This is a genomic window from Paraburkholderia sp. SIMBA_027 (genome assembly GCF_046535315.1).
Taxonomy (GTDB): Bacteria; Pseudomonadota; Gammaproteobacteria; order Burkholderiales; family Burkholderiaceae; genus Paraburkholderia; species Paraburkholderia tropica.
Genome location: NZ_JAWRWY010000017.1, coordinates 56618 through 114288, shown reverse-complemented (window position 1 = coordinate 114288; position 57671 = coordinate 56618). Strand labels below are relative to the sequence as shown.

The window sequence follows — 57671 nt, the reverse complement described above, 5'->3', positions numbered from 1 at the left end:
AGACATCGAAACGCTGCGCAATCCGACCGATCCGCTGTCGCTCAAGCCCGAAGTCAAAGCCGAGGCGAACGCCAACGCCGCGTCCTGACGCGCAGCCCGGCGAACGGTCCCGGTTGCGCAAGGCGTTATCCGCAACTTTTTCTCCTGCACGAACCGGGACCATGCCGCTGAACGCGAAGATCGCACTCGTCCTCGAAATGGTGGCCCGCGCGGGCCGCACGCCGTATCACGAACTCACGCCTCAGGACGCGCGCGCGTCCTACGAGAAAAGCGCCTCGGTGCTGGAGATCGCGGCCGCGCCGATGCACGCGGTCGACGATCTGCGCCTTCCCGTGCGCGACGGCGAGACGATCCGCGCGCGTCTCTATACGCCGGTCGAACCGAATTGGGCGCAGCCGCTGCCCGCGCTGGTGTATGTCCACGGCGGCGGCTTCACCGTCGGCAGCGTCGATACGCACGATGCGCTGTGCCGTATGTTCGCGCACGACGCGCGCTGCGCCGTGCTCTCGGTCGACTACCGGCTCGCGCCCGAGCACAAGTTTCCCACCGCCGTTCACGACACCTTCGACGCCTACATGTGGCTGCACGCGCATGCGGCGGAATATGGCATCGACGCCGCGCGCCTGGCCGTCGGCGGCGACAGCGCGGGCGGCACGCTCGCAACGGTGTGCGCCGTGCTCGCGCGCGACGCGGGCATCGCGCCCGTGCTGCAAATGCTGATTTATCCGGGCACGGGCGGCTATCAGGACACGGACTCGCACCGGCGTCTCGCGGACGGCTATCTGCTGACCGAAGCCACGATCCAGTGGTTCTTCAACCATTACGTGCGCGCCGCTTCAGACCGCGACGATTGGCGCTTCGCGCCGCTCGACGGCAAGCACGGCATTGGCGGCACGAGCGGCGTGCCGGATTTTCGCGGGCTGGCATCGGCGTGGATCGCGGTGGCGGAGTTCGATCCGCTCGTCGACGAAGGCGTGGCGTACGCGGAGAAACTGCGCGCGGCGGGCAATGACGTCACGCTGGTGCGCTACGACGGCATGATCCACGAGTTCTTCAAGATGGGCGCTTACGTCGACGACGCGCGTCGCGCGCACGCCGACGCCGCGCAAGCGTTGCGCGCGGCGTTCGGTGTGGAGGCGTGATGAGCGGAGCGGCTTAGCGCGCCGTGTCGATGACGTAGCGTTCGTGGCGCTCGAATGCGCCCGGGCGCACGAGGCGGTGCGAGCCGTCGTCGTCGCTGCGTTCGAGCGCCTCGACGTCCAGACGCGCGCCGTTCACGCGTACGCGCAGCGCCGTGGTGCCGCGCGTGCCGTAATCGGGCGTTTCGATGAAGGCCGCCGACAGCGCGCGCTCGCGTTCGAGCGGAATGCCGGTCGCGGGCAGGTCGGCGTCGGGCGCCACGCGCGGGTCGCGCATCATCTCGATCAGACGTTCGAGCGGGACGTCGGAGCCGTCGCTCGCGCGCTGCGTGAGTTGGGCGAGTTCCGCGCGCTTGTGCACGAGCTTCGGCCACGGCGTGTCGAGCACCGCGTTGGAGATGCCGTGCGTGCCTTCGGGCAGCAGCGCGGGCGCGCGGTCGGCGCGATTGCAATACCAGGCGAGCTCGCCGCGCGTCCAGTCGCCGACGATCAGATTGAAGCCGTTGTAGAGCGCTCCGTCGCGCGCGACTTCGTCGAGATAGCCGAGCGCGCTGTCGGGCAGCGTCCCGGTCGCCGCCGATGACCCCATCAGCCAGCGAGACACCAGCGTGCCGCGCGTGGGCGCGTCGGGGCGCATGTCGCGCGGCGCGCGATAGTTGGTGAGCGCGGCGAAGCGCCCGCCGCGCGTCATGCCGAGCCACGTGCCGCCGCCGACGAGATCGCGGCCCGCGAGCACGTCGGGCGCGTCGGCCCACCATTGCAGCGGCGCGGCGGTGCGGCGCAGGAACTCGTCGCGGTTCGCGGCGAGCGTGAAGCGCGCGCCTGCGGTCGCCTGCGGGCGCCAGTCGAACACGATCAGGCACATGGCGCGCGACCTCCGTCGCTCAGGCCGCACGCAGAGGGCGGCCGCGTTCCGACCGGCCAGAACGCCAACACCAACACTTCCAGTGCCGACAACGCGTCAGACCTCGGTGGGCAGTGCGTAGGGCAGCGGCAAGAAGCGCAGCGCGGGGCCGTCGGCGGCGCCCAGATGCACGCTGCCCGCTTCGAGCGCCGCGAGCTTGATCTCGGTGAGCAGATCGACGCCGCCTTCGGGCGACGCGGCCGCATTCACGATCATGCCGCAGGGTTGGCCCGGATCGTCGGAATGGAACAGCTCGACGCCCGGACGCGCGGCGTCGCGACCGGCCGCGACGCTCGCGAGCGCCGTGCGCCGCTTGATCGTGCCGCGATACTGGCTGCGCGCGACCACTTCCTGACCCGGATAGCAGCCCTTCTTGAAGTTCACGCCGCCGAGCACGTCGAAGTTGATCATCTGCGGCACGAACTGCTCGCTCACGGCTTGCGTGACGCGCGGCTCGCCCGCGTGGATGTCGAACCAGTCCCACAGCGCGGGCGTGACGCGCGCGATCTTGCCGTCGAGCGCGGCGAGTTTCGCTTCGACCGCGTCCTTCGGACCGACCAGCAGATAGCGCAGACGGCCGGCCGCGTCGGGCAGGCGGATCAGCGAGCCGGCGGTGTCGTCGACCTTGACGTGCACGCCGTCGGGCAGTGCGTCGAACACGCCCGACAGCGCGCCGCGCACGTCGCCCGCGAAGCCGACCACGAGCAGCTTGTCGCTGTCGTCGACGAGCTTGGCCTTGGCGCGCAGCACGAACATCGACAGGCGTTTTTGCACCGCGGCCTGCACGTCCTTCGAGATCAGCAGGCGGATCGTCTCGGCGCTTTTCCAGACGAGGAACGACGCGAGCAGGCGGCCCTTGGCCGAACAGTAGCCCGCGAGGCGCGCGCCCGCGACGTCCAGATGCTGGATGTCGTTGGTGAGCTGGCTGTGCAGGAAAGTGGCGGCGTCTTCGCCGTTGGCGTCGATCACGCCGAACTGCGGCAGGATCGCGTAGGCGCCGCCCTTGAGCGCGGCGTCGAAGTCGGCGGCGGTCGGGCCGGGCAGATCAGCCTGCACGGCCGGCGAGGAGGAAAGCGTAGTAGCGGGAGCGAGCGGGGAGTTCATGGATTCGGGGAACAGTCAATCCTGACTTTAGCGAGGGCAAGCAGTTATTATATGAGGTCCCCCTGAGTCATGTTTCCATGTCCCTCCTGAAGAAATGCCTTGCCGCCGGCGTTGCGTGCGCCGTGCTGGGCGCAGCCGCCGCAGGCGGTGTCTGGTACTGGGCCACCACGCCCGTTGCACTCGCGGTCCAGCAGCTCGACGTCACCATCAAGCCGCACAGCACCGTGCGCAGCGTTACCGCCCAGTTGAACCGCGGCGGCGTGCCGGTCCAGCCCCAGTTGTTCGTGCTGATGACCCGCGCGCTCGGCTTGCAGAGCCATCTCAAATCGGGCAATTACGAATTCAAGGCGGGCATCACGCCCTACGAAGTGTTGCAGAAGATGGCGCTCGGCGACGTCAACGAATACGTCGCGACCATTATCGAAGGCTGGACCTTCAAGCGCATGCGCGACGAGCTCGACGCGAATCCGGCGCTGCGCCACGACACCGCGGGCATGAACGACGCCCAGCTTCTGACGGCGATCGGCGCACCCGCTTCGCCCGAGGGCAGCGGCGAGGGCCTGTTCTTCCCCGACACCTATCTGTTCGACAAGGGTTCGAGCGATCTGGACGTCTTCCGCCGCGCCTATAAGCTCATGCAGACGCATCTGAACGAGGCATGGGCCGCGCGCGCGCCGGGTCTGCCGCTGAAGTCGCCGTACGAGGCGCTGACGCTCGCTTCGCTGGTCGAAAAGGAAACCGGCAAGGCCGGCGACCGTCCGCTGGTGGCCGCCGTATTCACGAACCGCCTCAAGGTGGGCATGCCGCTGCAGACCGATCCGGCGGTGATCTACGGGATGGGCGCGGGCTATCTGGGGCGTCTGCACAAGCGCGATCTGCAAACCGACACTCTTTACAATACGTACCTGCGCCCAGGGCTGCCGCCGACGCCAATCGCGTTGCCCGGCGCCGCGGCATTGCAGGCAGCGCTCAATCCGGCGGCGACCGGCGCGCTGTATTTCGTGGCGCGCGGCGACGGCAGCAGCGTGTTTTCCGACAATCTCGTCGACCACAACAAGGCCGTCGACAAATACATCCGGGGTAACTAAATGGCGCGTGGCCGATTCATCACGTTCGAGGGCATCGACGGCGCGGGCAAGACCACGCATCTGGCCTGGTTCCGCGAGCAGCTCGAGCACAAGCTCGCTGCCGGCGGCCGCACGGTGGTCATGACGCGCGAACCGGGCGGCACGCCGCTCGGCGAATCGCTGCGCGATCTCCTGCTGCACGAGCAGATGGACCTCGAAACCGAGGCGCTGCTGATGTTCGCGGCGCGTCGCGAGCATCTCGCGCGCGTGATCGAGCCGGCGCTCGCACGCGGCGACTGGGTGCTGTCGGACCGCTTTTCCGACGCGACCTTTGCCTATCAGGGCGGCGGCCGCGGCCTGCCGCGCGACAAGCTGGAAACGCTCGAACGCTGGGTGCAGGGCGGCTTTCAGCCCGATCTGACCATCCTGTTCGACATCGCGCCCGACACCGCCAGCGAGCGGCGCGGCGCGGCGCGCGAGCCGGACCGCTTCGAAAGCGAGACCGATGCGTTCTTCACGCGCACGCGCGCCGAGTACCTGCGCCGCGCGGAAGAGGCGCCGTACCGCTTCGCGATCGTCGATTCCTCGCAGAGCATCGACGGAATTCGCGCCAAGCTTGAGCAGATCATCGCAACGCTCTGATTGCAAAGCGTTATTTGGCGAAGTTATATGAACGGCGTGGTTCGCGCGAAATCTCGCGAACTTCGCCTAACTGATTGATTCTAAATATGATCTATCCGTGGCAGAGCGGCGACTGGGAACGCCTTCAGCAGTTGCGCAGCCACTGGCCGCATGCGCTGCTGCTGCACGGCCAGGCCGGCATCGGCAAGCTCCAGTTCGCCCAGCATCTGGCGAAGGGGCTGCTGTGCGAGTCGCCGCACGCCGACGGTCAGCCGTGCGGCGCCTGCCCGGCGTGCCACTGGTTCGAGCAGGGCAATCATCCCGATTACCGCGCGGTGGTGCCCGAAGCGCTCGCCAGCCTCGTCGGCCCGACGGGCGACGACAGCGACGGCAAGCCCGAGAAAGCCGACAAGGGCGACGACGAAGGCAAGAAAGGGCGCGCGCCCAGCAAGGAAATCCGCATCGAGCAGGTGCGCGCGCTGCTCGATTTCACGGGCGTCGGCTCGCATCGCGGCGGCATGCGCGTGGTCGTGCTGTATCCGGCCGAAGCGCTCAACGTCGCCGCCGCGAACGCGCTGCTGAAAACGCTGGAGGAACCGCCTTCGGGCGTGGTGTTCCTGATGGTCTCGGCGCGCATCGACCGTTTGCTGCCGACCATCATCAGCCGCTGCCGCCAGTGGCCGATGAGCACGCCCGCGCCCGCCGAGGCGCAGGCCTGGCTTGCGCAGCAGGGCGTGGACGATCCGGTCGGGCTGCTGGCCGAAGCGGGCGGCGCGCCGCTTGCGGCACTCGCGCTCGCGAGCGACGAAAACCGCACGCTGCGCGACTGGACGCTCACCCAGCTCGCCGCAGGCCCGGCCTGCGATCCGTTCGCCTGCGGCGAGACGCTGCAAAAGCTGCCGGTGCCGCTGGTGCTCGGCTGGTTGCAGCGCTGGGTCTACGATCTGCTGGCCGAACGCACGGCGGGCCGTCCGCGCTATTACCCGCAGTCGGCGGCCGCGCTCGGGCGCTGCGCCGCGAAGCTCGACAGCCCGGCGCTCGCGCGCTACATGAAGACCGTGACGCGTCAGCGCGCGATCGAAAACCATCCGCTCAATGCGCGGCTCGTGTTCGAGGAACTGTTTCTCGGCTATCGTGAAATGTTCGCCTGACGCGTATTTGATGCGCGTTTGATCACACAGCGCGCCGCGCCGGCCTTGAGCCTCGCTTAGCCTTAACGATTTTCACCGCAGGACTTGTCCATGTTTGTCGATTCGCATTGCCACATCAACTTCGAGGGCCTCGCCGACCGGCTGCCGCAGGTGCTCGAAAACATGCGCGAGCAGTCCGTAACCCACGCGCTGTGTGTCTCGGTCGATCTGGAGACGCTGCCCTCGGTGCTCGATATCGCGAGCCGCTACGAGAACGTCTACGCGTCGGTGGGCGTGCATCCGGACCACGAAGACGTGCAGGAACCCTCGGTCGCCGACCTCGTCGAGCTGGCGAAACACCCGAAGGTGGTGGCGATCGGCGAAACGGGGCTCGATTACTACCGTCTGGGCGAACGCACCATCGACGACATGGAATGGCAGCGTGAGCGCTTTCGCGTGCACATTCGCGCGGCGCACGCCACCGGCAAGCCGCTGATCGTCCACACGCGCGCCGCTTCCGAGGACACGCTGCGCATCATGGAAGAGGAGCGCGCGGGCGAGCCGGGCGGCGTGATGCACTGCTTCACGGAGCCCTGGGCGATCGCCGAACGCGCCATCGCGCAGAATTTCTTCATTTCGCTGTCGGGCATCGTGACCTTCAAGAGCGCGACCGATGTGCAGGAAGTGGCGCGCCGCGTGCCGATCGAGCGTCTTTTGATCGAAACGGACTCGCCGTATCTTGCGCCAGTGCCATTTCGTGGCAAACCCAATGAACCTGCGTACGTCAGCCATGTCGGAAGATTCATTGCCCAGCAACGCGGATTGCCGGACGCCGAACTCGGCGCTGCCACCACGCAGAATTTTTTCCGGCTCTTCAAGATTCCGGCTTCGGCCTGAACGCAGCCGCTACGGGCAATGCCGCTGAAAAAACGGCGTGTTATCAATCAGATATCGAATAACGTTAAGGCCTGACATGAACTCGAATTCGCAACTGTCCACCGTGAAATCCGCGCAAACCGTCCGGGGCGCCGCCGTGCGCCGCGTCGCTGCCGCGCTTGCTTTCGGCATGGGCGCCGCCGTGCTCGTCAGCGCGCCGGTCCACGCCGCGCCGATCGATTCGCTCGTGAAAGGCGTGAAGTTCGACGACGACAAGGGCGTCGCCAAGGACATCGCCAACGGCATGGACCCGAACGCGACCGACGACCAGGGCATGCCGCTGCTCGTGCTGGCCGCCCGCGAGAAGTCGGACAAGGTCGCGGCGGTGCTGCTCGACAACCCGGCCATCAAGATCAACGCGCAGGACAAGGCGGGCGAAAACGCGCTCATGCTGGCCTCGCTGAACGGCGACGTCGACCTCGTGAAAATGCTCATCACCAAGGGCGCCGACGTCAACAAGCAGGGCTGGACCCCGCTGCACTATGCGGCCGCAAACGGCAACGACGACGTCGCGAAGCTGCTGATCGGCTATTCGGCCGACGTGAACGCGCAGTCGCCGAACGGCACCACGCCGCTCATGATGGCCGCGCGCGGCGATCACATGAGCACCGCGAATCTGCTGCTCGATCACGGCGCGAATCTGCAGGCCAAGAACCAGATCGGCATGAACGCGCTCGATTTCGCCAAGCAGTACAAGGCGCCGGATGCGATCAAGGACCTCTCGGCGCGCATGGGGCAGGCGGCGCAATAACGGGCCGATAACGGCTCAGTCAGCGCTCGACCGCACCCCGGGCCGCCTGCCACGCGGCCTCGCGCGCAACGGCCGCGCGGGTGCGGCGCGAACCGGACCCGAGCGGCAGTTATGCAAAACAGTGCACAATAGCGAAATTGCCCCTTGCCGGCAGCCGCGCTCCACGCGCGCACCGGCGGGCGGCGCGCGGCGCAGGGGCGCCGCACCACACGACGATTCAAGGAGAACCATGCTGCGGGCTCTGTTCTGCGCCGGCGCGCTCGTTTTGCCGCTCTCGGCTTTCGCATTCACCGCAAGCGACCTCAACCGCCTTTGCTCGAAGACCGACGTGGCCTCGCGCAGTGCGTGCGCGGCGTATATCGAAGGTGCCGCCGACGGCATCTTCAACACCATCGACGCGATCGGCGGCACGACCGGCCCGCGCGTCGGCCAATACTTCTGCCTGCCGGCGGATGCGCGCTCCGCGCAGCTGACCGACGCCGTGCGCAAGTACATCGCCGACAACCCGAACATCGCGGGCTACAACGCCAGCACGGCGATTTCGCTTGGGCTCGGCAAGGCGTTTCCCTGCAAGACGGGCAGTTGATGGCCGCCTCGGCACGGCCGCGTCCGGCCGTGCTGCCCGTCTTTTGCCGCAACCTCCGCCGTATCACCTCGCATCCGTAGCGCCGTTGAACCAACGGCGCAATCGCCAGTCGATTCTCCTGCGCGGCGGCTTTTCCGGGCCGCCGCGTCTCGCGCAGCGCGCCGCTCGCTCGATCCGCACCAGCTGCATTAGCCGCATGAGTCGCACCATCGGCGCAATCTTGAGCGCGTTTTTACACGCATTCGCGTAGCGTTACGCCTGACGGGCCCGGCTTTTGCCGACGCCGCGTTGCCGCGCCGTCTCGCCCGCGGGCCTGCCGCCCGTGCCGTTTCCACCAGGTCGCCACGCGCAGGAGGAACTGGCCACCGATGCCCACTCTCGACGACTTTTCCCGACTGACCGACGCCCCGTTGCAAAACTGGCTCGGCACGCTCCTCGTCAGCGCCATCGCGCTGGCCTTCGCTTTCGCTGTGCACTGGCTCGGCGCGCGCGTCGTGCGCCGGCTCGCGCGGCCGTATCCGTATGCGAGCGTGTTCGTGCGCTACGTGAACCCGCCCGCGCGCATGGTGCTCGCCGTGCTCGCGCTGGAGTTCGTCTGGTGGCAGGCGCCCGACACGCTGCACTTCATCAGCACCTTGCGTGAGCTCTGCGCGTTTGCGCTGATCGCCGCCATGACGTGGCTGTCCGTGCGCTGCGCGGCGGCCATCGGCGAGGCGATCATCGCGGCGCATCCGCTCGATATCGCCGACAACCTGCAGGCGCGCCGCATCCACACGCAGGCGCGCGTGCTCGCGCGCACGGTGATGGTCGTGATCATCATTTTCGGGCTCGGCGCGGCGCTGATGACCTTCCCGAACGTGCGCCAGATCGGCGCGAGTCTGCTGGCGTCGGCGGGCGTCGCCGGTCTGGTCGCCGGTATCGCGGCACGCCCCGTGCTGGGGAATCTGATTGCCGGTCTGCAAATCGCGATTTCCCAGCCCATCCGGCTCGACGATGTGGTCGTGATCCAGGGCGAGTGGGGGCGCATCGAAGAAATTACCGGTACGTATGTCTCGGTGCGCATCTGGGACCAGCGGCGACTGATCGTGCCGCTGCAATGGTTTATCGAGAATCCGTTCACGAACTGGACGCGCAGCAGCTCGCAGATCATCGGCTCGGTGTTTCTGTGGCTCGATTACCGCACGCCGCTCGCGCCGCTGCGCGAGGAACTGGCGCGCATCGTCGAGCGCGCGCCCGAATGGGACAAACGCGTGCAGGTGCTGCAGGTCACCGATGCCAACGAGCGTGCGATGCAGTTGCGCGTGCTCGTCAGCTCGCAGGATTCGGGGCTGAACTGGGATTTGCGATGCCGCGTGCGCGAAGGGCTGTTCGACTTCATCAACGCGCACTATCCGCAATATTTGCCGCGGGCGCGCGCCGAGGTGTCGGCGGACGTGGAGAGCGGCGCGCAAGCGCCGACGGGCGAGTTGCCGGCGTTCACGCGGCGCGGGTCGCGAAGCGGTGCGAATGCGGCGTCGAGCACGGCGGCCAACACCGAAGCCGATCCGGTGGCGGACAGCGGCTCGCGCGCGGCGGAGGAGCCGGCGCCGTCGCGTTAGATCTGTTAGAGCGCGGTTGAAACGTCGGTTGCAAGACGAGGCGAAAGAGAGGCAACGCGCAGCGACGAATGCAAACGCAGATGCAAACGCAGATGCAAACCCGGCGCGGCCTGTAACTGAATTTCAACAACGAGAAGACATCGCGAAGCAGGCGATCCGTGGAGGAAAAGCACGATGGCAAGACTGATAGTCGTCTCTAACCGCGTGGCGACGCCCACCGAAACCAAAGGCTCGGCGGGCGGCCTCGCCGTGGGCGTGTTCGGCGCGCTCAAGGACGCGGGCGGCGTGTGGTTCGGCTGGAGCGGCGACGTGGTGAGCGAGACGGTGGCGAACGCAGGCCCGACGCTCGATCAGGAAGGACCGGTGACGTTCGCGACCGTCGGTCTCACGAAGAAGGATTACGACCAGTACTACCGCGGTTTTTCGAACGCCACGCTCTGGCCGGTGTTCCACTACCGCAACGACCTCGCACGCTACGAGCGCGACGAATACGCGGGCTATCGCCGCGTGAACGCCTGGCTCGCGCACAAGCTCGTCAAGCTGATCGAGCCCGACGACATCATCTGGGTCCACGACTACCATTTGATTCCGTTCGCCGAGGCGCTGCGTTCGGAAGGCGTGCGCAACCGCATCGGCTTTTTCCTGCACATTCCGTTTCCCTCGCCGCAGGTGCTGCAGACGATTCCGCCGCACGAGGAACTCGTGAAATCGCTGTGCTGCTACGACCTGCTCGGCTTCCAGACGCGCAACGACCAGCAGGCGTTTCACGACTACATCGCGCGCGAGGCGCACGGCACGGTGCGCGAACTGGGCGAAGCCACGAAGCCGGGCAAGGGCGCCGAAACAGCCGGCGAGGTCGAGGAGGAGGGCGTGCTCGAAGCGTACGGACGCACGTTGCACACGGGCGTGTACCGCATCGGCGTGTTTCCCGACGAGATCGCCGAGCAGGCCGCGCGCTACGAAAGCCGCCAGCACGTGCTCGATCTCAAGCAGAGCCTCGAAGGACGCAAGCTCATCATGAGCGTGGACCGGCTCGACTATTCGAAGGGCCTCGTCGAGCGCTTTCAAGCCTTCGAGCAACTGCTCGAACATTCGCCCGAATGGCGCGGCAAAGTCACGCTCGTGCAGATCGCGCCGCCCACGCGTTCGGATGTGGCCAGCTACAAGGTGATTCGCGAGGAACTGGAGCGCGAGGCGGGGCGCATCAACGGCCGCTACTCGGGCCTCGATTACACGCCGATCCGCTACCTGAGCCAGCAGTACGACCGCTGGAAGCTGATGTCGCTGTTCCGCGAGTCGCAGGTGGGTTACGTCACGCCGTTGCACGACGGCATGAATCTCGTCGCCAAGGAATATGTGGCCGCGCAGAATCCCGAGGATCCGGGCGTGCTGGTGCTGTCGATTTTCGCGGGCGCGGCCGCCGAACTCGCGGGCGCGTTACTCGTCAATCCGCACGATGCAACGGGCATGTCGGAGGCGCTCGAGCACGCGCTCTCGATGCCGCTCGAAGAACGCAAGGAGCGCTATCACACCAATATGGAGGCGCTGCGCCGCAACGACCTCGGCGTGTGGCGCGACCGTTTCCTCAGCGATCTCGCGCGCGTGCCGCATCAGCGCTAAGGTTGGGCCCATCGTTGCATCGTTGCCTGCCGTCGCGCGTCGATTGCGTATGATCCTGCGTGGATCTTCACACCCGACGCGCCTCGGCTCATCGACACATGCTCTCTACGCTCGCCATCGCCAACTACCGCTCGTTGCGCGAACTCATCGTGCCGCTCGGCTCGCTCAACGTCATCACGGGACCGAACGGCAGTGGCAAATCGAATCTGTATCGCGCCTTGCGGCTGCTCGCGCTGACCGCGCGCGGCGGTGTGATTCCGTCGCTGGCGCGCGAGGGCGGTCTGCAATCGACGCTCTGGGCCGGACCCGAGCGCTTCTCGCGCGCCGTGAGTGCGGGCGAGCACGCGGTGCAGGGCACGGTGCGCAAGGACGCGGTGAGCCTCAAGCTCGGTTTCGCGGGCGAGACCTTCGGCTATGCGATCGATCTGGGCTTGCCGCCGCCGGCGTCCACCTCGCAGTTCGCGCTCGATCCGGTGATCAAGCGCGAATGCATCTGGAGCGGGCCGATCCTGCGGCCGTCGGCGTTGCTGGTCGATCGTCAGGGGCCGATGATCCGCATCCGGGGCGAGGGCGGCGGACGCGGGGGAAGCGACGACTGGACCACGCTCGCCCAGCCGGTGGCGAGCTTCGACAGCATGATGACGGAGTTCGCCGACCCGCGTAGCGCGCCCGAGATGATCGCGGTGCGCGAGCAGATCCGCTCGTGGCGCTTCTACGATCATTTCCGCACCGACGTGCAGGCGGCCGCGCGTCAGGTGCAGATCGGCACGCATTCGCCGGTGCTTTCCGACGACGGCGCGAACCTCGCCGCCGCCTTGCAGACGATCCGCGAGATCGGCGACGGCGCGGCGCTCGATGCGGCGATCGGCGATGCGTTTCCGGGCGCGCGCGCGGAGATCGTGAACCACGAAGGGCGTTTCGAGGTGGCGCTGCGCCAGGAAGGGCTCTTGCGGCCGTTGCGCGGCGCGGAGCTGTCCGACGGCACGCTGCGTTATCTGCTGCTCGCGGCGGCGCTGCTGAGCCCGCGTCCGCCCGCGCTGCTGGTGCTCGACGAGCCCGAAACGAGCCTGCATCCGGACTTGCTGCCCTCGCTCGCGCGGCTGATCGCGCGGGCGTCGACGCAGTCGCAGGTGCTGGTCGTCTCGCATGCGCCGCGGCTGGTCGCCGCGCTCGAACGCGAGGCGGGCAGCCAGTCGATTGTGCTGGAACGGCGCCTCGGCGCCACCGCGCTCGCCGACGAGGACGCGCTCGACGTGCCCGCCTGGAAGTGGCCGTCACGTTGATTGTGCTTGCCGCACTCATCGCGTAATCGCACTCGCGCGCGCGGACCATGCGAGAAAGCGAGGATGTATCCGCGTGTAAGTCTGTATAACAATTGAAAGTGTTGCGGCCCGACCAGGCCGCTTCCCGAATAATGAAGATGGCGCGCGCGCATCGGCTGCATCGGCTGATTAGGGACGGGCGGTTCTGTCCCGGCCTGGGTTGGCGTATGTGGTGCGCGCGCAACCGGGGCATTCGTGGGCCAGCCGTGCGGCCCCATAATCGGTCGATGCGCTGGAAGGTTGCATCGCCAACGCCCTCGCGACAGCCGTTGCCGGAGACACTCGCTGGAGAACCCGATGAGAATTGCGCAGATCGCCCCGCTGACCGAATCGGTCCCGCCCAAGCTCTATGGCGGCACGGAACGCGCCGTGTCGTACATCACCGAGGCGCTCGTCGAACTCGGCCACGACGTCACGCTGTTCGCCAGCGGCGATTCGGTCACGAGCGCGAAGCTCGAAGCCGTCTGGCCGCGGGCGTTGCGGCTCGATCCGAGCATCCGCGACCGGGTCGCGCCGCACATGCTGCTGATGGAGCTGGTGCGCCGCCAGGCCGACCAGTTCGACGTGCTGCACTTCCATATGGACTACTATTCGTTTTCGGTGTTCAAGCGCCAGGAAACGCCGTTCGTGACCACGCTGCACGGCCGTCTCGATCTGCCCGAGCATCAGCCGGTCTTCGACACGTTCAATACCGCGCCCGTGATTTCGATCTCGAACGCGCAACGCCAGCCCATTCCGCAGGCCAAATGGCTACGCACGGTCTATCACGGGCTGCCCGAGCACCTCTACACGCCGCAGCCGGTCGAGCAGCGTTATCTCGCGTTCCTCGGCCGTATTTCGCCGGAAAAACGCGTGGATACGGCGATTCGCATCGCCGAGCGCTGTGGCCTGCCGATCCGCATCGCCGCCAAGGTCGACGAAGCCGACCGCGAGTATTTCGAGCGCGAGATCAAGCCGCTGCTCGCGCTGCCGTTCGTCGAGTTCATCGGCGAAATCAACGATAGCCAGAAGGCCGAATTCCTCTCGGGCGCGCATGCGCTGCTGTTTCCGATCGACTGGCCGGAGCCGTTCGGCCTCGTGATGATCGAGGCGATGGCCTGCGGCACGCCGGTGATCGCGTTCAATCGCGGCGCGGTGCCGGAAGTCGTGGACGAGGGCGTGTCGGGCTTCATCGTCGAGGACGAGATTGGCGCGGTGGCCGCCGTGAACCGCCTGGCACGCGTGCCGCGCGCGGGCGTGCGGCAACGTTTTGAAGAACGCTTCACGTCGCGCCGCATGGCGCAGGAATACGTGGAGGCGTATCAGGCGGTGATCCGCGCGAACAAGCGCTCGCGCTTCAAGGTGATCGACACGTCCGCGACCTGAGCATGGCGTGGTGAGCATGAAAAAACCGGCGGCCTGGGCCGCCGGTTTTGCATTGCGCGCGTGCCGGGCGCGACTTGCCGCGCCTTAGAGTTTCAGGCGCGAGATCTTGGTGCCGCCGAGCGAGAGGTCGCCGAGCAGGCCCTTGTTGGTCAGCACGAAAACCTCGACCGGCTTGGTGGCCGTGGTGGTGTCGATCGAACCGTTCGCGCCGACCTTCACGAGCGCGACCGAGGCGTCGCCGCCCACCGACCAGCCGTCCGAATTGCGGAATTTGTCGAGCGCGTCCTGCGTCATGAAGAGATAGACGACCGCTTTCGACTGCACGCCCAGCGTGGCGCCCACCGACGCGCCCGTGGTGCTGTAGTAGCCCACCGTGCCGCCGCCTACGCGCAGCGCGCCATCGCCGTGCTCGCCGCCCACCACGATGCCAGCCTGAACCACCGAGGGAAACACCAGCACGCCGCGCGCCTTGCCGACGAGTTCGCGCGAGCCCGGCACGGTCTGATACAGACGCGACATGGTGCCGTCGACGCTGGCGTCGATCGACTGGCGGCGCGAGTCGTTGGATTGTTCGGTGGGCGGCTGGTTGCCGGTGGTGGTGCAGCCTGCGAGAGCCGAGGCCGCGAGTGCGACCGCGATGGAAGTCTTCAGGATGAAGCGACGTGCTTGCATATTCTTCTCCGTTCTGTTTTCCGGACGCCTTACCGCCATGGCCGTGCCGATGACGGAGTCAGCCTTACATTTATATCACAGGGTCCGAATCCGGCCGTTTGAGCCGGGACAGGCGTTCCGGGCAGGCGAGGGCCGCGCCGCAGGGGAGAAATCAGCGTTCCGGCAGGGGTTTGGCGGCGGCCGCCGGGCGGCGCAGTGCGCGCTTGACGCCGCCCAGCACGACGCCGATCGCGAGCAGGCCGGCCGCGGGCACGACCCAATAGCCGACGAAGGCATGCCAGAGGTAGGTCATGAGCGTGGCGCGCCGCACGGCATATTCGCTGAGCGCGTCGGCGTGACGCGCGGCATTTTCGGCCAGCACGTCGGCCGGGCAGCCTTGTGCGCGCGCGGCCTGAGGCGTGCCGCGGCAATGCAGCGGCGCGCCGGCGCTGCGTTCGGCGTCGGTGAATGTCCAGCTGGTGAGTGCGCGCTGGAGATCGGCGCGGTTATAGGCCATCTCGTCCTGGATCTCGCGCACCGCGACGATCATCACCGGCACAAGCCAGAAGACGATCACCACCAGCCAGCGGCGGAACCACCGATTCTTGTATCTCCAGACCATCCGCGCCTCCATGCGATGCCGTGCGCATCATCCAGACTCTCGCGTCCAGGCGGCGGCCCGAGGGCGTGCGTTTTCGTGTAACGGAAGGGCGGCCGCTGGAGCCATCATAGGAGAAAAACGCGGCGTCGGCGCAGGGGCGAGGGCGTGCGTATCGCGCTGTGCATCGTACTGTGCGGCGCACCATGAAAAACGACGCGCCGCAGCATGAGCCACGGCGCGTCGCGGGAACGAAAAGTACGCGCAGCGCAGATGCAAAGCGAGTCGTTCAGGACCCCTGCGCGATCGGGCGTGCGATCAGCCCTTGTTCGAGAGGCACTGCTTCATGAAGGCCTTGCGATCGTCGCCTTTCTTGTCGCCGGCCTGCTGGTTACACGCCTTCATGCGCTCTTGCTGCGTCATCTTCGCCGGCGCGCCGCCGCCCGCCGAGAGACAGTCCTTCATGAAGGCCTTGCGGTCGTCGCCTTTCTTGTCGCCGGCCTGCATGTTGCAGGTCTTCATTTTCGACTGCTGGCTGTTCGGCGCAGCGGGCGCGGCGGTCTGTGCGAACGCCGGCGCGGCGAACACGCCGCCCAGCACGATTGCAGCAATGACGGATTGCATCTTCATCGTTCACTCCCATGGGATTTGGACGTTGTGGTTCGTGGTGCGAGCAGGCCGGATCGTCATTGCCCATCGCCGCGACCATTATGGCAAAGCCAACCTGAAAACGAGCTGATGATGCCTTCGGTTGACGCGCGTGCGGCACAATCACCGGCAGACGGCGTCGAAACCGCCTTCGCCTGACCATTGTTGACGATTGATCCACCATCCCGCCGATTCGTCATTCCGCCTTTGACGACCGGCGCCAACGGAGAGCGACCATGCATTACCTGCTGAAATACGACCTCGTGGACGACTACCTCGAACGCCGCGGCGCCTACCGCGACGAGCATCTGCGTCTCGCATGGGACGCGGCGCAGCGCGGCGAACTGCTGCTCGCGGGCGCGCTCGCGGAGCCGACCGATACGGCGCTGCTGCTGTTCCAGGGCGACAGCCCGGCGGCCGCCGAAGCCTTCGCGCAAGCCGATCCCTACGTGCGCGCGGGGCTCGTGAAGTCGTGGGGCGTGCGGCCCTGGCAGACCGTGGTGGGTGAGCAGGCGTCCAGGCCGGTGCATCCGGCGTGATGCGTTCGGCGTGATCGGGATAGAAACGCTGCGCGGGCAACGTGTGCGCGTCAGGCTGCTGTATCAGGCACCCGCGTTCGCCGCGCGGTCGAGCAACTCGCGCACGGTCTCGTCGTCGACCTGATCGAAATCGAAGTAGAACTGGCCGACGCTGATGAACGACGCCGGCGTCTGCACGCACACCAGATCGTCGACGGCGTCGCCGAGCCGGGCGCGCGCACCCGCGGGCGCCACCGGCAGCGCGGCGACGATGCGCGCCGGACCGAGCGTCGCCAGCGCGCGCGCCGCCGCCTTGAGCGACGCACCCGTGGCCATGCCGTCGTCGATCAGCAGCGCCACGCGTCCCGCGACCGGCAGCGCGGCGCGTTCGCCGCGATAACGCGCCTCGCGCCGACCGAGTTCGATACGCGCGAGCGCCAGCGCGCTCTGCAATTGCGCCTCGCTCACGCCGGCTTCCCGGATCAGCGCGTCGTTCACGTATTGCGCGCCGTTCGAGGACAGCGCGCCCATCGCGAGTTCGGGTTGCCACGGCGTGCCGAGCTTGCTCACGGGCAGCACGTCGAGCGGCACGCCCAGCGCCTGCGCGACCTCGAAAGCGACCGGCACGCCGCCGCGCGGCAACGCCAGCGCGACGACGTCGCGGCGCCCGGCATAAGGCGCGAGTTGCGCCGCGAGCAGGCGGCCTGCCTCGCGGCGATCGGTGAAAGGGCGTTCCATAAACTGTTCCTGTCGATCGGCGCACCGGCCGATCCCGTCCACACACTGGGCGGAACGATCCGTGCAGTGTGCCACTTGTTTGTCATACGCGCCGGCGGCGGTGCCGACCACCTGCATCAGCCGGACAACGGTGTGTTTTCATGCGCGCCGCGATCCACGGCGCAAAGCGCGCGCGCAGCAAACGTCTCCCGCCGCGCGCTCATTTGCATACGCGGATTTCTCGTTTGGCGCGGCGCGAGCGCATGGTTACGATGAGCCGTGCCTTTCACCGACGAGGTCCGCGCCATGTCCGAATCCGCCTGTTTCTCGCCCCGCGTCGTCGAACCGGTCGAGGCCGATGCGCCCGACGGTCTCGGTCTCGCACTGGAGCTGCGGCTCGTGCGTCCGATCGACGGCATCGAGGGCCGCGCGCTGCGCATCCATCTACGGCACGGCGCACGCATGGATCAGGCGGAAACCTTGCGCGACCTGCTGCACGAAGTCGGCGCCGATATCGTGGTGGCGTAGCGCCAACGCAGCACCGACACTGCACCCATCCCGCGCCGCTCAATCGAGCGGCGTGTCGAACAGCGCATCGAGCAGATTCGACGACGAATCCGCGAGCCGCGTCAGCGACTCGACCATCCGCACCTGGCAGTCGACCAAAGCGATTGCGCGGATGCGCCGCGACTCGCCGAACTCCGCGCCCGCGATGACGCCCGCGCCCAGCCCCTGCGCGATAGCGGTCTGCAGCGCCTCGCGGCCATCGACGTACAGCACGGGATGCACTTGCAACCCCTTGCGCACCAGTTCCGCTTCGAGCAGTTGCTGCGTGACCGAATGCGCTTCGCGAAAGATCATCGGCTGGCGCACCAGTTCCTCGTAGGTCATGCGGCGCTTCTTCGCCGCTGCACTGTCCGCGGGCACGACCGCCACCAGCGGCTCCTCGCGCAGCACGCGCGTCTCCAGCCGGCTATGCACCTGATGCGCCGCCGTGATCGCCGCGTCCACTTCGCTCGCCAGCACGCGGCGCATGCATTCCGTGGCGTTCGCGATGGCCAGCTTCACCACCACGCCCGGATAACGGCGCCGGAACGCACCGACGAGCTTGATCGCGAGATCGGGCGCGTCCGCGACCAGCGCGAGTTCGCCCGATTCGAGCGCGCCCGCCGATTCGAGCAGCCGCCGCGCGGCGCGCTCGCCGCCGACCATTTGCCGCGTGATGGCATAGAGCCGCCGCCCGAGATCGGTCAGCTCGACGCCGCGCGGCGCGCGCTCGAACAGCTTCACGCCGAAATCCTGCTCCAGCCGCTTCACGTGGTCGGACACCGCCGGCTGCGTGAGCGAAAGCGCCTGCGCGGCGCGCGAAAACCCGCCGTGCTCGGCGACCGCATGAAAAGCCCGCAACTGCGCGTACTGCATGGCAGATTCTCCTTCGCGCACATCATCGAAAATTCATCGAATCGCCTTAAAACGGTCATCGGCAGACCATAAGTTCGGCTGATACTCTCATCGATTATATCGATTTTACCGATGGGTTTCATTCGCGTACCGTAGCGGCATCCGAGCTGACGATTGACTGGAGCACCGCCTTGAACACCCCCGCCGATCCGTACCTGCTGACGCCCGGCCCGCTGACCACGGCCGCCTCGACCAAAGCCGCGATGCAGCGCGACTGGGGCTCGTGGGACGCCGATTTCCGCGCGATGACGGCGCGTCTGCGCGCCGCACTGCTGGCCGTCGCCGGCGACACAAACGGCGACTACGACTGCGTGCCCCTGCAAGGCAGCGGCAGCTACTGCGTGGAAGCGATGCTGGGCAGCTTCGTGCCGCGCAACGGCCACGCGCTCGTGCTCGTCAACGGCGCATACGGCAAGCGCATCGCGACCACGCTGCGCTATCTGGGCCGCAGCCACACGGTGCACGACACGGGCGACTACCTGCCGCCGCGCGCCGCCGACGTCGATTGCCTGCTCGCCGCGCACGAGGACATCACGCACGTCGTGGTCGTCCATTGCGAAACCAGCTCGGGCATCCTCAATCCGATCGAGGAAATCGCCGAAGTGACCGCGCGCCACGGCCGCCGTCTGCTGATCGACTCGATGAGCGCATTCGGCGCCGTGCCGCTCGACGTGCGCACGCTGCCGTGCGAAGCGTTCGTGTCGTCGGCGAACAAGTGCATCGAGGGCGTGCCGGGCTTCGGCTTCGTGATCGCGAAGCAAAGCGCGCTGCAAGCCGCGAAGGGCAACAGCCATTCGCTCGCGCTCGATCTGCACGATCAGTGGGACGTGATGAACCGGACGGGCCAGTGGCGCTTCACGCCGCCCACGCACGCGGTCGCCGCGTTTCTCGAAGCGCTGCGTCTGTTCGAGATCGAAGGCGGCCAGGCGGGGCGCCTCGCGCGCTACACGCGCAACCGCGATGTGATGGTCGACGGCCTGCGCGCGCTCGGTTTCGAGCCGCTGCTGACCGCAGCGTGGCGCTCGCCGATCATCGTCACGTTCTTTTCGCCTGCGCATGCGTCGTTCAGCTTCGAGCGCTTCTACGAGCTGATGAAGGCGCAGGGTTTCATCATTTATCCGGGCAAGCTGACGAACGTGGAGAGTTTCCGCATCGGCTGTATCGGCGCGCTCGACGAGCACGTCATGCGTCGCGTGGTCGAGGCGTGCGGCGCTGCGCTGCGCACGCTCGGCGTGCCCGACGGCGCACCCGCGCACGCTTCGCTGGACGCCCGCGAGGCGCTTGCGGCCTGAGCGCCGAAGCCCTGGTTTCAAGCACGCTTTCTTGCCGCGCAGCGATCTGCGCAACTTCAGGATTCACGATCATGCAACACGTCAAGGCAGTGATTTTCGACTGGGCCGGCACGGTGGTCGACTACGGCTCGCGCGCGCCCATGGGCGCGTTCGTCGAAACCTTCGAGGAATTCGGCGTGCCGATTTCGATCGACGAAGCGCGCGGCCCGATGGGCATGGCCAAGCGTCCGCATATCGCGGCGCTGATGGCGCTGCCGCGCGTCGCACAGGCTTGGCAGGCGCGCTACGGCCACATGCCCGGCGACGCCGATATCGATGCGGTCTACGATGTGTTCGTGCCGCGCAACGTGGCCGTCGCCGCGCAATACAGCGACGTGATTCCGGGCGTGGCCGCCGTGACGAAACAGTTGCGCGCCGATGGCGTGCGCATCGGTTCCACCACGGGCTACACGCGCGAAATCATCGACCGGATCGTGCCGGGCGCGGCGAAGCAGGGCTTCGAAGCCGACAGCATCGTCTGCACCGGCGACACGCCCGAGGGCCGTCCGTCGCCATACATGATCTATCGCACGCTGCCGCAACTGGGCGTGTGGCGCGCGCGCGATGCGATCAAGGTCGACGACACCGAAGTGGGCATCGAGGAAGGTCTCAACGGCGGCACCTGGGCCGTGGGCGTGGCGGTGAGCGGCAACGCGTTCGGCCTGAGCGAAGATGAAGTGCACGCGCTCGCCCCCGACGAATTCGCGCTGCGCCGCGCGGCGGCGATCGAGCGTCTGCGCGCGGCGGGCGCGCATTACGTGATCGACAGCGTCGCGGATCTGCTGCCCGTGGTCACGGAGATCGAAACGCGCCTTGCGCGCGGCGAGCGCCCTTGATGCGTCGACTGGCTGAGCGCGCTCAGTAAGTCGCGGCAAACGCCTTCTGCACCTGCGCGGGCGCGGTGACGCCGTTCGCGATCAGCAGTTGTGTGAGTACGCGCGCTTTCTGCGGATTCAGATCGAGCGAGACGGCGAAGCCGCTGGTGTCGTCGTTGACCTCGACGTTGCGGTTCACGAAGCCCGATCCCACGCGCGTCGAGCGCACCACCACGATGCCCTGTTTCGCGGCGCGTTGCAGCGCTTCGAGCGCGCTCTGCGACGTGTTGCCGTCGCCGACGCCCGCGAGCACGATGCCTTTTGCGCCGCTCGCGATGGCGTGCTCGACCGGCACGCCGTCCATGTTCGCGTGCGAGTAGACGATCTCGACGCGCGGCAGTTGATCGCCGGAGGGCAGGGCGTATTTGTGCGCATCGGGCTGGAATGCGGGCGTGAAAAAGCGCACGCTCGCCGGATCGACGTAGCCGATCGGGCCGCTGTTCGGCGAGGCGAACGTCTGCACGCTCGTGGTGTTCGTCTTGGTCGTGCCGCGCGCCGACTGGATGGTGTCGTTGAGCACGACCATCACGCCGCGTCCGCGCGCGGACGGACTGGCCGCCACCTCCACGGCTTCGTAGAGATTGCTCGGGCCGTCGGCGCTCGTGGCCGTGGACGGCCGCATCGAGCCCACCAGCACGACCGGTTTGTCGGTATGCAGCACGTTGTCGAGGAAGAACGCGGTTTCCTCCAGCGTGTCGGTGCCGTGCGTGATGACCACGGCATCGGCTTCGTTGTGGTCGAACAGCGCCTGGATGCGCCGCGCGAGCGCGAACCAGACCTTGTCGTTCATATCCTGCGAACCGATGGACGCGACCTGCTCGGTGCTCAGCCGCGCGAGCTTGTCGATGCCGGGCACGGCCTGCACGAGTTGCTGCGCGCCGACCGCGCCCGCGTTATAGGCGTTCGCGGCGCGCGTGTCGGCCTGTCCCGCGATGGTGCCGCCGGTGGCGAGCACGGCGACGCGCGGCAGGGCGGCCGTCTCCTGCGCCAGCGCCGCGCGAGCGGGCAGCAAGGCGGCTGCGGCCGCGAGCGCCGCGGCGAGGCAACGGGCGTAAATGGCATGTCGCATGATCAGCATGATGGTTTTCCTCGGCGATCGATAATCGATTATTAAAAACGACCACTGCGAAAATACATTATTCGTCATAGACCATTAAATTCAAATCTGGATTGCGAAATAATTGCTTTTTATTTGCGATTCAATGCGATCGGCATGGATGAAAATTCGCCCAAATGCAGTATGGGTATGAGTTTGTAGACTATTATTCGAATAATCGAAATCGATTAAATGATTGGTGATGCGAGGGTCGATTTAAATCCGCAACAACGGGAAAATCCGTTGATGGATATGCAATGCCGGAATGGAGTCTTGCGAATCGCACAATCGTCGCTTGATTCAATCGTCGCGGATCACGCCGCGCGTCTTGCGCCCGCTGCGCTACCATGAGCGCCTTTGCGCCCACCACGCCGCTCATGAAGACGTTTCTGCTGTTCGTCGTTACCGCCCTGGCCGAAATCGTCGGCTGCTATCTGCCGTATCGCTGGCTGCGCGAAGGCGCGAGCGCCTGGTGGCTCGTGCCGGCCGCCGCGTCGCTCACGCTGTTCGCGTGGCTGCTCACGCTGCATCCGAGCGCGGCGGGGCGCACGTACGCGGCCTACGGCGGCGTCTACGTGTGCGTGGCGATTCTGTGGCTGTGGGGCGTGGAAGCGATCCGGCCGAGCCCGTGGGACTGGGCCGGCATCGCCTTCACGCTCGCGGGCATGGCGCTGATCGCGTTCCAGCCGCGTTGAGCGCGCGTGCTCAGACCGGCGCTCAGACCAGCGAATTGACGCCGGGAAATTTCGCGCGGAAGGCGGGCGGCATCGGCACGACCTTTTTGGCTTCGTAGTCGAAGAACACGAAGCCCGACTTCGCCATGGCGATCAGTGCGCCGTCCGTGGGTCGCGTGATGCGGAAGATGATGTCGCCGCCGTACTTGTTGAAGTCCATGATGCCCACTTCGAAGCAGAGCTGGTCGCGCGCGTAGGCTTCGGCGCGATAGGTCGTTGCGAGGTCGGTGACGATGATGCTGGTGTGCGCGTCTTTCATGTCCTCGATGCCGGCGTCGAACAGGAAGCGCGCCCGCGCTTCCGAAATCATCGAGATCATCGAGTCGTTGGCGAGGTGATTCGCCGAGTTGATGTCGGTGACGCGTACGGTGAGATGCGTCGAATAAAAGTATTGGTCTTCGGGGAAGTGGAGCTCGATGCGGGCCATGGCGCAATGCGGATAATCGAATTAGAAAGGCTTCGCGGCGGGTCGTCCATGCCGCGTGTCTCATCCACGGCGCCCGCGCGCAAGCCGGGATTGTAGCGGGTCGGCGTCCGCGAGCCTATGCGCAACCGCGCGCAAGCACGCTTCTGCGCGGTTCCGGATGCGTCGCGACGCGGTCGTCATTCGTCGGATGAATCGGGGCAGCCGTCGGCCCGGCCTTCGCGCACGCGCAACCGGTCGCGGACCGGGCGCGCAAATTGCTCTCATCCGCATTGCTCGCGAAGCGCCTCCCGCGCGACGCTGCCGGTTCGTCGCGCGCAACGCCACCGCCGCGCAGCGTCGCGCGCGCACGGAGCCAGCATGCCGCCCCGACGCGGCTATAACGCGCCCACATCGCGCCCCTACGCTTACGCGGGAATGTTCATGACGTCAGAACGGATCGACGATGCCCATGCCCCGAATCCGGCCGCCCGCACGGCCGTGAGAGAAGGCGTGCGCCCCGCGCTCCAAGCGAACGCGCAGCCCACCCAGAACGCGCAGTTCATACCGGCAAGCGCGGCAAATATTGCACAGCAGGCCGCCGGCACGCTGGCGACGATGGCCGAACTCGTGCGCGGCTACGATTGGTCCGCGACGCCGCTCGGCGCGAGCGCGGCGTGGCCGCACAGCCTGCAGAGCGTCGTGCGTCTGATGCTCGCGTCGCGCTACGCGATGTGGCTCGCCTGGGGCCCCGAACTCACGTTTCTCTGCAACGATGCCTATCGGCCGACGCTCGGCGCGAAGCAGCAGTTCATCGGTTTGCCCGCGCGCGAGGTCTGGGCCGAAGTCTGGACCGAAGCCGGTTCACGCATCGAGCACGTGCTCGCCACCGGCGAGGCCACATGGGACGAAAGCCTGCAACTCTTTCTCGAACGCAATGGTTTCAAGGAAGAGACTTATCACACGTTTTCATACGGTCCCGTGCACGATGACAGCGGCAGCGTTCAGGGCATGCTCTGCGTGGTCACGGAGGAAACGCGGCGCGTGCTGTCCGAGCGGCGGCTCGCCACCGTCGCGCAGTTGTCGGGGACGGCGCGCAACGCGCAGTCCGTGGCCGAAGCCTGCGCCGAGATGCTCGCCGCGCTCGACGGCAACCGTCACGATCAGCCTTTCGTCGCGCTCTATCTGCTCGACGCGGATGGCGGCAGCGCGCGCCTCGCGGCCACCAATCACGCCGGCGCGTCGCCCTTGCCCATCCGGCTGAATCTCGCCGACACCGCGCCCGGCAGCCTCGCGGCGGCGCTCGCCGAGGCGTCATGTGCGCCGCACGAAGACGTGCTGCTCGAAACCACCGTACTAGACGGCGTGCTGCCCGCCGAATCGGCATGGCCCGAACCCGTGAGCCGCGCGGCGATCGTGCCGCTTCGGCGTCGCGCGCCGGGCGGACAGAGCGGGCAGGGCGCGACGGCTGCACCGGGCGCCGCGACCGATCATGGCGCGCGCCACGCGACGCTCGGTTTTCTCGTCGCGGGCGTGAGTCCGCGTCTGCTTTTCGACGACGATTACCGCGCCTTCCTCGGCCTCGTCGGATCGCAGGCGGGCAGCATCGTCGAAGGCGCGCGCGCCGTGGAAACCGAGCGCGAGCGCGTCGAGCAACTGGCCGCGCTGGACCGCGCCAAGACCACCTTCTTTTCGAACGTCAGCCACGAACTGCGCACGCCGCTCATGCTGATGCTCGCGCCGATCGACGATCTCGTGGCCGCCGACCGCGATCCCGCGCGCCTCGCGCTGTTGCGTCTCGCGCGCCGCAGCGGCCACCGCTTGCTGCGGCTCGTGAATTCGCTGCTCGATTTCGCGCGCATCGAGGCAGGGCGCAGCGACGTCGGCTACGAAGCCACCGATCTCGCGCGCTATACGCAGCACGTCGCGAGCACGTTCCGCTCGGCGATCGAGCGCGGCGGACTCGCGTACCGCGTGCAATGCCAGCTCGACGAAGCGGTCTACGTCGACCGGCCGATGTGGGAAAAGATTGTCCTCAATCTGCTGTCGAATGCGTTCAAGTTCACGCTCGCGGGGCGTATCGGCGTGAATCTCGCGCGCGATGGCCAGTGTGCGGTGCTCACGGTGGAAGACAGCGGCTCGGGTATTCCGGCGCACGAAATGCCGCGTCTGTTCGAGCGTTTTCATCGCGTGGAGGGCACGCAGGGGCGCACGCAGGAGGGCTCCGGCATCGGCCTCGCGCTGGTCCAGGAACTGGTGAAACTGCACGGCGGCACCATCGAGGCGGCGAGCGAGCCAGAACGCGGTTCGCGCTTCACCGTGCGCGTGCCGCTGGGCCGCGCGCATCTGCCGGCCGAGCGCGTGCGTGAGCCGGGGCCGGACGCGCCGCGCAGCGTCGACGTCCTGCGCAACGGCGATGCGCAACTGGCCGCCGCGTTCGCCGCCGAAGCGGCGGGCTGGCTCGGCACCTTGCCGCCGGGCGCGGGCGAGACAAACGGCGAGGGCGCGCAGCACGGCGTTGATGCGGCCCGCGCTGGCAATGGCGTCGCCGCCGAGGCTGCCGCCGCACCGGCATGGTCGGCGGGGCTGCGCGACCGGCGTTTCGCGCTCACGTTCGGCTCGCGCATCCTGCTCGTCGACGACAACGCCGACATGCGCGCCTACGTCGGCAGCTTGCTCGCGAGCGCGTGGCAGGTCGAACTTGCCGCCGACGGCGCCGAAGCGCTCGAACGCGCCCGCCGCACGCGTCCCGACCTGATCCTCGCCGACGTGATGATGCCGCGCCTCGACGGCTTCGGCCTGCTGGCCGAAGTGCGGCGCGACCCGGCGCTGCGCGAAGTCCCCGTGATCCTGCTCTCGGCGCGCGCGGGCGAGGAGGCGCGCATCGAAGGCCTCGACGCGGGCGCCGACGACTATCTCGTCAAGCCGTTTTCGGCGCGCGAACTGGCCGCGCGCGTGGGCGCGCTGCTCGAACGCACGCAGATCCGCCACGCCAACGAGCAGTTGCTCGAACTCGCGCTCTCGAGCATTCAGGACCAGTTCTTCATGCTCGACGAAGACGCGCGCATCACGCTCGCCAATCCGCAATTCCTGGAGATGACCGGCGTGAGCGCGCCGCACGCGCTCGGCCGGCACATCGTCGATGTGTGTCCGGAGGCCAACAGCAACGGCTTCAACGAAGCGCTGCGGGCGGCGCTCGACGCCGGCGCGGTGCAGCAGTTCGAGACCTGGTGCGCGCGTCGCGGGCGCTGGTACGAAGTGCGCATCTATCCGGCCGCGCATGGCGCCGCCGTGCTGCTCTCCGACATCAGCGGACGCAAGGCCGATCAGGAAGCGATCCGCGTGCGCACCGCGCAATTCGAAACGCTGATGAACGAAGCGCCGCTCGGCGTCTATCTGATCGATCGCGAGTTGCGCATCCGCGAAACCAATCCGGGCGCGCAGGCGTTTTTCGGCGACGCCGCGGACCTCACCGGCCAGGATGTGGGCGCGCTGATGCGGCGCGTCTGGCACCCGCCCTACGCGGACGAAATCGTCGCGATCTTTCGCGACACGCTGGCGACCGGCGCGCCGTATCACACGCCCGAACGCAGCGAGCCGCGCCGCGACCGCGAGAGCGTCGAGTGCTACGAATGGGAAGTGCATCGCACGCCGCTCGCGGACGGCGAATTCGGTCTCGTCTGCTATTTCCGCGATATCTCGGCGCAGGTGCGCGTGCGTCAGCAACTGGAGGAGGCCGATCAGCAGAAGGACGCGTTTCTCGCCACGCTCTCGCACGAACTGCGCAATCCGCTCGCGCCGATCCGGAGCGCCGCGGCGATTCTCGATTCGAAGTCGCTGACGCCGGAGCAACTGGCGTGGGCGACCGACGTGATTCGCCGTCAGGTTTCGCATATGTCCGGATTGCTCGACGATCTGCTCGACCTCGCGCGCGTGACGTGCGGCAAGCTCGATTTGCGCCGCGATGTCGTGAATCTCGGCGGCGTGATCAAGACCGCCGTCGAGGCGTCGCGGCCGCTGCTCGAACGCAAGCGGCACACGCTCACCGTGCATGCGCCGCTGCCCGACGTGCTGATCGACGCCGACGCATTGCGGCTCGCACAGGTGATCTCGAACCTGCTGAACAACGCGGGTAAATACACCGATCCGGGCGGCCACGTCGAACTCGCGATCCAGGTGGAGGGCGCGACGATCGAACTCGTCGTGAAAGACGACGGCATCGGCCTGCCGCCCGACGCCGACGAACGTCTCTTCGCCATGTTCTCGCAGATCGACGCGCGTTCGCCGCGCGCCGAAGGCGGACTCGGCATTGGCCTTGCGCTCTCGAAAGGACTCGTGCGGCTGCACGGCGGCTCCATTCACGCGCGTTCCGACGGGCCGGGACGCGGCAGCGAATTCCGTGTCGTGCTGCCGATCGTCGTGCCCACGCTGCGTTCGCGCGCCATCGTCGACGACGCGCATCAGCCGGCGAGGGCGGCGCGGCGCGTACTCGTCGTCGACGACAACAAGGACGCGGCCGAAAGTCTCGCGCTGCTGCTCTCGCTCTCGGGCCACGAGGTGCGGGTGGCGCATGCGGGCGCGGCGGCGCTCGAACTCGCGCTCGTGTTTCATCCGGAGGCGGTGCTGCTCGATCTCGGCATGCCCGGCCTGAGCGGTTATGAAGTGGCGCGCGCGCTGCGCAGCTTGCCCGATACGCAGGAGACGGTGGTGGTGGCGCTCACCGGCTGGGGGCAGGACGAGGATCGCAAGCGCACGCTTGACGCGGGCTTCGACTGGCACATCACGAAGCCCGCCGACCCCGACGAAATCCTGCATCTGCTCACGCGCTCGCGCAGCGAACTCGTGAGCGTGCGCACCGCGGCGCAAGGCGCGCGCGCGCCGCAGCGGTCGTCGTAGCGTTTTTCGGCGCGCTTTTCGGCGCGTTTGCCGATGCGTTAGCTATTGCGCTAATCGACGGCGCGTTCGGGCGGTGCGTCGGACGGCGGATCGCCGAGCGGCGGAGGCGGCGGCACATCGCTGTCCGGAACGGGCGGAGGCTTGCGCTGGGGCGTTTCCGGCGTGTTGGGCTCTTCGGTCGGCAGATGCGCGTGAAGAGGCGCAGGATAGGGATGAGGCAGGAAAGCGTGGGGCATAGATGGCTCCGGGTGTTCGTCGAGCGCAGGCCTGTAAAAGCGCGCGCCGGCGAAGCGCGAGAGATGACGATGGCGCAAGCGACGTGCCGACTCGTCCGGTTCTCGCCGTGTCGTCCACTCCGGTCGCAAACGAAAAGCGCTGCTGGAACGCGGGTTGCGAACTCGACATGCGAGGCGGCAACCCGCACCAGGAGGTCGATCCGATGGTCAACGGCGCACGCGCGGTGCCCCGGTTGGCATGCGCTGTATGCGTAACGGCGTCGCTGTTCGGCGGCATGGAGGCGCACGTCTTCTGTCGCGCACGGATGCGTTTCAGGTGGCGGGCGGCTATCCCGCCGGGCAGCAGTGGGATATCCGACGCGATGCGCTCACGTCCGACGAATTGCGCGCGATGGCGGCGTTGCCGTTTCCGGCCAGCGATCCGGTTGATGGCGCAAGCGGGCCGGTGATCGAGCGTTGGGTTTCGCAGGCGTAGCGCCGCCTGGCGCGCCGCTGACCGCTTGCTTCTTGCTTCTTGCCGATTTCACAGGCACGGCAGTTGCGTTTTGTTCCTCGCTCTCGCCAGGCGGCGCCACGCGCCGCGCCAATGACAATCAATAGAAGGAGGAAACCATGAACCGACGCGCCATCTCGCTTGCCGCGGCCATCGCCAACGCGGCTGTTTTCACCGGTGCGCTGGGCAGCGCGACGCTCGTGCATGCCCAGGGCGCGCCGCAATCGATCGCCGTCCAGCGCATGGCGACGGTTCAGTCCGGCACGGGCTTTCGCGCCTCCAAACTCGTCGGCTCGAATGTCTATGACAACAACGGCAGCAAGATCGGCTCGATCGACGACATCGTGCTCGAATCGCCGAACGACGGCGCATTTGCGATTTTGTCCGTCGGCGGTTTTCTAGGCATGGGCGAACATCTCGTCGCCGTGCCGTTTAACGATCTGCACATCAGCGCCAAGCAGATCGTGCTGCAAACCGACAAGGCCGCGCTCAAGGCGATGCCGGAGTTTCATTACGCGAAGGATTGAGGCAAAGGAATGGGCGCTCGACACGCCAGGCTGCGCCGCAAAAAATGTCGATAATTTATGTTATGTAAAATCACAAATTCGCGGTGAACGACGTGTTTCAAACGTCTTCCGCGCGCCTTCCAGCCTCGTCCGGCCGCCCGATTTCCGCCTCGGGCGGCCTTCGCATCGTGTGACGCGTTACGGCCGGCGGCTCAGCCCGTGCATCGCGCCCGTGCGACGAACCCGCGATTCCAGCGTCGCCTCACAGTGCGCGCAGCGTCCGAAGATCACGAGGCTCGCGCTCGTGTAGCGGAAACCGCGCGCGCCCGCGATCGTCTCGTGCTGCGATTCGAGTTCGGTATCGTCGATATCCGCGACTTCGCCGCAGTCGTTGCAGACCAGATGCGAATGACGCGTGCCGCGATTGAGTTCGTAGACGACGCGCTGCTCGCCGATCCACGCGTTCGTGATCAGACCGGCTTCGAGCAACTGCGACAGCGCCCGATACACGCTCGCCAGGCTGCATTGCTCCGTTTCCGGCGGCACGCGCCGGAAAACCTGATCGGCGGTCATGTGCTCGTTCGGAAATTCGTGGAACAGCCGAAGCACCGCGACGCGACTCGAGGTCGGACGCATACGGGCTCGCTTCAGGTCGGCATAGATCGCTCTCATCGCATCGGCACACTTTTCATACGTGGCCAATAGTCTCGATTGCCGTTGCTTAAGGCTTGCTTAAGGCCCGGTGCGTCGAAGCGATTTGCGATGAGGGGGGCATTACACGGCTTTACCCCGCGACGCTCTCGCCGCCCTGCTTTTCGCGGAAAATCCCCGTTGAATCAATGCGATAAAGGTGGCGCGGCGAGCAATGGCGAGTGAAAAGCAAACGGCCGCGCCGGGCGCGGCGCGGCCGTCGTCAGACGCATTCGCCGCGCTTCAGCGCGGCGGAGAAACCACCACGTACTGCACCTGCGCACCGATGTATTGCGGCTGATACCACGTCGCGCCGCACTGTTCGTAACTCGCGCCGCCGATCACGACCGCCGTGCACGACGGCGGCAGCGTGGCGACCATCGAGCCGACCACCGCGGCCGTTACGCCCACCGTCACGGCGGCAGCCACCGGATCGACGTACCAGCCGCCACCCCAATATGGCGGCGGGGGTGGAGGCGGAGGCCCGGGCGGATGCGGACCCGGACCAGGCTGTGGCCCCGGTCCGGGTCCGGGTCCCGGCGGATGAGGCTGCGGTCCCGGCCCAGGCCCAGGCGGATGAGGCTGCGGTCCCGGCCCAGGCCCGGGCGGATGAGGCTGCGGCCCTGGACCCGGCCCCGGCGGATGCGGTTGTGGTTGTGGCCCCGGCCCAGGATTCGGATGCGGCCCCGGCTGACCACCGTTGTGCTGCACGCCGCCGCCGTTGAATCCCGGTCGTCCATGAAACTGTCCGCCGCCGCCAAAATTGCCGCCGCCCATCGGATGAATGCTGGTTCGCGCCATCCCGCGGAACGCGAGCGCCGCCGGCGCGGCCAGCGCCATCGAGACGGCAAGACCCGCCGCAATGGCCCGTTGTGTGTGCCTGTTCATCATTCCGCCTCCTGATAAGGCGGGCGGTCCGCGGGCTTCATCTCGATCTGCCGCGCGCCCGGACGCGGGCGGAACACGAAGGTCGACGCCGCGAAAACCGGATTCAGATTCCAGTGATAAGTGACCTCGTGCCGGGGCCGCGACGGCTGCGTGGTATCGGTGATGATCATCTTGCACGGCAGCTGTCGCCGCCCTGCTTCGATCCACAGCTCCCAATCGGCGCCCGGCTGCCGGTAGGCGTAATGCGTGCAGGTGCGCGTATCGACTTTCTCCGTGCCGAGCGACTGCGCGGAGCTGATCGCGAGATCGTCGGGCTTGTCGGCGCCCCAGTAGAACAGGTCGGCGAGCGGCGTTTCGATGTGCCACGTCACGGCCAGATCGCGCACGAGTTCGTCGAGCGTCGGCGGCGCGTCGCGGCGCGCGTAGTAGCCTTTTTTCTCGTTGAAGATCGTGAAGCGATGGCCGTCGTAGACCATGCCGCGCACGTTGCCGTTACCGGTGATGTCGGCGCGCATGCGATCGGGCCGCTTCACCTTGAGCACGGTATGGCGCAGCAGCGCGGCGTTCTGGCCGTTGTCGAGCACGACGTCGGTGACCGTGTCGGCGTCCACCTGGAACGTGCGCAGCGTGCGCAGATACGCGCCCATGGCGTCGAGCGCGTCGGTGGCCTGTTCGTCGATGGCGGGCGTCTCGCTGCTGCCGCCGGTCTCGCTCGTGCCCAGATCGACGAGCGGTGAAGGGACGTTCGATTGCGCCGGCACGTGTTCGCCGCCGTTGTCCTGATGGGCGCAGCCGGCGAGCGCGAGGCCGCCGGCGAGCGCAATCGAGATCGACAACGCGAGCGAAGCAGGCGCCGCTCGCGCGATGACTCCAGGGAAGACTCTCTTGTTCACATCGTCTCCTGACTGAAAGTTCGCCGGATTCGACCGCCGGTGCAAGTCGTTGCGCGCGCAGCGACCGATGCCTTGGGTCGGCGAAACGCGCGGCGGTTGCAGGCGATGTCGCAAGCCTCTTCGTGCCTCGCGCGCCTCGCATCTCGTATCGACGAGCTTACCAGCGGTCCGTTTCTTCGTCCCCCCCAATGCGCCGCCCTCGCCCTGCGCGTCGATTTCCCGTTTGCGTTCGCTCAGTAAAAGCCCTGGTCAGGCGAGTTCCGGACGCGGGGTATCATGCGGCTCATCCATTTTTAGAACGCCGTTCTATCAGATAGAACGAAAAGAACGAGACAGCCCGATGCCCTTGTCCCGAGCTCAGGAGGAGCCCGCCATGTCCAGTTTGCCGGTCGGCGCGACGCACGAGTCGCTCCGTGAATCCGTCCCGCCCGCGAGCGCGGCGCAGATCAACGCGCGCATCGACCGCCTGCCGGCCGCGCGCGCGGTCTGGACGCTCGTCCTGCTGATCGCGACAGGCGGATGGTTCGAGTTCTACGACCTGTTCTTCACGGCCTACGTCGGGCCGGGGCTCGTCAAGAGCGGCCTTTACTCGACCACGACGGCCTCGTTCTTCGGCTTTTCGGGGCTGGGCGCGTTCGTGGCGGCCTCGTTTGCGGGGCTCTTCATCGGCACCTTCTGTTTCACCGGCCTCGCCGACCGCTATGGCCGCCGCACGATGTTCACGGCGTCGCTGCTCTGGTATTCGGCGGCCACCTGCGTGATGGCGCTGCAAACGTCCGCGCCCGCGATCAACCTCTGGCGGCTGATCGCGGGGATCGGCGTGGGCATCGAACTCGTCACCATCGACACCTACGTGAGCGAGCTGGTGCCCAAGCACATGCGCGGGCGCGCGTTCGCCTTCGTGCATCTCGTGCAGTACACGGCGGTGCCGACGGTCGCACTGCTCGCGTGGTGGTTCGTGCCGCGCGCGCCGCTCGGGTTCGACGGCTGGCGCTGGGTCGTGATGTTCGGCGCGGCCGGCGCGCTGATCGCGTGGGCGATCCGCCGCAACGTGCCCGAAAGCGCGCGCTGGCTCGCGCAGCGCGGACGCCACGACGAAGCGGCGCGCGTGCTCGCGACACTCGAAGCGAAGATCGAGGCGCAGACGGGCCGCCTGCTGCCCGCGCCGCCGCTTGCGACGGAAAGCGCGACCGCCGCGCCGCTGCGCAAGGCGCGCTTCAGCGAGATCTGGCAGCCGCCGTATCGCCGCCGCACGATTACGCTGCTCGTCTTCAATCTGTTTCAGGCGATCGGCTTCTACGGTTTCGCGTCGTGGGTGCCGACGCTGCTCGTCTCCAAGGGCGTGACGATCACGCACAGCCTGCTCTACGCGTTCGTAATCGCGGCGTCGAATCCGTTCGGCCCGCTGATCGGCATGGCCATCGCCGACCGCATCGAACGCAAGACGCTCATCGTGCTCTCCGCGCTCGCCATCGCCGTCTTCGGTTCGCTGTTCGCCATGCAGACCTCGCCCGTGATGCTGATGGTGCTCGGCGTGCTCATCACGCTCGGCGGCACGCTGCTCTCGGTCGGCTATCACGCCTACCAGGTCGAACTGTTTCCCACGCGCATGCGCGCCACGGCGGTCGGCTTCGTCTATTCGATGTCGCGGCTGTCCGCGATGTTCTCGGGCTTCATGATCGCATTCGCGCTGCGCCATTTCGGCGTGCCGGGCGTCTTCGCCCTGATCACGGGCGCGATGGTCGCGGTGATGGCGGCCATCGGTCTGTTCGGCCCGCGCACCAACAACCGCTCGCTCGACGATATTTCCCATTGAACTGAACCAGAGGCTGGAATCACGATGTTGCCTTTAGCAGGAATCCGCGTTCTCGATCTTTCCAACGTGCTGGCCGGGCCGTTCTGCGCGTATCAGCTCGCGCTGTTCGGCGCCGACGTCACCAAGGTCGAGCATCCCGAAGGCGGCGATCTCGCGCGCCGTCTCGGCGCCGACAAAGACGCCGCCGCGCGCAACATGGGCGCGTCCTTCGTCGCCGTGAATGCGGGCAAGCGCTCGATCACGCTTAATCTCAAGGACCCGCGCGGCAAGGCGATCCTGCTCGATCTCGTGCGCGATACCGACGTTCTGGTCGAGAATTTCCGCCCCGGCGTGATGGATCGTCTCGGTTTGGGATTCGATCAGCTATCCGAAGTCAATGCGCGTCTGGTGTATTGCGCGATTTCCGGTTTCGGCGATTCCGGCGAACTGTCGCCCCGCCCCGCTTACGACCAGATCATCCAGGGCATGGCCGGCGTGATGAGCGTGACGGGCGACGCCGAAAGCGCGCCGTTGCGCGTGGGCTATCCGGTCTCCGATACGGTCGGCGGCCTGACGGCGGCGTTCGGCATCTGCGCGGCGCTCGTCGATGCGCGCACGAACGGGCGCGGACGCCGCCTCGATGTGTCGATGCTCGAAGCGACGCTCGCGACCATGGGCTGGGTCGTGTCGAACTATCTGAACGCGGGCGTGGAGCCCGTGCCGATGGGCAACGAAAATTTCACCGCCGCGCCCTCCGGCACGTTCGCGACCGGCGACGGTTTGCTCAACATCGCGGCCAACGAAACGCGTCAGTTCGAGAGCCTGTGCGAGGTGATCGGCCGTCCCGAACTGTCGAGCGATGCGCGCTTCGCCGCGCGCCATCTGCGCAAGCAGCATCGCACCGAATTGAAGGCCGAAATCGAAGCCGCGCTCGCCGCCGACAGCGCCGCAAACTGGGAAGCGCGGCTGCTCGCGCAAGGCGTGCCGGTTGGCCGCGTGCTGTCGGTGCCGCAGATTCTCGCGCATCCGCATCTGGCCGAGCGGCAATTCGTGCGCGAATTCGCGCCGGCGAACGGCGAGGCGGCGCAGCGCGTGACGCGCGCGGGCCTGCGTCTTTCGGACGGCGACGCCGCCCCCGCCGCGCCCGCGCCCGCACTCGGCGCGCACACACGCGAAACCCTTGCACAACTCGGCTACGACGCCGCGCACATCGACGCCCTGCGCGCCGAAGGAGTCATCTGAACATGAGCACGACGAACACCGACCTCGCCGCCCTCTGCGCCGATTACTGGCGCACCTCGATCATCGACATTCATCCCGGCTCGATCGCCGTGCGCGGTTTTCCGATTCAGGAGCTGATCGGCCGCGTGAGTTTTCCGCAGATGATCTGGCTGATGCTGCGCGGCGAGCTGCCCGGCGACGACGAAGCGTCGCTGCTCGAAGCGGCGCTCGTGGCCTCGGTGGACCACGGTCCGCATGCGCCGTCGATTGCGATCTCGCGCATGGCCACGAGTTGCGGCCTGCCGCTCAACGGCGCGATGGCGTCCGCCATCAACGCGCTCGACGACGTGCACGGCGGCGCGGGTCAGCAGGCGGTGGAACTCTATGCGTCGATTGCGGCGCGGCTCGATGCGGGCGCGCCGCTCGACGAGGCCGTCGAGGCGGGCGTCGACGCCTTCGTCGCGGAAAACGGCAAGTATCTGCCGGGCTTCGGGCATCGGTTTCATCCGGTCGATCCGCGCGCCGGACGCCTGCTCGAACTCGTCGATGCGCGCGTGGAATCGGGCGCGATCAACGGTCGTTACGCGCTGATCGCGCGCGGCGTGGAAGCGCTGCTCAAGCGCCGAAAAAACAAGCCCGTGCCGATGAATATCGATGGCGTAACGGCGGTGATTTATGCGGAACTGGGCTTCGCGCCCGAACTCGCGCGCGGCGTGTTCATCCTCTCGCGCGCGGTGGGGATTCTGGCGCATGCGTGGGAGCAGCGCGGACGCGGCGAGCGCAACAAGGGGCCGATGCCGCGTCAGATCGACTACGCGTACACCGGCGCGCCGGAGCGTCATCTGCCGGATGGCGCGCAGCCGCGCGAGGGCTGAGCTTTCGGCGTTTGAACGCGGTTTTTCGCCGCTTTTTCGCCGTTTTACGCGCCCTGCGCGTGCGCCTGACGGGCCGCGCGCAGCGCACGCGAGTCGCCGCCCAGCGCGTCGGTGGCGCGCACGGCGCAATCGAACAACGCATCGAGATTCGTTTCCACGAACGCGCGGTCGATGCGCGAACTCGGACCCGCGAGCGTGATCACGCCGCGCAGCGCGTTCTGCACGCCGAACACGGGCATCGACACGCCCGAGGTTTCCCGATCGCGCTCGCCGATCGACATGCAATAGAAGTCGCGCCGGATCTGCTCGAACGCCTCGCCCGGTTCATGACCGAAGGCGAGCAGCGCGCGGCCGCCCGAACCGGTTTCGAGCGGCAGCACGTCGCCCTCGCGCACGTGATGGCGCACGACATGCATCGAATCCACGCGATGCAGACACACGCGCACCGCGTTGTCGCGCACATAGAACGACACGCTTTCCCCGCTTTTTTCCATGAGTTCGCGCATCAGCGGCAGCAGGATGTCGCCGAGATTCAGGCTGCGCTGATAAAGCGCGCCGAGTCCGAAGGTGGCCGGTCCGAGCTGATAGCGGCCGTCTTCGAGCCGCAGCAGCAGCCGATGCTGAATGAGCGCGCCGGCGAGGCGCAGCAGCGTGCTCTTGTAGAGCCCCGTGCGCGCCGCGAGTTCGGCGAGCGTGAGCGCCGCGTTCTGCGGGCCGTCTTCGGGACGGAAAGCGAACAGGATGGCGCACGCGCGGTCAATGACGGCGACGCCTTCTTCCTTCTTGGGCGGTTGTTCCGCGGGCATGTCGGGCGATGAAAGGCAAGCAGAGAAGCCTGAATTTTACGCGATCTCATGCGTGATTCGGCCGCATTCGTGCCGTTTTCCTGCGATCGCTCGCGCGCTGCCTCATCGGCGATGCCTGCGGTTCGCGCGTAGCTTGACCGTCCGCAATGGCGCGTGCGGGCTCCGTCCGTAGCATCGGACGCTGATCCGGCCGGCACCGCCCCACTCGCCTTGCAGGCCCGCTTTCCGACAGCGCCGCCGAGTGGGCATCGAAAGCCGGATATCCGCTCAGGATTCCCAGGTTTCTCCACCTCACATCGCCATGAATAAATTTTTCGTCAGCGTTGCGGGTTTGCTCGCGGCCGGTTATCTCGGCCTCAGCGCCCTCGCCTGGTATCACGACACGACCTACGCGGAAGGGGCGGCCGCCCGCCCCGCCGCCTCGCCCGAAGCCGCGCGCATCCGCGATATTCTCGACCGCAACGCCTGCTACAGCTGTCATTCGACGAAAGCGGTGCTGCCGCCTTATGCGTCGCTGCCCGGCATCAAGCAGATCGCGCAGTTCGATACCGAAAGAGGCCAGCGCTATTTCCGGCTCGATACGTTGTATGCCGCGTTGCACGATGGCGCGAAACCTGGCGAAGCCGATCTCGCCAAACTCGAACGCGTCGCGCAAAACGACACCATGCCGCCCGCGCGCTTTCGCGCCGTGCACTGGGGAACCGGCTTGAGCGCTGGCGACCGGCATACGCTGCTCGACTGGATCGCGCACGAACGCAAGCGCTGGTATGCGACGCCCGGCGTCGCGGCGGCGTTCGAGAACGACGCGGTGCAGCCGCTGCCGCACACATTGCGCGCCGATCCGCGCAAGGTCGCGCTCGGCATGCGGCTGTTTCACGATCCGCGTCTGTCCGCCGACAACACGATTTCCTGCGCCAGTTGCCATGCGCTCGGGACCGGCGGCGTGGACAACCGAAAACTCTCGCTTGGCGTGGGCGGCCAGTTGGGCAGTGTGAACGCGCCGACGGTGTTCAACGCGGCGCTCAATCACGCGCAGTTCTGGGACGGCCGCGCCGCGACCTTGCAGGAACAGGCGGGCGGACCGCCGCTGAATCCGGTGGAAATGGCTTCGGTGTCGTGGGAGCAGATCGTCGGCAAATTGCAGGCCGATCCGGCGCTCGTCGAGACCTTCGCGCAGATCTATCCTGACGGCATCAGCGGCCCGGCCATCACCGACGCGATCGCCGAATTCGAAAAGACGCTGCTGACGCCGAGCCGCGTCGACGCCTATCTGCGCGGCGACGCGCGCGCCTTGAACAGCGACGAGGCGCACGGTTATCAGCTATTCAAGTCGATGGGCTGCGCGACCTGTCACGTCGGCGCGAATCTGGGCGGCCAGTCGTTCGAGCGGATGGGCCGCGCGGGCGACTGGTTTGCGGCGCGCGGTGGCGCGCTCACCGAAGCCGACAACGGCCGCGCCAACGTCACGCGCGATCCGCACGACGTGCAGGCGTTCAAGGTGCCGGGGCTGCGCAACGTGGCGCTCACCGCGCCGTACTTTCACGACGGCAGCGTGAGCGATCTGCGCGAGGCCGTGAAGCAGATGGCCCAATACCAGTTGGGCACTGCGCCATCGGACGCCGACGTCGATGCGCTGGTCGCCTTTTTGAACGCGCTCAGCGGCACCTATACGCCCTCGCCCGCACTGGCCGCGCAGCCGTGAAGCGATATCGACGCGCGCCCTACCTGGCGTGCGTCACCGAGGCGCGCATCGTCACGCTTACGTTGAAGCTGCGCTCGATGTCCCACTCCGTGCCGTAGCACTGGTTGATCAGCCAGCGCACGGCATTGCGCGTCAGCTCGGCGGTCGGAATATGCACCGACGTCAGCGCAGGCGCCATGTAAGCCGCGGAATAGTCGTCGTCGTAGCCGATCACGGAGACGTCGCGCGGCACCGAGATGCCCGCGTGCTGCAAACGCGCGAGCGCCGACATCGCCATCGTGTCGTTCGCGCAGAAGAGGCCCGTGAAGCGGCGCTTCGATTCGAGCAGCCGCCCCGCTGCCGCATAACCGCCCTCGGGCGAGAAGTCGGACATGATGAGCGGCACGCGCTCGCGTTCGATGCCATGGCGCGCGAGTTCGGCGAAGAAGCCGTCCAGACGCGCCTGATTGTCCGATGAACTGGCCGTGCCGCCGATCGCCGCAATCTCGCGATGGCCGTGCTCGATCAGCGTGCGCGCGGCCAGTTCGCCGCCGTGAAAGTGATCGGCGCAAAACGAGGCTTCGGGGAAATGCGCGAAGGCGCGATTGAGGAAGGCCATGCGCGGATGCAGCGCGTGCAGCATGCCCAGATCCTCGTCGTGCAGATCGTGGCTGATGACCACCACGCCGTCGCAATCGCGCCCGATCAGAAAGCGCACCGCCTCGATCGCCTGCTCGCGCGGCGACGCTTCGCCGCAGCCCGTCGCCACCACCACGTGACGGCGCACCGCGCGCAGTTCGGTGTCGGTCTCCTTGAGGATCGTGCCGTAGTACGAGCCGAAGAAGGTCGGCACGAAAATGCCGATGATGCCGAGCGACTGCGTCGCCATCGCCCGGCCGATCGACGACGGCCGGAAGTTCAGTTGTTCGATGGCGGCCTGCACGCGCGCCGCCGCGTCCGCCGACACCGGGCCCTTGCCGGAAATCGCCCGCGAGGCGGTGGAAAGTCCCACGCCGGCCAGCGTTGCCACGTCTTTCAGGGTTGCCACTTCTCGTACGTCCCTCGGTTTTATTGTCGTTGCGCGATCTGTGTACGACGTCGCGCGCTGTATCAGCACGGCCAAATTTTTACCACGTTCTTACTGACTTCCGAGCGTGCTTTTTTGGTGCATTGATCGGAGGAATAGCAGACCTTTCGCGGCCGCTCAAACGCGCTCGCCGCTCGCTTCGTCGAACAGCGAAACATGCGCCGCGTCGATGCTGAATGGCACGTGCGCGCCGCTCGCGAGCGGCGTTTTGTCCTGATCGATCGAAGCGATCTGCGCACCGTGATAGTCGAGCCACAGCACGCGATGATTGCCCATCGGTTCGACCAGCGTGACGCTGCCCTGATGCGCGCCTTCGCTGCCCGGCGCGCCGAGGCGCGTGGCGTGCACGTCTTCCGGCCGCACGCCGAGCACACAGGGTTGCGCGAGATCGGGCGCGCCCTTGAACGCGTAGTTCGTCACGTCCACGTCGAGCTGCGCGCCGCGAAACCAGAGCTTGCCTTCATTGGCTTCGAGCTTGCCTTTCAACAGGTTCATCGGCGGCGTGCCGAGGAACGTCGCCACGAACAGATTCTCGGGCCGCGCGTAGACCTCGGCGGGCGTGCCGAACTGCTGGATCACGCCGCCCTTCATCACGGCCATGCGCGTGGCGAGCGTCATCGCTTCGACCTGGTCGTGCGTCACGTAGATCATCGTCGCGCCCAGTTGCTGATGCAGTTGCTTGAGCTCGCGACGCAGTTCGGTGCGCAGCTTGGCGTCGAGATTCGAGAGCGGTTCGTCGAACAGGAACACGTCGGCTTCGCGCACCAGCGCGCGGCCGATCGCCACGCGCTGACGCTGACCGCCGGACAGTTGAGCGGGTTTGCGCGCAAGCAGCGGCCCGAGTTGCAGCATGTCGGCGGCGCGCTTCACGCGGCGCTCGATTTCCGGCTTCGGCGTGCCGTTGATACGAAGCGCGAACGACATGTTGCGCTCGACATTCATGGTCGGGTACAGCGCGTAGGACTGGAACACCAGCGCCACGCCGCGATCCTTCGGGTCGGCCCAGGTCATGTCCTCGCCGCCGATCTCGATGCTGCCGTCGCTCACGTCGATCAGCCCGGCGATGCTGTGCAGCAAGGTGGATTTGCCGCAGCCCGACGGCCCCAGCAGCACCACGAATTCGCCGGCGCGCACGTCGAGGTCGAGGTCGTCGATCACCGTGTTCGCGCCCAGATCGATGCGCAGCTTGCGCACTGAGACGTTTGCCAGATTCGTCATTGTGTGTCTCCGCTTTTAGCCTTTCACCGCGCCCGACGCGATGCCGCGCACGAACCAGCGCCCCGACACGAAATAGATCGCGAGCGGCACCAGCGAGGTCAGGATCGTCGCGGCCATGTTGACGTTGTAGAGCCGCTCGCCCGTGGTGGTGTTGATGATGTTGTTCAGTTGCACCGTCATCGGCAGATTCTTCGTGCCCGCGAACACGAGGCCGAGAATGTAGTCGTTCCAGATGCCCGTCACTTGCATGATGATCGCGACCACGATGATCGGCACCGACATCGGCAGCATCAGTTGCACGAAGATGCGCCAGAAGCCGCCGCCGTCGATACGCGCCGCCTTGAACAGTTCCTGCGGCAGCGACACGTAGTAGTTGCGGAACAGCAGCGTCATCACCGGCATGCCGAACACCGTGTGAATCAGCACGATGCCGGGCAGCGAGCTGAACAGATGCACGGTGGCCAGCACGCGCACGAGCGGATAGACCATCACCTGCACCGGAATGAACGCGCCCGCGAGCAGCACGGCGAACAGCACGCCCGCACCGCGCGGTTTCCAGAACGACAGCGCGTAGCCGTTCACGGCGCCCACGGCGATCGAAATGATCGTGCTTGGCACCACGATGCGCACCGAGTTCCAGAAGCCCACGCGGATGCCCGCGCATTCGAGCCCCGTGCAGGCCGACGCCCACGCGTCCTGCCACGGCGCGAACGTGAGGTGACGCGGCAGCGCGAGCAGATGCCCCATGCGGATCTCGTCCATCGGCTTCACCGAAGTCACGAGCATCACGTAGAGCGGCAGCAGGAAAAACAGCGCGGCGATGATGAGAAAGCCGTAGACGCCCAGCCGCGCGGGCGTGAAGCGGCTGCGCTTCGGCTTGCCTTTCGAGGCGCCCGGCGTGCGCCGGATAACGGGCGGAATGGGCCGAATGGCGCCCGACGGTTCGGTCAGCGGCGCGCTCATGCTCGTTCTCCTTTGCGTGCCGCGCGGCTTTTCGCGTAGAGCACCGGCGCGAGGATCGCGAGCACGGTGGCGAGCAGCACGATCGAGGCCGCCGAGGCGAGCCCGATGTTGGCGCGGTTGAACAGATAATCCATCACGAATTTGCCGGGCACTTCGCTCGCGGTGCCGGGACCGCCTTGCGTCATTGCCACGACGGCGTCGTAGAGCTTCACCACCATCACGAACAGCAGCACGAAGGCGGTCGACATCGAGGTCTTCAGCATCGGCACGACGATGCTCGCGTAGACGCGCCAGCGCGGAATGCCGTCGAGGCGCGCGGCCTTCCAGATCTCGTCGTCGATGCTGCGCAGGCCCGAGAGCATCAGCGCCATCACGAGGCCCGAGGCTTGCCAGACGGTCGCGATCACGAGCGTGTAGATCACGAACTGCTGCGAGACGATCCAGTCGAAATGCGCGTGCGTGAAGCCCATGTGCCGCAGCACGGCCTGCACGCCGAGTTCGGGATTCAGGATCCACTGCCAGACGAGACCGGTCGCGACGAACGACATCGCATACGGATAGAGAAAAATCGTGCGCAGCGCGCCTTCGGCGGCCACGCGCTGATCGATGAAGATCGCCAGCAGCAGACCGATCACGAGACACGCCACGACGAAGCACACGCCGTAAATCGCGAGGTTTTGCAACGAGACGATCCAGCGTTCGGTTTCGAACAGCCGCACGTATTGCGTGAAGCCCGCGAAGGTGTTCGTCGGCAACGAGCGCGAATAGCTCACCGAAACGCGCGCGGTCCACAGCATCGTGCCGAGATACGCGAACACGACGGTGAGCGCCATGGGCAGCAACGCGATCCATGCGGCGAGCGACAGCCGCCGCCGCATGGGGCGCGCTGCACGCGCCTGCCGTTTAGCCTGATCCAGCTTGAGCGCGTACATAAGCCTCTCAGCTCTTGAGCGCCGACGCGAACGCTTTCTGCGCGTCCTCGGCCGACTGGTCCTTGTTCCAGAAGTTCGTGATGACGTCCTGGAGCGAGCCCTGCACGTCAGGCGGGATCAGCATTTCCGGATTCGGCAACTGACGCGCCTTGTCCTTCATGATCGCCATGCCCTGCTTCGCGCACACGTCGAAACCGGCCGTATCGACGTCGAGACGGATCGGAATCGAACCCTTCTTCTCGCTGAACGCGACCTGCGCCGTCGGCGACGTGATCACGCTGGCGAGCAGTTGCTGCGCTTTCACGGCCTGCGGATTGTCGGTCTTCGGGAACACGAAGGCGTCGCCCGCGATCATGTACGGCGAATTCGCGAAACCCGGGAAGCAGCCGAAGTCCTTGCCCGCGATCTGCTTCGCGTTCGAGAACTCGCCCTTGGCCCAGTCCCCCATGATCTGCATGCCGGCCTTGCCCGAAATCACCAGCGCCGTCGCGTCATTCCAGTTGCGGCCCGGCGAGCCCGGATCGACGTAGTTGTGCAGACGCTTGAAGGTCGTGAGCACGTTCTTGAACGCGGGCGAATTGACGGCATTCGCGTCGCGGTCGCGATAGACCTTCATGTACAGATTGCGGTCCATGTCCGCGAAAATCGCGTCGAACGTGATCTTCTCCTGCCACGCCTGGCCGCCCAGCGCGAGCGGAATCACCCCGGCTTTCTTGAGCTTGTCGAGATCGGCGAACAGTTCGTCCATGCTCTTCGGCTCGGCCGCGATGCCCGCTTTCGCGAACACCGGCTTCGAGTAGAAGAACCAGTCCTGCATGTGGATGTCGACGGGCGCCGCATAGAAGTGCCCGTTCACCTTGATCTGGTTGAGGATCGAATCGGGCAGGATGCCGTTCCAGTTTTCCTTCGCCGCGACCGCATCGACATTATTCAGGAGTCCCTGGTCAATCAGGTCGTGGAACTGCTTCGACGTGTTGAACTGCGCCGCCGTGGGCGGATCGCCGCCGACAATGCGGTTGATCGCCGTGGCGCGCGCCTGGTCGGCGCCCGCGATCGCGTTGTCGACCCACTGGCCGCCCGCCTGGTCGTAGGCTTGCGCGAACTGCTTGATGGCGGCCGACTCGCCGCCCGAGGTCCACCAGTGAATCACATTGGCCTTGAGCGGCGCGTCGGCGGCGTGCGCCGCGACGGCTCCGGCCAATGCCAGCGCGGCGGCGAGGCCGCGCAGGACGGGTGCGTTTTGCTTCATTGCGTCTCCTCCGGTTGATCCGGTTTTCTCTGCTGGTCGATGAAGTCAAACTTGGCGGTGATGCGGGTGGCCGCGCGCACGCGATCGTGCTTTGGTGCAACTTTCCCCTGTCGCGCATTCTCGCGGCGCGCAGCCGGTACGGCAATTACGGCAACTACCGTTCTTGTTTTCGATTTCGCGTCGATCTTTGCGTCGAGCGAATCGATCGGTCGAGACGTCAGGCGCCGCGCGTCTTGCGTTCGGCGATGAAGCGCGCGATCAGTTCGGCGCTGCGTTTTTTCGTGCGCTTCTGCGTGTCGTAATCCACGTGCACGACGCCGAAGCGCCGCTCATAGCCGAACGCCCACTCGAAGTTGTCGAGCAGCGACCACACGAAATAACCGCGCACGTCCACGCCCGCCTTGATCGCCGTGTCCACGGCGCCCAGGTGACGCTTGAGGAACGCGATGCGTTGCGAATCGACCACTTCGCCGTCGATCACGTCGTCGTCGGAGGCCATGCCGTTTTCGGTGATGTAGATCGGCGGCAGGTTCTCATACGTGCGATCGAAGCCGATCAGCAGATCGCGCAGACCGTCCGGATGCACTTCCCAGCCCATCTGCGTGCGCTCGACGTCGGGCAGCGGCACCTCGGTGAAACCGTGCGCGCCGTCGCTCTTCACGTTGGTGCGGAAATAGTAGTTGATGCCGAGGAAGTCGAGCGGCGCGGCAATCGTCGCCATGTCGCCGTCGAGCACGAGCGGCTCGGTGCCCGGCCACAGCTCGAACAACTCCGCCGGATATTCGCCCTTGAGCAGCGGATCGAGAATCCACGCGTTGTGCTGGACTTCGAAACGGCGCGCGGCGGTGATGTCGGCGGCCGAATCGGAGTTCGGCGTGCCGCGGCCCACGTTCGCGACGATGCCTTTCGCCGACTTCGGATCGTTCGCGCGCAGCACCGGAATCGCCATGCCGTGACCGAGCAGCAGATGATGCATCGCCTGGGTCGGATAGCGCGGGCTCGCGAGGCCCGGCGCGTGATGGCCATTGCCGTAGCCCAGATACGCCGAGCACCACGGCTCGTTGAGCGTCATCCACGCGTCGACGAGACCGGACAACTCGCGGCTCATGAGATCCGCGTAATCGGCGAAACGATACGCCGTGTCGCGATTGAGCCAGCCGCCGCGATCTTCGAGATGCTGCGGCAGATCCCAGTGATAGAGCGTGGCGTAGGTCTGGATGCCCTTCTCTTTCAGACGTTCGAGCAGGCGCTTGTAGAAGTCGATGCCCTTCGCGTTCGGGCGGCCCGACGCGTCCATCACGCGCGGCCAGGCGATCGAGAAGCGATAGGCCTCGAAGTTCAGGTCGCCGAGCAGATCGAGGTCGCCGTGCCAGCGATGGTAGTGATCGCAGGCCACGGCGCCCGTGTCGCCCGCGAGCACCTTGCCCGGCGTGGCGCTGAAGGTGTCCCAGATCGACGGCAGACGGCCATCCTCGGTCGCGGCGCCTTCGATCTGATACGACGCGGTGGCCGCGCCGAGCAGAAAGTCGCGGCGCCAGAGCGCGGAATCGGGCGACGGCGTGAAGGCGTCGTCCTCGAGAATGGCCGAGGCGGTGTGTGGCGAATCGTGTGTCACGAAAGCTCCTGCGCAAGGGTCGGAACCGGGCGATGCGGACGCCGGCGGGTGATTGGGTGGAAGCGCTTCCACAGCGCTTGAAGCGCACGATATCAGCCGCGAATTCCTGCGGTAAATCAGGGTTTTTCAGGACAGTTTTAAGTAGTTCCTGTGTAGGGTATGCGCACCGGATTTTGGATTTTGACTACTTGCGGGAGCGATGTGACGTGAAACAGCGTGATTTGGCGCGGACAGTCAGTCCGCGCCGGGCTCTCTGGAACGCCAGGACGAGGTGGGCGGCGTCACGCCTCGGCGTGCGCGTCGAGGTTGGGATGCACGGCGGCGAGCGCCTCGTGCAAGGTGGTGTAGATATTTTGCGCGCCCACCACGGGCGTGATGCCGTGTCGGTCCATGTCGGCGCGCAGATAGCGGTTCACGCGGCCGAAAATCACCTTGACGCCGCGCTCGCGCAGCGACTCGCATAGTTCGTTAACCGAACGACCCGCCGAGTAATCGAGATCGGTGATCGCCGCCGCATCGACCAAGAACCAGCGCACGGGCGTCGGCGCGCCATCCACGAGACGACGCACTTCGTCGACGAACAGGTGGTCGTTCGCATAGAACAGGTCGGCGCCGAAGCGGAAAACGATCAGTCCCGGATCGGTCTGAAGCCCCGCGTGCGACGGCACCGGCATCCAGCGGCCCTCCTCGTTCGGCACCAGCACCATCGTGTGCGGACGATAGCTATGGCGCACATGGCGCAGCAGCGAAAGCCCGATGGCAATCAGAATGCCGTTCTCCACGCCGATCACCACGACCGCGATCGCGGTCGTCACGGCAAGCCCGAATTCGCCCGGGCTTTCCTTGCGGATATCGATCAGTTGTCCGATATGCACGAGCCCGACCGCGATCGTGAACACGATGGCGGCCAGCACGCAATGCGGCAGATATTGCAGCCAGCGGCTCAGAAACAGCAGCACGATCACCACCACGCCGGCGAAGACGACTTGTGCGAACTGGCTGCGCGCGCCGGCCTGATCGGCCATCGCGGTTTGCGTGAGACTGCCGTTCACCACGAACGCGCCGCTCATCGAGGCAGCGGCGTTGGCGGCGGCGAGGCCGAGCAGGTTTGCGTCTTCGTCCACGCGCTCGCCGTATTTTTCGGCAAATGCGCGGCTCGTGGCGGCGCTCTGCGCAACGATGATGACGAAGCACGACGCCGCCACCTGCAGCAGATCGATCATCTGGAACCAGCCGACGGCGGGAAACGCGACATGCGGCAAGCCGCCCGCCACCGGCCCGATCACGGCCACGCCGTGGCGCTGAAAGTCGAACAGCGCACTCGCCACGATGCCGCCGATCACGGCGACGAGCGGCACGGGCCAGCGCGGCCGCACGCGCTTGAACACCAGAATCGCCACGACGACGAGCGCGGAGATCGCGAGCGTGCCCCCGTGAATCTGCGGCAATTGCAGGACGATCTGCTTGATCTGCAGGACCGTGCGCCGCGAATTGACCGTGATGCCGAGCATGTCGCCGAGCATCGCCACGCCCACCTGCACGCCCACGCCCGTCAGAAAGCCGACCAGCACCGTGCGCGAGAGAAAATCCGCGAGAAAGCCGAGTTTGAACACGCGCGCGATCAGCAGCATGACCGCCGTGAGCAGCGCCGTCATGCCCGCGAGCGCGACGTATTCGGCGCTCGACGGCGTGGCCATGGTCGAGAGCTTGCTCGCGAAGATGGTGGCCGTGGCCGAGTCGGCGGCGACCACGAGATGGCGCGACGCACCGAACAGCGCGAAGGCGATCAGCGGCAGGAAGCCCGTGTAGAGACCGGTGACGGCCGGCATGCCCGCGATGCGCGCGTAGCCGAGCAGTTGCGGCACGTTCATCGACGCGAGCTGCACGCCCGCGATGGCGTCGCGCAACGCCGTTGCGCGGTTGAGCGGCCGCACGCCCTTGAAGAACTCAAACGCCATGGCGGCGTCCTGCTTGTTGCTGAAGCGTCCGCGTTTGCCGAGGGGTCCGCGGTTGGTTCGATTTCGACCTGCGCATGCGTGTCTGTTGCTCCTCGCGTTTCGATGCCGCGTTCGACGTCGCGTTCGACGTGATTGTTTTCCGTGCCGTTATGTTAGCGCGGCTGCGCCCTTTTCCTCCGCGCAACCGGCAGCGCCGAAACCCCGCTGAAAGAGTCGCCACGTATCGACATGAAAAAAGGCCAGCGTGGAAGCTGGCCTTTTCAAACAACGTCGAACCCGAACGCCGCGCTACACCTTGATGGCCGGCGGCACATAACGGCATTCATAGCGCTTTCTCACCGTGCCGTTTTCATCGACGCTTTCGAGGTAGACGTCGAATTGCCAGAGCCGCGCCATGTGGCGCAACACTTCGTCGGTGTCGCCCGAAAGATGGCGATTGTCGCTCATGAAATGACGCAGCGTGAGACTGCGGTCGCCGCGCGTATTCACCGACCACACCTGGATGTTCGGCTCGCGATGATGCATGTCGTACTGCCGCGAGAGCGCCTGACGCACGTACTGATAACCGCTTTCGTCGTGAATGGCCGAGACTTCGAGCGCGTCGCGCATGTCGTCGTCGAGCACGGAAAACAGGCGCATTTCACGAATCAGATGCGGCGACAGATATTGCGCGACGAAGCTCTCGTCCTTGAAGTTGCGCATCGCGTAATGCAGCGCCTTGAGCCACGGGCTGCCGGCCAGTTCCGGGAACCATTTGCGGTCTTCGTCCGTGGGGTTTTCGCAGATGCGGCGAATATCGCTCATCATCGAAAAACCCAGCGCGTACGGATTGATCCCGCTGTAATACGGCTTGGTGACCGGCGGCTGATACACGACGTTGCTGTGCGAGTGCAGGAACTCCATCATGAAGCCGTCTTCGAGCTTGCCCTGCGCATAGAGCGTGTTGAGCAAGGTGTAATGCCAGAACGTGGCCCAGCCTTCGTTCATCACCTGGGTCTGGCGCTGCGGGTAGAAATACTGCCCGACCTTGCGCACGATGCGAATGACTTCGCGCTCCCACGGCTCCAGCAGCGGTGCGTTCTTCTCCGCGAAATACAGCAGGTTTTCCTGCGGCTCGGGCGGATAGCGCTCGTCGGTTTCCTCGGCGATCGGCTGCTGCGTTTTCGGCAGCGTGCGCCAGAGTTCGTTGACCTGCGACTGCAGATACGCCTCGCGTTCGCGCCGCATCGCGGCCTCGCGTTGCAGCGACAATTTCTGCGGACGCTTATAGCGATCCACGCCGTAATTCATGAGCGCGTGGCACGAATCGAGCAGTTCTTCCACGCGATCGAGCCCGAAACGTTCCTCGCATTCGGCGATGTAGTTCTTCGCGTAGACGAGGTAGTCGATGATCGCGTGCGCGTCCGTCCAGAGACGGAACAGATAATTGCCCTTGAAAAACGAGTTGTGCCCATAGGCCGCGTGCGCGATCACGAGCGCCTGCATCGTCATGGTGTTCTCTTCCATGAGATACGCGATGCAGGGATTCGAATTGATGACGATCTCGTACGCGAGACCCATCTGGCCCCGGCGATAGCTTTTCTCGGTGGAGAGAAAGTGCTTGCCGAACGACCAGTGGCGGTAATTGACCGGCATGCCGACCGAGGCATACGCATCCATCATCTGCTCGGCGCTGATCAATTCGAGCTGGATAGGATACGTGTCCAGTTCGTATTGCTCGGCAACCTGCGCGATGTGCGTGTCGTACTCCTCGATCAGTTCGAAGGTCCAGTCGGATGGGCACGGCAACGGCCGTCTGTCGGCTACGTTCATATGCAATTCCCTGGTGTCCGGGAGCCGGCGTTCAGGGAGATCCGCTTGAGGAAGCCCGTGCGCGCCTTCGCGCCCGGGATCGGCAACGTGTCCCCCCATTTCCGTGGCGGCCGCGTGATCGCCGTGCTGTCCTGTTCCGTGGCCGCCCGTCTTGCGGCGCTCCGGCTCGTAGCCGCGCGCCTCGTTGTGCAGGTGGCGTGTCGTCATGAGTGCTCCACCTGCTTTTCGAAAAGCTCCCGGAAAACCGGGTAGATATCCGCCGCCGTGTCGACCTTCTTCATCGCCAGCGCCGGCTGGGTGAGCGCCAGTTGCGCATATTCCAGCCAGAGATTCTGCTCCTCCGGCGTCACCTGGATATACGCAAAATAGCGCACCTGGGGCAGGATGTCATCCTGGAGCAACTTGCGGCACTTCGGCGAATCGTCGGTCCAGTTGTCGCCGTCCGATGCCTGCGCGCCGTAGATGTTCCAGTCGCTCGGCGAATAACGCTCCTCGATCACCTTCTTCATGAGCTCCAGCGCACTCGACACGACCGTGCCGCCGCTTTCCGTCGAATGGAAGAAGGTGTCCTCGTCCACTTCCTCGGCGCGCGTGTGGTGCCGGATGAACACCACCTCGATCTTCTCGTAGTTGCGCTTGAGAAAGAGGTACAGCAGGATGAAGAAACGTTTGGAAAGGTCCTTGCGCTGCTCGTCCATCGAGCCGGACACATCCATCAGACAGAACATCACGGCCTGGCTCGACGGCTGCGGCTGCTTCACGCGGTTCACGTAACGCAGATCGAACGGGTCGATGAACGGGATGCGCCAGATGCGCCCGCGCAGGTGGTGGATTTCGTCTTCGAGCGTCTTGATTTCATCGCGCCGGTCGGACGGATCGGCCATCAGCGCCTCGAGCTGCTGCTCAAGCGTATGCAGTTCGTTGACGAGCGGCGCGCCCAGCGCGATGCGCCGGCCGAGCGCGCTGCGCAGCGAGCGCACCACGTCGATGTTGTTGGGCGTGCCCTCCGCGGCCCAGCCCGCGCGGATGCTTTTCCACGTGGGGACGGCCATCAGATGGGTTTTGACGAGACGTGGCAGTTCGAGGTCGTCGAAGAAGTACTGCATGAATTCTTCGCGGGAGAGCTCGAACACGAAGTCGTCCTGACCTTCGCCCTCGTTGCTCGCCTGACTGCCGCCACCACCGCCGCCGCCTTGCGGACGCGCAATGCGGTCGCCGCGAATGTAATCCTCGTTGCCGGGATGGACCATCTCGCGCCGCCCGCCCGGACCGTGCCGGAACGAAGGCTCCGCGATGTCCTTGCGCGGAATGGTGATGCTCTGGTTGCTTTGTATGTCCTTGATGCTGCGGTCACGCACCGCTTCCGAGACGGCGTGACGAATATAGTTTTTCACACGGCGCAAAAAGCGCTCGCGATTGGCAATGCTTTTGTTCTTGCCGGCCAGCCTGCGGTCGATGATTTGATGAAGCACATCCAGTCTCCCGCTCACGTTTCGAATGGGCGAGGTGCGCAGTCTGCGTGCCAGGCGCCGCCGCTACCCGCTTGCGGCTGCGTGGCCTGCGCCCCGCCGGATTTCCTTTTTGCGCCGCCGCATGAGCGATGCGGCGGCGCAGCAGGAAGGTGATGCCTGCGCGTTCATGACGACTTGCGCACACGCAGATACCAGTCGCAGAGCAAGCGCACCTGCTTCGGCGTGTAGCCCTTCGCGACCATGCGGTTGACGAAGTCTTCATGCTTGCGCTGCTCTTCCGCCGATCCTTTTGCATTGAACGAGATGACCGGCAAAAGTTCTTCCGTATTCGAGAACATTTTCTTCTCGATCACCACGCGCAACTTCTCGTAGCTGATCCACGCCGGGTTTTTACCGGCATTGGCCGCACGCGCGCGCAGCACGAAGTTCACGATCTCGTTGCGGAAGTCCTTCGGGTTGCTGATGCCCGCGGGCTTTTCGATCTTCTCCAGCTCGGCGTTCAAGGCCGCGCGGTCGAAGCTCTCGCCGGTGTCGTGATCGCGGAACTCCTGGTCCTGAATCCAGAAGTCGGCGTACGTGACATAGCGGTCGAAGATGTTCTGCCCGTATTCCGAATACGATTCCAGATAGGCGGTCTGAATCTCCTTGCCGATGAATTCCGCGTAACGCGAGGCCAGCACGTCCTTCACGAAGGACAAATACTTCTGCTCGGTTTCCGGCGGGAACTGTTCGCGTTCGATCTGTTGTTCGAGCACGTACATCAGGTGCACCGGATTCGCCGCCACTTCGGTCGAATCGAAGTTGAACACGCGCGAGAGAATCTTGAACGCGAAGCGCGTGGACACGCCGTTCATGCCTTCGTCCACGCCCGCGAAGTCGCGATACTCCTGATACGACTTCGCTTTCGGATCGGTATCCTTGAGATTCTCGCCGTCGTACACCTGCATCTTCGAAAAGAGGCTGGAGTTCTCCGGCTCGGCCAGACGCGTGAGCACCGACATCTGCGCCATCATCTTGAGCGTGCCGGGCGCGCAGACCGCCTCGGCGAGCGACGAGTTGCGCAGCAGCTTCTCGTAGATCTTCATCTCTTCCGAGTAGCGCAGGCAGTACGGCACCTTCACCACGAAGATACGATCGAGTAGTGCTTCGTTGTTGCGGTTGTTGCGGAACGCCTTCCATTCCGACTCGTTCGAGTGCGCGAGGATGATGCCGTTGAACGGAATCGCGCCGAATCCTTCGGTGCCCTTGAAGTTGCCTTCCTGGGTGGCCGTGAGCAGCGGATGCAGCACCTTGATCGGCGCCTTGAACATTTCGACGAATTCGAGCAAACCCTGATTCGCGAGGCACAAACCGCCGGAATAGCTGTAGGCGTCCGCGTCGTCCTGCGCGTATTGCTCGAGTTTGCGGATGTCGACTTTACCGACCAGCGAGGAGATGTCCTGATTGTTCTCGTCGCCCGGCTCGGTCTTGGCGATGCCGATCTGCCGCAGGATGGAAGGATAGCGGCGCACCACGCGGAACTTGCGGATATCGCCGTTGTACTCGTGCAGGCGCTTGACCGCCCACGGGCTCAGGATGCTCTTGAGATAGCGGCGCGGAATGCCGTATTGCTCTTCGAGTATGGGGCCGTCTTCGTCGTAGTCGAACAGACCGAGCGGCGACTCGTTCACGGGCGAACCCTTGATCGAGTAGAACGGCACGCGTTCCATGAGCTGCTTGAGGCGCTCGGCGATGGACGATTTACCGCCGCCCACCGGACCGAGCAGATAGAGAATCTGCTTCTTTTCTTCGAGTCCTTGCGCCGCATGGCGGAAGTACGCGACGACCTGCTCGATCACGTCCTCCATGCCATAGAACTCGCGGAAAGCCGGATAAACCTTGATGACCTTGTTCGCAAAGATGCGCGACATGCGCGGGTCGTTGCGAGTGTCGATCTGTTCAGGTTCGCCGATTGCCGTCAGCATGCGTTCGCCAGCCGTGGCGTACGCACTGGGATCTTCCTTGCAGAGCGCGAGATACTCCTCGAGCGAGAACTCCTCCTCTCGCGTTTTTTCGAAGCGGGTCGCGAAGCTGCTGTAGATATCCATGCTACCTCCTCGCCGAGATCTGCGACCGATGTCGTGCGCGGCGCGCTAATCGGAAACGACATCGCTCGAATTCATCCTAAACCCTTTTGAATTTTTTTTCACACAAAATCGCGCCAATTCAAGGGCTCGTTTTAGTGCTTGGTGCTACGCGGATGTGCGTCTTACAATGATCTTCCCACCCGCGCAAGATTCACGCCTCAAGCGCATTTCACCTGCTCGCCGGCAGCGTGCCAGCGTCACGTCATGGCGCCGGAATTCGACGCTCAAACAGCATTACGGCAGCCAGGCTGTTTCTCCTTAAACGCTTTGGCGCGCAACGCGTGCACACGCCGCATCAAACTCCTTGTAACGCCCTATGACGAGCCTGTTGTCCGCACACGTCATCGCTAATTTTTTCCCGTTTTACGCGTCGAAAACACCCGCGTCAGTGACCTGCCGCGCATTGTCGCGCGTGCGTGAGTGCGCTGGCGCACGACGGAAAACGCGCTGAAATCGCGCGCAAACTGCCCCTATCGTCAGTAGTGGCTTTGCCGGTGATTTTCATGCGCAATCGCGGTGCAAAGTGCCGGGCTTTGAGCGGGCATAGTGCGCGCATTGTGCAAGCGAGCGGCAACAAAAAAGGCCGTCACGCAGTATGCGCGACGGCCCTTTGTCAGAGTGGCTTCGAGGACTCGGGGAAACCCCTTGTCCCTTGATCAGACGAACTCGATTTCGACCTCGCCGAGACCATCGATATGTCCGTGCAGCAGGCCCGGACCTTCGATGCGGTGCGCCCCTACGTAAGAACCCGTGGTGATGGTCCACTCGGGCTCGATGGTGATGCCCGACGCCGCGCAATGATTGACGAACCACACCAGCAGTTCGCGCGGATCGCCGGCCGGATTGCCGGGCGCTTCGGGCACGAGCGAGGCGCCGTCGAAACTCAGTTCGAGTTCGGGTGCGACAAAGTCGAGCGCGCGTGCGAGCGTGGCATAGGGCTGCGCGTGGCCCGTGATCAGCGCGCCGTTGTTCTGGAAGTCGGCGAGCTGCGCGAGCGGCGCGACGTTCGGCCATTCGGCGAAGCGGCTGTCGACGATTTCGATGGTGGGCAGGATCTGCCCGACGTGCGCGAGCACTTCGTCGCGCGAGTAGACGTCGGCGCGCGGCGCGAGCGGCTCCGCGAAACGGAACGCGATCTCCAGTTCGACGAGCACGCGAAAGAAGTTCTGGCGCTCGACGCGCGCGGGCGACGGCAGCACGAGCGCGCCCGGAATCGGCGCGCCGGACGCGGCGGCGCCGGGCGAGCGCGCACCGATTTTCCAGCCGCCCGTGCCCTTGCCGAGACCGGCGATGACCGCCTGCTGGATCGCGTAGGCCGTGGCGGCGTCGGGCGGCAGGCGCTCGGGCTCCAGCGTCGCGATGAGCTGATGGCGGTGGCGCGCGTTCACGAGGCGTTGCGCGAGATCGTCATGCGTCATGTCTGGGTCCTTTTTTTGTCCGTTCGCGCTGCGGCAAGCGCGGCGCGCATTGCCGCAGCGTTCCGTCATCTGCCGGGTTGCGGTGCGACGCGGCGCGCATGCCGTCCATTGCGCCGCTCGATTGTGTTGCGCAGCGATGCGGTGCGCCCTCCCTGGCGCTCTTGCCTGACCGCAGCGCTACCCCGTTGGTTCCGGCCATGCGTTTCAGCCGGGCTCGTGCCGACGTGCCGACATGCGCGTGGTGCGGCGCCGTTGGCATCACACCGCGCGTTGCGCCCGTCTTTGCGCCCCGTTTCTGCGAGGCTGCCGCGCAGTGTACCGCGCGTCCCTGCCGGCGTGCGTGACACGGCTCACAATGTACCGTAAGCACGACCGCGAGGCGCGTGTGCGGGCCGCACAGGCGAAAAAAACGCCGCTGCGAGGCAGCGGCGTGTCGGGCGATCGTTGTGTGCCGATACGGACGTCATCGGGACGCGATCAACGCGTGATCAACGCGCTATCGGTGTGTTATCGAGGCGCCATCGGTGCAATGACGGCCGGCGGCGATCAGAAGGTTTCCCAATCGTCGTTCGAACCTGCTGCCACCGGCGCTGCGGCCGCGGGCGCGGCCGCAGGACGCGCAGCCGGCGCCGGAGCCGACGCGCGCGGCGCGGCCTTCGCGGCCGGCTTCGCCGCCGCACGCACGACCGGCTTCGACGTCACCTTCGTGCTCGTCGAACCGAACGAGCCCATCGACGCAGCCGGGCTGCCGCTGTCGTCGAGCGAGAACACGGCCACGGCCGCACGCAGACGGCTCGCCTGGTCTTCGAGCGATTGCGCCGCCGCCGCCGCTTCCTCGACGAGCGCCGCGTTCTGCTGCGTCACCTCGTCCATCTGCGTGACCGCGCGCGCGACCTGGTCGATGCCGCTCGACTGCTCCTGCGACGCCGCCGCGATCTCACCCATGATGTCCGTCACGCGCTGCACCGCGCCGATGATTTCCGTCATCGTGCGGCCCGCCTCGTCGACGAGCGCCGAACCCGCCTGCACGCGCTCGACCGAGGTGTCGATCAGCGCCTTGATTTCCTTCGCCGCCGCCGACGAACGCTGCGCCAGGCTGCGCACCTCGCCCGCGACCACGGCGAAGCCGCGGCCTTCCTCGCCCGCGCGCGCCGCTTCCACGGCCGCGTTGAGCGCCAGAATGTTGGTCTGGAACGCGATGCCTTCGATGATCGTGATGATGTCGGAGATCTTCGCCGAGCTTTGGTTGATGTCGCCCATCGTGCCCACGACCTGGCTCACGACCGAGCTGCCCTTGTTGGCGATTTCCGAGGCGTTCGCGGCCAGCGCGCTCGCCTGGCGGGCGTTGTCGGCGTTCTGCTTCACCGTGCCGGTCAGTTGCTCCATGCTCGACGCGGTCTCCTGCAGCGCCGACGCCTGCTCTTCCGTGCGCGACGAGAGGTCGATGTTGCCCGCCGCGATCTGGCGCGTGGCCGTGGCGATCGATTCCGTGCCGGCGCGCACCGAGCGCACCGTATCCGTCAGGCTGCGCTGCATCTGCGCGACGCCGCCGAGCAGTTCGCCCATTTCGTCACGCGAGCGCACCACGACCGGGCGGCGCAGATCGCCGGCCGCGATCGCCGAAAACGCGCCCAGCGCCTCGCCGAGCGGCTCGGAAATCGCGCGGCGCAGCGAGAGGAACGAGAACACCGACGCGCCAATGCCGACCAGCAGCGCGACGATGGCCGCAATACGCAGTTCGCTGAACGCCGTCTGCGCCTCGTCGTAGCCTTGCTGGGCCTGCTGGATCTGGAACTTGTCGAGTGCGGAGTCCGCCTTCGAAAGCTGGTCATAGGCCGCCTGCAGCGCCTTCGCGCCGTCGAGCACCTTGCTCTGGTCGCCTGCCGCCACGGTCGCCCCGAAACTGTCGGCGATCTGATGCAGCGCGTCGCGGCGCGCGGCCACGTCCTGGGCGAGACGGTCTTCGTCTGCGTCGCGCGGCAGGTTCAGGTATTTCTTCCAGAAGTCGTCCGAGATGCCGCGCATGGCGCGTGCGCGTTCGATCGTGGTGGCCGCGTCCGGCGTGCCGATCTGGAACGCCGCGCGGTCGAGCGCGAGACGCTCGCGCGCCGCATAGATCTCCGACATGTTCACCGCGCGGCTGCTCGGCATCTGGTTGCTAAAAGTGTTGCGGTACGCGTCGTTCGAACGCGAGAGACCGAGCATCCCCACCGCGCTGATCGCAACGATGAGTGCTGCGAGAAAACCCATCGTGATGCCGATGCGTGCCTTGATGCTGATGCCCTTGTTCATGGCTCTCCTTGCCTGCTGCCGTGAGGCGGGTGATCCGCCCCGAAATTTGAATAACTGCACTAATTTCGTTTACGGCAAACGTTTGAAGAGCTTGAAATAGTTATATGGTATGAAGATTAGGCGAAAATCCGCCGGCCCCGTATTTACAAAACCGGAACCACAGGACGCCTCCTGGAAGGCCCATTTTCAGCCTGCGGGACTGACTTCCGCGAGGGTGGGAATCGAAGGCTGCGCGCCCGCGCGCGTGACGGACAGCGAGGCCGCGCGCAGGGCGAACTGGATCGCGGGCTCGGCGGTCACGCCCGCCGCGAGCTGGGCGGCCAGCGCGCCGATAAAGGTGTCGCCGGCGGCGGTCGTGTCCACGGCCGCCACGCGCGGCGCGGGCCAGTGTTGCGGCGCGGCGTCGCCGAGCAGTGCGCACACGCCCTGCGCGCCGAGCGTCACCAGCACGTTGCGCGCGCCCGCCTGGCGCAGTGCCTGTGCGGCGCGTGCGGCGTCCTCGGGGGTGTCAATCGTCAGCCCCGTGAGCGCGGATGCTTCGAGTTCGTTGGGGACGAGATAATCGACGAGCGGCAGCCAGCCGGCGGGTAACGGACCGATCGCGGGCGCGGGATTGAGGATAGTGAGTTTGCCCAGATGGCGGGCGGTCGCGAGCGCGGCATGCACCGCGTCGGTGGGCGTTTCGAGCTGACAGACCACGACGTCCGCCGCCGCGAGCGCCGCTTCGTGACGGGCGAGCGTCGCGGGCGTCACCTGCCCGTTGCTGCCCGCGACGATGACAATGGCGTTCTGGCTCGTCTCGTCGACCACGATCAGTGCGACGCCGGTCGGCGCATCGGGCGAGGTATCGAGCGCATCGCAGTCGATACCCTCCGCAAGCAGTCCCGCGCGCAGCAGTTCGCCGTTGGCGTCGGCGCCCACGCAGCCCACCATCGCCACGCGCGCACCCAGGCGCGCGGCCGCCACGGCCTGATTGCCGCCCTTGCCGCCCGCCACCTGCGCGAACGCGCTGCCGGCCAGCGTCTCACCCGCGCGCGGCAGACGCGGCGCACGCGCGACCAGATCCATGTTCAGGCTGCCGACCACGGCGACGCGTCCCGCCGTCGTCGTCGGTGCAGTGTGTGGAGTGTCAGCTGCGTTCGGGCTTGCGTGAGTCGTCACTGTGTCCCCTCCTGTGCAGTGGCCGCTGCTGCGGCTGCGCCTGCGGCGAGGACGTCGTCGCGACGTTCCGCGTCAGGCCGCCAGCGATGCCGACGCCGGCGCGCACCACGGCGCCGTCGATTCGCGCGGCATCAGTTCCGGCGCGATCACGCGGCGCAGCACCGACACACCATCGCGCGCGCGCGGCTCGCCGCCGATGCGCTCGATCAGCGT

51 protein-coding genes and 1 pseudogene (2 of these 52 running past the window's edge) are annotated in these 57671 nt (G+C 66.1%); 24 read left to right on the top strand and 28 right to left on the bottom strand.

Features of this window, described 5'->3' with window-relative positions; translation table 11 throughout:
- Positions 1-88 carry the end of an SDR family oxidoreductase gene (locus SB764_RS29070; RefSeq protein WP_065065530.1) on the top strand. It extends 809 nt beyond the left edge of the window, so the window shows 88 of its 897 coding nt (coding positions 810-897); its start codon lies beyond the left edge, outside the window; its stop codon occupies positions 86-88.
- A gap of 73 nt (positions 89-161) precedes the next feature.
- Complete coding sequence (locus SB764_RS29065; RefSeq protein WP_321865441.1) at positions 162-1142, top strand: alpha/beta hydrolase; 981 nt, start codon at positions 162-164, stop codon at positions 1140-1142.
- 13 nt (positions 1143-1155) lie between these two features.
- Here the strand turns inward: SB764_RS29065 and SB764_RS29060 are convergent, their stop codons facing one another.
- Both SB764_RS29060 and SB764_RS29055 read right to left on the bottom strand, forming a co-directional pair.
- Positions 1156-2004 carry an NRDE family protein gene (locus tag SB764_RS29060; RefSeq protein WP_410865830.1) on the bottom strand — a complete coding sequence of 283 codons (849 nt, stop codon included), beginning with the start codon at positions 2002-2004 and terminating at the stop codon, positions 1156-1158.
- A 96-nt stretch (positions 2005-2100) separates the two neighbouring features.
- On the bottom strand, positions 2101-3147 hold the full coding sequence (locus SB764_RS29055) for a YgfZ/GcvT domain-containing protein (protein WP_410865829.1): 1047 nt from the start codon (positions 3145-3147) through the stop codon (positions 2101-2103).
- A gap of 77 nt (positions 3148-3224) precedes the next feature.
- On the opposite strand from SB764_RS29055, the gene mltG reads away from it, so the two are divergent.
- From mltG to SB764_RS29005, 10 genes are all read left to right on the top strand, one after another.
- Positions 3225-4235, top strand: a complete 1011-nt coding sequence (gene mltG, locus SB764_RS29050; protein WP_183717049.1) for an endolytic transglycosylase MltG — start codon at positions 3225-3227, stop codon at positions 4233-4235.
- Positions 4236-4856 carry a dTMP kinase gene (gene tmk, locus SB764_RS29045; RefSeq protein WP_065065525.1) on the top strand — a complete coding sequence of 207 codons (621 nt, stop codon included), beginning with the start codon at positions 4236-4238 and terminating at the stop codon, positions 4854-4856. It abuts the gene before it with no gap.
- 86 nt (positions 4857-4942) lie between these two features.
- The gene (locus SB764_RS29040; protein WP_124260999.1) at positions 4943-5986 is read left to right on the top strand and encodes a DNA polymerase III subunit delta'; all 1044 of its coding nucleotides are present in this window, start codon (positions 4943-4945) and stop codon (positions 5984-5986) included.
- Between the two features lie 90 nt (positions 5987-6076).
- A complete protein-coding gene (locus tag SB764_RS29035) occupies positions 6077-6862 on the top strand; it encodes a TatD family hydrolase (RefSeq protein ID WP_065065523.1) in 786 nt (261 codons plus the stop codon).
- A 76-nt stretch (positions 6863-6938) separates the two neighbouring features.
- Entirely contained in the window at positions 6939-7652 is a 714-nt protein-coding gene (locus SB764_RS29030; protein WP_065065522.1) for an ankyrin repeat domain-containing protein, read from the top strand.
- 229 nt (positions 7653-7881) lie between these two features.
- Complete coding sequence (locus SB764_RS29025; protein WP_065065521.1) at positions 7882-8238, top strand: Rap1a/Tai family immunity protein; 357 nt, start codon at positions 7882-7884, stop codon at positions 8236-8238.
- A gap of 368 nt (positions 8239-8606) precedes the next feature.
- On the top strand, positions 8607-9836 hold the full coding sequence (locus tag SB764_RS29020; RefSeq protein ID WP_065065520.1) for a mechanosensitive ion channel family protein: 1230 nt from the start codon (positions 8607-8609) through the stop codon (positions 9834-9836).
- 174 nt (positions 9837-10010) lie between these two features.
- Positions 10011-11456 carry an alpha,alpha-trehalose-phosphate synthase (UDP-forming) gene (otsA, locus tag SB764_RS29015; RefSeq protein WP_065065519.1) on the top strand — a complete coding sequence of 482 codons (1446 nt, stop codon included), beginning with the start codon at positions 10011-10013 and terminating at the stop codon, positions 11454-11456.
- A 98-nt stretch (positions 11457-11554) separates the two neighbouring features.
- Positions 11555-12739: an AAA family ATPase gene (locus SB764_RS29010; protein ID WP_410865828.1), complete on the top strand. Its 1185-nt coding sequence runs from the start codon at positions 11555-11557 to the stop codon at positions 12737-12739.
- Positions 12740-13075: 336 nt separating this feature from the next.
- Positions 13076-14143, top strand: coding sequence for a glycosyltransferase family 4 protein (locus tag SB764_RS29005; protein ID WP_065065517.1), 1068 nt, complete (start codon positions 13076-13078; stop codon positions 14141-14143).
- An 84-nt stretch (positions 14144-14227) separates the two neighbouring features.
- On the opposite strand, the gene SB764_RS29000 is transcribed toward SB764_RS29005, so the two are convergent.
- From SB764_RS29000 to SB764_RS28990, 3 genes are all read right to left on the bottom strand, one after another.
- Positions 14228-14815 (bottom strand): YSC84-related protein, encoded by a 588-nt coding sequence (locus SB764_RS29000; protein WP_065065516.1) that lies wholly within the window; start codon positions 14813-14815, stop codon positions 14228-14230.
- Positions 14816-14966: 151 nt separating this feature from the next.
- Entirely contained in the window at positions 14967-15416 is a 450-nt protein-coding gene (locus SB764_RS28995; protein ID WP_065065515.1) for a hypothetical protein, read from the bottom strand.
- A gap of 294 nt (positions 15417-15710) precedes the next feature.
- Positions 15711-16022, bottom strand: a complete 312-nt coding sequence (locus tag SB764_RS28990) for a PsiF family protein (protein ID WP_065065514.1) — start codon at positions 16020-16022, stop codon at positions 15711-15713.
- Positions 16023-16276: 254 nt separating this feature from the next.
- Between SB764_RS28990 and SB764_RS28985 the strand changes: the two genes are divergently transcribed.
- Positions 16277-16579: a YciI-like protein gene (locus SB764_RS28985; RefSeq protein ID WP_065065513.1), complete on the top strand. Its 303-nt coding sequence runs from the start codon at positions 16277-16279 to the stop codon at positions 16577-16579.
- 63 nt (positions 16580-16642) lie between these two features.
- Here SB764_RS28985 and SB764_RS28980 read toward each other — a convergent pair whose 3' ends face one another.
- On the bottom strand, positions 16643-17296 hold the full coding sequence (locus tag SB764_RS28980) for a phosphoribosyltransferase (RefSeq protein ID WP_065065586.1): 654 nt from the start codon (positions 17294-17296) through the stop codon (positions 16643-16645).
- Positions 17297-17581: 285 nt separating this feature from the next.
- On the opposite strand from SB764_RS28980, the gene SB764_RS28975 reads away from it, so the two are divergent.
- Positions 17582-17803, top strand: coding sequence for a hypothetical protein (locus SB764_RS28975; RefSeq protein WP_065065512.1), 222 nt, complete (start codon positions 17582-17584; stop codon positions 17801-17803).
- Positions 17804-17842: 39 nt separating this feature from the next.
- Here SB764_RS28975 and SB764_RS28970 read toward each other — a convergent pair whose 3' ends face one another.
- Positions 17843-18697 carry a LysR substrate-binding domain-containing protein gene (locus tag SB764_RS28970; RefSeq protein WP_321855446.1) on the bottom strand — a complete coding sequence of 285 codons (855 nt, stop codon included), beginning with the start codon at positions 18695-18697 and terminating at the stop codon, positions 17843-17845.
- Positions 18698-18867: 170 nt separating this feature from the next.
- On the opposite strand from SB764_RS28970, the gene SB764_RS28965 reads away from it, so the two are divergent.
- Positions 18868-20028: a 2-aminoethylphosphonate--pyruvate transaminase gene (locus tag SB764_RS28965; protein WP_410865827.1), complete on the top strand. Its 1161-nt coding sequence runs from the start codon at positions 18868-18870 to the stop codon at positions 20026-20028.
- 71 nt (positions 20029-20099) lie between these two features.
- Entirely contained in the window at positions 20100-20903 is an 804-nt protein-coding gene (gene phnX / locus SB764_RS28960; RefSeq protein ID WP_074984142.1) for a phosphonoacetaldehyde hydrolase, read from the top strand.
- Positions 20904-20925: 22 nt separating this feature from the next.
- Here the strand turns inward: phnX and SB764_RS28955 are convergent, their stop codons facing one another.
- Positions 20926-22020, bottom strand: coding sequence for an asparaginase (locus SB764_RS28955; protein WP_065065508.1), 1095 nt, complete (start codon positions 22018-22020; stop codon positions 20926-20928).
- Between the two features lie 395 nt (positions 22021-22415).
- Between SB764_RS28955 and SB764_RS28950 the strand changes: the two genes are divergently transcribed.
- On the top strand, positions 22416-22733 hold the full coding sequence (locus SB764_RS28950) for a YnfA family protein (protein WP_110329036.1): 318 nt from the start codon (positions 22416-22418) through the stop codon (positions 22731-22733).
- A gap of 22 nt (positions 22734-22755) precedes the next feature.
- Here the strand turns inward: SB764_RS28950 and SB764_RS28945 are convergent, their stop codons facing one another.
- Positions 22756-23199 carry a thioesterase family protein gene (locus SB764_RS28945; RefSeq protein ID WP_065065507.1) on the bottom strand — a complete coding sequence of 148 codons (444 nt, stop codon included), beginning with the start codon at positions 23197-23199 and terminating at the stop codon, positions 22756-22758.
- 420 nt (positions 23200-23619) lie between these two features.
- Between SB764_RS28945 and SB764_RS28940 the strand changes: the two genes are divergently transcribed.
- A complete protein-coding gene (locus tag SB764_RS28940; RefSeq protein ID WP_410865826.1) occupies positions 23620-28071 on the top strand; it encodes an ATP-binding protein in 4452 nt (1483 codons plus the stop codon).
- A 50-nt stretch (positions 28072-28121) separates the two neighbouring features.
- Here the strand turns inward: SB764_RS28940 and SB764_RS28935 are convergent, their stop codons facing one another.
- Entirely contained in the window at positions 28122-28307 is a 186-nt protein-coding gene (locus SB764_RS28935; protein ID WP_065065504.1) for a hypothetical protein, read from the bottom strand.
- 310 nt (positions 28308-28617) lie between these two features.
- On the opposite strand from SB764_RS28935, the pseudogene SB764_RS28930 reads away from it, so the two are divergent.
- Positions 28618-28782 (top strand): annotated as a pseudogene (locus SB764_RS28930) (cupin); the annotation flags it as partial.
- A 137-nt stretch (positions 28783-28919) separates the two neighbouring features.
- Entirely contained in the window at positions 28920-29327 is a 408-nt protein-coding gene (locus SB764_RS28925; protein ID WP_065065502.1) for a PRC-barrel domain-containing protein, read from the top strand.
- 177 nt (positions 29328-29504) lie between these two features.
- Here SB764_RS28925 and SB764_RS28920 read toward each other — a convergent pair whose 3' ends face one another.
- From SB764_RS28920 to SB764_RS28910, 3 genes are all read right to left on the bottom strand, one after another.
- Positions 29505-29942: a Fur family transcriptional regulator gene (locus tag SB764_RS28920; protein ID WP_231957394.1), complete on the bottom strand. Its 438-nt coding sequence runs from the start codon at positions 29940-29942 to the stop codon at positions 29505-29507.
- Between the two features lie 297 nt (positions 29943-30239).
- The gene (locus SB764_RS28915; RefSeq protein ID WP_065057472.1) at positions 30240-30425 is read right to left on the bottom strand and encodes a DUF6515 family protein; all 186 of its coding nucleotides are present in this window, start codon (positions 30423-30425) and stop codon (positions 30240-30242) included.
- Between the two features lie 458 nt (positions 30426-30883).
- Entirely contained in the window at positions 30884-31777 is an 894-nt protein-coding gene (locus SB764_RS28910; RefSeq protein WP_176079241.1) for a DUF2092 domain-containing protein, read from the bottom strand.
- A 373-nt stretch (positions 31778-32150) separates the two neighbouring features.
- Here SB764_RS28910 and SB764_RS28905 point away from each other — a divergent pair, with 373 nt between their 5' ends.
- The 3 genes from SB764_RS28905 to SB764_RS28895 are packed head-to-tail and all read left to right on the top strand — an operon-like array spanning position 32151 to position 35668.
- Positions 32151-33593 carry an MFS transporter gene (locus SB764_RS28905; RefSeq protein WP_410865825.1) on the top strand — a complete coding sequence of 481 codons (1443 nt, stop codon included), beginning with the start codon at positions 32151-32153 and terminating at the stop codon, positions 33591-33593.
- Positions 33594-33617: 24 nt separating this feature from the next.
- Positions 33618-34814 carry a CaiB/BaiF CoA transferase family protein gene (locus SB764_RS28900; RefSeq protein ID WP_410865824.1) on the top strand — a complete coding sequence of 399 codons (1197 nt, stop codon included), beginning with the start codon at positions 33618-33620 and terminating at the stop codon, positions 34812-34814.
- Positions 34815-34816: 2 nt separating this feature from the next.
- Positions 34817-35668: a citryl-CoA lyase gene (locus SB764_RS28895; protein WP_110328993.1), complete on the top strand. Its 852-nt coding sequence runs from the start codon at positions 34817-34819 to the stop codon at positions 35666-35668.
- A 44-nt stretch (positions 35669-35712) separates the two neighbouring features.
- On the opposite strand, the gene SB764_RS28890 is transcribed toward SB764_RS28895, so the two are convergent.
- The gene (locus tag SB764_RS28890; protein WP_065057466.1) at positions 35713-36474 is read right to left on the bottom strand and encodes an IclR family transcriptional regulator; all 762 of its coding nucleotides are present in this window, start codon (positions 36472-36474) and stop codon (positions 35713-35715) included.
- A gap of 301 nt (positions 36475-36775) precedes the next feature.
- Between SB764_RS28890 and SB764_RS28885 the strand changes: the two genes are divergently transcribed.
- Complete coding sequence (locus SB764_RS28885; RefSeq protein ID WP_065057465.1) at positions 36776-38176, top strand: cytochrome c peroxidase; 1401 nt, start codon at positions 36776-36778, stop codon at positions 38174-38176.
- Positions 38177-38195: 19 nt separating this feature from the next.
- Here the strand turns inward: SB764_RS28885 and SB764_RS28880 are convergent, their stop codons facing one another.
- From SB764_RS28880 to SB764_RS28815, 14 genes are all read right to left on the bottom strand, one after another.
- Positions 38196-39203, bottom strand: coding sequence for a substrate-binding domain-containing protein (locus SB764_RS28880; RefSeq protein ID WP_065057464.1), 1008 nt, complete (start codon positions 39201-39203; stop codon positions 38196-38198).
- A 156-nt stretch (positions 39204-39359) separates the two neighbouring features.
- Entirely contained in the window at positions 39360-40460 is a 1101-nt protein-coding gene (locus SB764_RS28875; RefSeq protein WP_074984125.1) for an ABC transporter ATP-binding protein, read from the bottom strand.
- Positions 40461-40475: 15 nt separating this feature from the next.
- Positions 40476-41423, bottom strand: coding sequence for a carbohydrate ABC transporter permease (locus SB764_RS28870; protein WP_080180155.1), 948 nt, complete (start codon positions 41421-41423; stop codon positions 40476-40478).
- The gene (locus tag SB764_RS28865) at positions 41420-42355 is read right to left on the bottom strand and encodes a carbohydrate ABC transporter permease (RefSeq protein ID WP_065057462.1); all 936 of its coding nucleotides are present in this window, start codon (positions 42353-42355) and stop codon (positions 41420-41422) included. Before SB764_RS28865 ends, SB764_RS28870 begins: the two co-directional genes overlap by 4 nt.
- Positions 42356-42362: 7 nt before the next feature.
- A complete protein-coding gene (locus SB764_RS28860) occupies positions 42363-43604 on the bottom strand; it encodes an ABC transporter substrate-binding protein (protein ID WP_110328989.1) in 1242 nt (413 codons plus the stop codon).
- A 217-nt stretch (positions 43605-43821) separates the two neighbouring features.
- Complete coding sequence (locus tag SB764_RS28855; protein ID WP_110328988.1) at positions 43822-45219, bottom strand: GH1 family beta-glucosidase; 1398 nt, start codon at positions 45217-45219, stop codon at positions 43822-43824.
- Positions 45220-45500: 281 nt separating this feature from the next.
- Entirely contained in the window at positions 45501-47177 is a 1677-nt protein-coding gene (locus SB764_RS28850; protein WP_110328987.1) for a SulP family inorganic anion transporter, read from the bottom strand.
- Between the two features lie 288 nt (positions 47178-47465).
- A complete protein-coding gene (locus SB764_RS28845; RefSeq protein WP_065057458.1) occupies positions 47466-49196 on the bottom strand; it encodes a SpoVR family protein in 1731 nt (576 codons plus the stop codon).
- A complete protein-coding gene (locus SB764_RS28840; protein ID WP_065057457.1) occupies positions 49193-50461 on the bottom strand; it encodes a YeaH/YhbH family protein in 1269 nt (422 codons plus the stop codon). The genes SB764_RS28845 and SB764_RS28840 overlap by 4 nt, the downstream gene beginning before the upstream one ends.
- Positions 50462-50625: 164 nt before the next feature.
- On the bottom strand, positions 50626-52548 hold the full coding sequence (locus tag SB764_RS28835; RefSeq protein ID WP_065057456.1) for a PrkA family serine protein kinase: 1923 nt from the start codon (positions 52546-52548) through the stop codon (positions 50626-50628).
- 695 nt (positions 52549-53243) lie between these two features.
- On the bottom strand, positions 53244-54005 hold the full coding sequence (locus tag SB764_RS28830; protein WP_074984120.1) for a 2-keto-4-pentenoate hydratase: 762 nt from the start codon (positions 54003-54005) through the stop codon (positions 53244-53246).
- 546 nt (positions 54006-54551) lie between these two features.
- The gene (locus SB764_RS28825; RefSeq protein WP_183708252.1) at positions 54552-56297 is read right to left on the bottom strand and encodes a methyl-accepting chemotaxis protein; all 1746 of its coding nucleotides are present in this window, start codon (positions 56295-56297) and stop codon (positions 54552-54554) included.
- Positions 56298-56483: 186 nt separating this feature from the next.
- A complete protein-coding gene (gene rbsK / locus SB764_RS28820) occupies positions 56484-57383 on the bottom strand; it encodes a ribokinase (protein ID WP_258365546.1) in 900 nt (299 codons plus the stop codon).
- Positions 57384-57530: 147 nt separating this feature from the next.
- On the bottom strand, positions 57531-57671 hold the 3' end of the coding sequence (locus SB764_RS28815) for a LacI family DNA-binding transcriptional regulator (RefSeq protein ID WP_124260982.1). 900 nt of this gene lie beyond the right edge of the window; the window shows 141 of its 1041 coding nt (coding positions 901-1041); the start codon falls outside the window, past its right edge; it ends in the stop codon at positions 57531-57533.

Excerpts from the sequence above, each read along its gene's own strand:
- otsA (WP_065065519.1), top strand. The coding sequence starts at position 10,011 with ATGGCAAGACTGATAGTCGTCTCTAACCGCGTGGCGACGCCCACCGAA.
- SB764_RS29030 (WP_065065522.1), top strand. The coding sequence starts at position 6,939 with ATGAACTCGAATTCGCAACTGTCCACCGTGAAATCCGCGCAAACCGTC.
- SB764_RS28920 (WP_231957394.1), bottom strand. The coding sequence starts at position 29,942 with ATGCGTCCGACCTCGAGTCGCGTCGCGGTGCTTCGGCTGTTCCACGAA.
- SB764_RS28990 (WP_065065514.1), bottom strand. The coding sequence starts at position 16,022 with ATGAAGATGCAATCCGTCATTGCTGCAATCGTGCTGGGCGGCGTGTTC.
- tmk (WP_065065525.1), top strand. The coding sequence starts at position 4,236 with ATGGCGCGTGGCCGATTCATCACGTTCGAGGGCATCGACGGCGCGGGC.
- SB764_RS29035 (WP_065065523.1), top strand. The coding sequence starts at position 6,077 with ATGTTTGTCGATTCGCATTGCCACATCAACTTCGAGGGCCTCGCCGAC.
- SB764_RS28980 (WP_065065586.1), bottom strand. The coding sequence starts at position 17,296 with ATGGAACGCCCTTTCACCGATCGCCGCGAGGCAGGCCGCCTGCTCGCG.
- SB764_RS29040 (WP_124260999.1), top strand. The coding sequence starts at position 4,943 with ATGATCTATCCGTGGCAGAGCGGCGACTGGGAACGCCTTCAGCAGTTG.
- SB764_RS28890 (WP_065057466.1), bottom strand. The coding sequence starts at position 36,474 with ATGCCCGCGGAACAACCGCCCAAGAAGGAAGAAGGCGTCGCCGTCATT.
- SB764_RS28885 (WP_065057465.1), top strand. The coding sequence starts at position 36,776 with ATGAATAAATTTTTCGTCAGCGTTGCGGGTTTGCTCGCGGCCGGTTAT.
- SB764_RS28945 (WP_065065507.1), bottom strand. The coding sequence starts at position 23,199 with ATGGCCCGCATCGAGCTCCACTTCCCCGAAGACCAATACTTTTATTCG.
- SB764_RS28995 (WP_065065515.1), bottom strand. The coding sequence starts at position 15,416 with ATGGTCTGGAGATACAAGAATCGGTGGTTCCGCCGCTGGCTGGTGGTG.
- SB764_RS28875 (WP_074984125.1), bottom strand. The coding sequence starts at position 40,460 with ATGACGAATCTGGCAAACGTCTCAGTGCGCAAGCTGCGCATCGATCTG.
- SB764_RS28845 (WP_065057458.1), bottom strand. The coding sequence starts at position 49,196 with ATGACGACACGCCACCTGCACAACGAGGCGCGCGGCTACGAGCCGGAG.
- SB764_RS28955 (WP_065065508.1), bottom strand. The coding sequence starts at position 22,020 with ATGCTGATCATGCGACATGCCATTTACGCCCGTTGCCTCGCCGCGGCG.
- phnX (WP_074984142.1), top strand. The coding sequence starts at position 20,100 with ATGCAACACGTCAAGGCAGTGATTTTCGACTGGGCCGGCACGGTGGTC.
- SB764_RS29065 (WP_321865441.1), top strand. The coding sequence starts at position 162 with ATGCCGCTGAACGCGAAGATCGCACTCGTCCTCGAAATGGTGGCCCGC.
- SB764_RS28940 (WP_410865826.1), top strand. The coding sequence starts at position 23,620 with ATGACGTCAGAACGGATCGACGATGCCCATGCCCCGAATCCGGCCGCC.
- SB764_RS28905 (WP_410865825.1), top strand. The coding sequence starts at position 32,151 with ATGTCCAGTTTGCCGGTCGGCGCGACGCACGAGTCGCTCCGTGAATCC.
- SB764_RS28895 (WP_110328993.1), top strand. The coding sequence starts at position 34,817 with ATGAGCACGACGAACACCGACCTCGCCGCCCTCTGCGCCGATTACTGG.
- SB764_RS28900 (WP_410865824.1), top strand. The coding sequence starts at position 33,618 with ATGTTGCCTTTAGCAGGAATCCGCGTTCTCGATCTTTCCAACGTGCTG.
- SB764_RS29020 (WP_065065520.1), top strand. The coding sequence starts at position 8,607 with ATGCCCACTCTCGACGACTTTTCCCGACTGACCGACGCCCCGTTGCAA.
- SB764_RS29060 (WP_410865830.1), bottom strand. The coding sequence starts at position 2,004 with ATGTGCCTGATCGTGTTCGACTGGCGCCCGCAGGCGACCGCAGGCGCG.
- SB764_RS28850 (WP_110328987.1), bottom strand. The coding sequence starts at position 47,177 with ATGGCGTTTGAGTTCTTCAAGGGCGTGCGGCCGCTCAACCGCGCAACG.
- SB764_RS28830 (WP_074984120.1), bottom strand. The coding sequence starts at position 54,005 with ATGACGCATGACGATCTCGCGCAACGCCTCGTGAACGCGCGCCACCGC.
- SB764_RS28985 (WP_065065513.1), top strand. The coding sequence starts at position 16,277 with ATGCATTACCTGCTGAAATACGACCTCGTGGACGACTACCTCGAACGC.
- SB764_RS28975 (WP_065065512.1), top strand. The coding sequence starts at position 17,582 with ATGTCCGAATCCGCCTGTTTCTCGCCCCGCGTCGTCGAACCGGTCGAG.
- SB764_RS29005 (WP_065065517.1), top strand. The coding sequence starts at position 13,076 with ATGAGAATTGCGCAGATCGCCCCGCTGACCGAATCGGTCCCGCCCAAG.
- SB764_RS28865 (WP_065057462.1), bottom strand. The coding sequence starts at position 42,355 with ATGTACGCGCTCAAGCTGGATCAGGCTAAACGGCAGGCGCGTGCAGCG.
- SB764_RS28870 (WP_080180155.1), bottom strand. The coding sequence starts at position 41,423 with ATGAGCGCGCCGCTGACCGAACCGTCGGGCGCCATTCGGCCCATTCCG.
- SB764_RS29055 (WP_410865829.1), bottom strand. The coding sequence starts at position 3,147 with ATGAACTCCCCGCTCGCTCCCGCTACTACGCTTTCCTCCTCGCCGGCC.
- mltG (WP_183717049.1), top strand. The coding sequence starts at position 3,225 with ATGTCCCTCCTGAAGAAATGCCTTGCCGCCGGCGTTGCGTGCGCCGTG.
- SB764_RS28825 (WP_183708252.1), bottom strand. The coding sequence starts at position 56,297 with ATGAACAAGGGCATCAGCATCAAGGCACGCATCGGCATCACGATGGGT.
- SB764_RS28935 (WP_065065504.1), bottom strand. The coding sequence starts at position 28,307 with ATGCCCCACGCTTTCCTGCCTCATCCCTATCCTGCGCCTCTTCACGCG.
- SB764_RS28835 (WP_065057456.1), bottom strand. The coding sequence starts at position 52,548 with ATGGATATCTACAGCAGCTTCGCGACCCGCTTCGAAAAAACGCGAGAG.
- SB764_RS29025 (WP_065065521.1), top strand. The coding sequence starts at position 7,882 with ATGCTGCGGGCTCTGTTCTGCGCCGGCGCGCTCGTTTTGCCGCTCTCG.
- SB764_RS29010 (WP_410865828.1), top strand. The coding sequence starts at position 11,555 with ATGCTCTCTACGCTCGCCATCGCCAACTACCGCTCGTTGCGCGAACTC.
- SB764_RS28860 (WP_110328989.1), bottom strand. The coding sequence starts at position 43,604 with ATGAAGCAAAACGCACCCGTCCTGCGCGGCCTCGCCGCCGCGCTGGCA.
- SB764_RS29000 (WP_065065516.1), bottom strand. The coding sequence starts at position 14,815 with ATGCAAGCACGTCGCTTCATCCTGAAGACTTCCATCGCGGTCGCACTC.
- SB764_RS28925 (WP_065065502.1), top strand. The coding sequence starts at position 28,920 with ATGAACCGACGCGCCATCTCGCTTGCCGCGGCCATCGCCAACGCGGCT.
- SB764_RS28970 (WP_321855446.1), bottom strand. The coding sequence starts at position 18,697 with ATGCAGTACGCGCAGTTGCGGGCTTTTCATGCGGTCGCCGAGCACGGC.
- SB764_RS28950 (WP_110329036.1), top strand. The coding sequence starts at position 22,416 with ATGAAGACGTTTCTGCTGTTCGTCGTTACCGCCCTGGCCGAAATCGTC.